This window comes from Trinickia sp., from assembly GCF_036503415.1.
In the GTDB taxonomy this organism is placed as follows: domain Bacteria; phylum Pseudomonadota; class Gammaproteobacteria; order Burkholderiales; family Burkholderiaceae; genus Trinickia.
The window spans coordinates 57433-115103 of the sequence record NZ_DASXWY010000058.1 but is presented as its reverse complement, the minus strand read 5'-3'; the positions used below and the strand labels follow the sequence as shown (position 1 = coordinate 115103).

Annotated in this window: 51 protein-coding genes (1 of these 51 running past the window's edge); 36 read left to right on the top strand and 15 right to left on the bottom strand. The window is 61.5% G+C overall.

Annotated features, from left to right (window positions below):
- The first annotated feature begins 16 nt into the window (after positions 1 to 16).
- The 7 genes from VGL01_RS08160 to VGL01_RS08130 all read left to right on the top strand — a co-directional run bounded on the left by VGL01_RS08160 (position 17) and on the right by VGL01_RS08130 (position 7852).
- A complete protein-coding gene (locus VGL01_RS08160) occupies positions 17 to 1480 on the top strand; it encodes an aldehyde dehydrogenase family protein (RefSeq protein WP_331568350.1) in 1464 nt (487 codons plus the stop codon).
- Between the two features lie 136 nt (positions 1481 to 1616).
- Positions 1617 to 2564 (top strand): LysR family transcriptional regulator, encoded by a 948-nt coding sequence (locus tag VGL01_RS08155; protein WP_331568349.1) that lies wholly within the window; start codon positions 1617 to 1619, stop codon positions 2562 to 2564.
- Positions 2565 to 2966: 402 nt separating this feature from the next.
- Entirely contained in the window at positions 2967 to 4109 is a 1143-nt protein-coding gene (locus VGL01_RS08150; RefSeq protein WP_331568348.1) for a branched-chain amino acid ABC transporter substrate-binding protein, read from the top strand.
- Between the two features lie 103 nt (positions 4110 to 4212).
- Positions 4213 to 5163, top strand: a complete 951-nt coding sequence (locus tag VGL01_RS08145) for a branched-chain amino acid ABC transporter permease (protein WP_331568347.1) — start codon at positions 4213 to 4215, stop codon at positions 5161 to 5163.
- Positions 5164 to 5173: 10 nt separating this feature from the next.
- Entirely contained in the window at positions 5174 to 6343 is a 1170-nt protein-coding gene (locus VGL01_RS08140) for an ABC transporter permease subunit (RefSeq protein WP_331568346.1), read from the top strand.
- 19 nt (positions 6344 to 6362) lie between these two features.
- Positions 6363 to 7136 carry an ABC transporter ATP-binding protein gene (locus VGL01_RS08135; protein WP_331568345.1) on the top strand — a complete coding sequence of 258 codons (774 nt, stop codon included), beginning with the start codon at positions 6363 to 6365 and terminating at the stop codon, positions 7134 to 7136.
- Positions 7136 to 7852, top strand: a complete 717-nt coding sequence (locus VGL01_RS08130) for an ABC transporter ATP-binding protein (protein WP_331568344.1) — start codon at positions 7136 to 7138, stop codon at positions 7850 to 7852. Before VGL01_RS08135 ends, VGL01_RS08130 begins: the two co-directional genes overlap by 1 nt.
- 103 nt (positions 7853 to 7955) lie before the next feature.
- On the opposite strand, the gene VGL01_RS08125 is transcribed toward VGL01_RS08130, so the two are convergent.
- From VGL01_RS08125 to VGL01_RS08105, 5 genes are all read right to left on the bottom strand, one after another.
- Positions 7956 to 8978, bottom strand: a complete 1023-nt coding sequence (locus tag VGL01_RS08125) for a histone deacetylase family protein (protein WP_331568343.1) — start codon at positions 8976 to 8978, stop codon at positions 7956 to 7958.
- A 40-nt stretch (positions 8979 to 9018) separates the two neighbouring features.
- Positions 9019 to 9855 carry an aldo/keto reductase gene (locus tag VGL01_RS08120; protein WP_331568342.1) on the bottom strand — a complete coding sequence of 279 codons (837 nt, stop codon included), beginning with the start codon at positions 9853 to 9855 and terminating at the stop codon, positions 9019 to 9021.
- On the bottom strand, positions 9852 to 11216 hold the full coding sequence (locus VGL01_RS08115; protein WP_331568341.1) for an aminotransferase: 1365 nt from the start codon (positions 11214 to 11216) through the stop codon (positions 9852 to 9854). Before VGL01_RS08115 ends, VGL01_RS08120 begins: the two co-directional genes overlap by 4 nt.
- 106 nt (positions 11217 to 11322) lie before the next feature.
- The gene (locus VGL01_RS08110) at positions 11323 to 13332 is read right to left on the bottom strand and encodes a hydantoinase B/oxoprolinase family protein (RefSeq protein ID WP_331568340.1); all 2010 of its coding nucleotides are present in this window, start codon (positions 13330 to 13332) and stop codon (positions 11323 to 11325) included.
- 29 nt (positions 13333 to 13361) lie between these two features.
- On the bottom strand, positions 13362 to 15401 hold the full coding sequence (locus tag VGL01_RS08105) for a hydantoinase/oxoprolinase family protein (protein ID WP_331568339.1): 2040 nt from the start codon (positions 15399 to 15401) through the stop codon (positions 13362 to 13364).
- Between the two features lie 165 nt (positions 15402 to 15566).
- Here VGL01_RS08105 and VGL01_RS08100 point away from each other — a divergent pair, with 165 nt between their 5' ends.
- A complete protein-coding gene (locus tag VGL01_RS08100; protein ID WP_331568338.1) occupies positions 15567 to 16310 on the top strand; it encodes an IclR family transcriptional regulator in 744 nt (247 codons plus the stop codon).
- Between the two features lie 65 nt (positions 16311 to 16375).
- Here the strand turns inward: VGL01_RS08100 and VGL01_RS08095 are convergent, their stop codons facing one another.
- Entirely contained in the window at positions 16376 to 17260 is an 885-nt protein-coding gene (locus VGL01_RS08095) for a LysR substrate-binding domain-containing protein (RefSeq protein ID WP_331568337.1), read from the bottom strand.
- Between the two features lie 148 nt (positions 17261 to 17408).
- On the opposite strand from VGL01_RS08095, the gene VGL01_RS08090 reads away from it, so the two are divergent.
- The 6 genes from VGL01_RS08090 to VGL01_RS08065 all read left to right on the top strand — a co-directional run bounded on the left by VGL01_RS08090 (position 17409) and on the right by VGL01_RS08065 (position 24421).
- Complete coding sequence (locus VGL01_RS08090) at positions 17409 to 18887, top strand: aldehyde dehydrogenase family protein (RefSeq protein WP_331568336.1); 1479 nt, start codon at positions 17409 to 17411, stop codon at positions 18885 to 18887.
- 36 nt (positions 18888 to 18923) lie between these two features.
- Positions 18924 to 19592 carry a haloacid dehalogenase type II gene (locus tag VGL01_RS08085; RefSeq protein ID WP_331568335.1) on the top strand — a complete coding sequence of 223 codons (669 nt, stop codon included), beginning with the start codon at positions 18924 to 18926 and terminating at the stop codon, positions 19590 to 19592.
- Positions 19589 to 20863, top strand: coding sequence for an FAD-binding oxidoreductase (locus VGL01_RS08080; protein WP_331568334.1), 1275 nt, complete (start codon positions 19589 to 19591; stop codon positions 20861 to 20863). Before VGL01_RS08085 ends, VGL01_RS08080 begins: the two co-directional genes overlap by 4 nt.
- A 98-nt stretch (positions 20864 to 20961) precedes the next feature.
- Positions 20962 to 21912, top strand: coding sequence for an ABC transporter permease (locus tag VGL01_RS08075; protein WP_331568333.1), 951 nt, complete (start codon positions 20962 to 20964; stop codon positions 21910 to 21912).
- 4 nt (positions 21913 to 21916) lie between these two features.
- Positions 21917 to 22768 (top strand): ABC transporter permease, encoded by an 852-nt coding sequence (locus VGL01_RS08070; RefSeq protein ID WP_331568332.1) that lies wholly within the window; start codon positions 21917 to 21919, stop codon positions 22766 to 22768.
- 3 nt (positions 22769 to 22771) lie between these two features.
- Positions 22772 to 24421, top strand: a complete 1650-nt coding sequence (locus VGL01_RS08065) for an ABC transporter ATP-binding protein (protein WP_331568331.1) — start codon at positions 22772 to 22774, stop codon at positions 24419 to 24421.
- An 81-nt stretch (positions 24422 to 24502) separates the two neighbouring features.
- On the opposite strand, the gene VGL01_RS08060 is transcribed toward VGL01_RS08065, so the two are convergent.
- Positions 24503 to 26029 (bottom strand): ABC transporter substrate-binding protein, encoded by a 1527-nt coding sequence (locus VGL01_RS08060; RefSeq protein ID WP_331568330.1) that lies wholly within the window; start codon positions 26027 to 26029, stop codon positions 24503 to 24505.
- Positions 26030 to 26437: 408 nt separating this feature from the next.
- Between VGL01_RS08060 and VGL01_RS08055 the strand changes: the two genes are divergently transcribed.
- Positions 26438 to 27811, top strand: a complete 1374-nt coding sequence (locus VGL01_RS08055) for an NAD(P)/FAD-dependent oxidoreductase (RefSeq protein WP_414720197.1) — start codon at positions 26438 to 26440, stop codon at positions 27809 to 27811.
- Positions 27812 to 27981: 170 nt separating this feature from the next.
- Here VGL01_RS08055 and VGL01_RS08050 read toward each other — a convergent pair whose 3' ends face one another.
- The 3 genes from VGL01_RS08050 to VGL01_RS08040 all read right to left on the bottom strand — a co-directional run bounded on the left by VGL01_RS08050 (position 27982) and on the right by VGL01_RS08040 (position 31190).
- Positions 27982 to 28899: a dihydrodipicolinate synthase family protein gene (locus tag VGL01_RS08050; protein WP_331568328.1), complete on the bottom strand. Its 918-nt coding sequence runs from the start codon at positions 28897 to 28899 to the stop codon at positions 27982 to 27984.
- Between the two features lie 2 nt (positions 28900 to 28901).
- Entirely contained in the window at positions 28902 to 30074 is a 1173-nt protein-coding gene (locus VGL01_RS08045; protein WP_331568327.1) for an L-rhamnonate dehydratase, read from the bottom strand.
- A 63-nt stretch (positions 30075 to 30137) separates the two neighbouring features.
- Complete coding sequence (locus VGL01_RS08040) at positions 30138 to 31190, bottom strand: 4-hydroxythreonine-4-phosphate dehydrogenase PdxA (protein ID WP_331568326.1); 1053 nt, start codon at positions 31188 to 31190, stop codon at positions 30138 to 30140.
- Positions 31191 to 31364: 174 nt separating this feature from the next.
- Between VGL01_RS08040 and VGL01_RS08035 the strand changes: the two genes are divergently transcribed.
- The 9 genes from VGL01_RS08035 (at position 31365) to VGL01_RS07995 (ending at position 41527) form a co-directional block, all read left to right on the top strand.
- Positions 31365 to 32306, top strand: a complete 942-nt coding sequence (locus VGL01_RS08035) for a LysR family transcriptional regulator (protein ID WP_331568325.1) — start codon at positions 31365 to 31367, stop codon at positions 32304 to 32306.
- Between the two features lie 141 nt (positions 32307 to 32447).
- Complete coding sequence (locus VGL01_RS08030) at positions 32448 to 33551, top strand: porin (RefSeq protein ID WP_331568324.1); 1104 nt, start codon at positions 32448 to 32450, stop codon at positions 33549 to 33551.
- A gap of 27 nt (positions 33552 to 33578) precedes the next feature.
- Positions 33579 to 35066, top strand: a complete 1488-nt coding sequence (locus tag VGL01_RS08025) for a sugar ABC transporter ATP-binding protein (protein WP_331568323.1) — start codon at positions 33579 to 33581, stop codon at positions 35064 to 35066.
- Between the two features lie 27 nt (positions 35067 to 35093).
- Positions 35094 to 36152 carry an ABC transporter permease gene (locus VGL01_RS08020; RefSeq protein ID WP_331568322.1) on the top strand — a complete coding sequence of 353 codons (1059 nt, stop codon included), beginning with the start codon at positions 35094 to 35096 and terminating at the stop codon, positions 36150 to 36152.
- A 30-nt stretch (positions 36153 to 36182) separates the two neighbouring features.
- Positions 36183 to 37337, top strand: coding sequence for a substrate-binding domain-containing protein (locus VGL01_RS08015; RefSeq protein WP_331568321.1), 1155 nt, complete (start codon positions 36183 to 36185; stop codon positions 37335 to 37337).
- A 41-nt stretch (positions 37338 to 37378) separates the two neighbouring features.
- Positions 37379 to 38311 (top strand): SMP-30/gluconolactonase/LRE family protein, encoded by a 933-nt coding sequence (locus VGL01_RS08010; protein WP_331568320.1) that lies wholly within the window; start codon positions 37379 to 37381, stop codon positions 38309 to 38311.
- Between the two features lie 44 nt (positions 38312 to 38355).
- A complete protein-coding gene (locus VGL01_RS08005) occupies positions 38356 to 39246 on the top strand; it encodes a YncE family protein (RefSeq protein ID WP_331568319.1) in 891 nt (296 codons plus the stop codon).
- Positions 39243 to 40055, top strand: coding sequence for a cytochrome b561 domain-containing protein (locus VGL01_RS08000; protein WP_331568318.1), 813 nt, complete (start codon positions 39243 to 39245; stop codon positions 40053 to 40055). Before VGL01_RS08005 ends, VGL01_RS08000 begins: the two co-directional genes overlap by 4 nt.
- Entirely contained in the window at positions 40052 to 41527 is a 1476-nt protein-coding gene (locus VGL01_RS07995) for an MFS transporter (RefSeq protein WP_331568317.1), read from the top strand. The genes VGL01_RS08000 and VGL01_RS07995 overlap by 4 nt, the downstream gene beginning before the upstream one ends.
- On the opposite strand, the gene ltaE is transcribed toward VGL01_RS07995, so the two are convergent.
- From ltaE to VGL01_RS07980, 3 genes are all read right to left on the bottom strand, one after another.
- On the bottom strand, positions 41422 to 42486 hold the full coding sequence (gene ltaE / locus VGL01_RS07990) for a low-specificity L-threonine aldolase (protein ID WP_331568316.1): 1065 nt from the start codon (positions 42484 to 42486) through the stop codon (positions 41422 to 41424). The genes VGL01_RS07995 and ltaE overlap by 106 nt on opposite strands.
- Positions 42483 to 42746, bottom strand: a complete 264-nt coding sequence (locus VGL01_RS07985) for a hypothetical protein (RefSeq protein ID WP_331568315.1) — start codon at positions 42744 to 42746, stop codon at positions 42483 to 42485. Before VGL01_RS07985 ends, ltaE begins: the two co-directional genes overlap by 4 nt.
- 552 nt (positions 42747 to 43298) lie before the next feature.
- Entirely contained in the window at positions 43299 to 44195 is an 897-nt protein-coding gene (locus VGL01_RS07980) for a LysR family transcriptional regulator (RefSeq protein WP_331568314.1), read from the bottom strand.
- A gap of 141 nt (positions 44196 to 44336) precedes the next feature.
- Here VGL01_RS07980 and VGL01_RS07975 point away from each other — a divergent pair, with 141 nt between their 5' ends.
- The 11 genes from VGL01_RS07975 to VGL01_RS07925 all read left to right on the top strand — a co-directional run bounded on the left by VGL01_RS07975 (position 44337) and on the right by VGL01_RS07925 (position 54606).
- A complete protein-coding gene (locus VGL01_RS07975; RefSeq protein ID WP_331568313.1) occupies positions 44337 to 45245 on the top strand; it encodes an NAD(P)-dependent oxidoreductase in 909 nt (302 codons plus the stop codon).
- 87 nt (positions 45246 to 45332) lie between these two features.
- Positions 45333 to 46259, top strand: a complete 927-nt coding sequence (locus VGL01_RS07970) for a VOC family protein (RefSeq protein ID WP_331568312.1) — start codon at positions 45333 to 45335, stop codon at positions 46257 to 46259.
- Between the two features lies 1 nt (position 46260).
- A complete protein-coding gene (locus tag VGL01_RS07965; protein WP_331568311.1) occupies positions 46261 to 46638 on the top strand; it encodes a YciI family protein in 378 nt (125 codons plus the stop codon).
- A gap of 6 nt (positions 46639 to 46644) precedes the next feature.
- On the top strand, positions 46645 to 47592 hold the full coding sequence (locus VGL01_RS07960; protein WP_331568310.1) for a fumarylacetoacetate hydrolase family protein: 948 nt from the start codon (positions 46645 to 46647) through the stop codon (positions 47590 to 47592).
- 47 nt (positions 47593 to 47639) lie between these two features.
- Entirely contained in the window at positions 47640 to 48797 is a 1158-nt protein-coding gene (locus tag VGL01_RS07955) for an ABC transporter substrate-binding protein (protein WP_331568378.1), read from the top strand.
- Positions 48798 to 48946: 149 nt separating this feature from the next.
- Positions 48947 to 49966: an ABC transporter substrate-binding protein gene (locus VGL01_RS07950; RefSeq protein WP_331568309.1), complete on the top strand. Its 1020-nt coding sequence runs from the start codon at positions 48947 to 48949 to the stop codon at positions 49964 to 49966.
- Positions 49963 to 50883, top strand: a complete 921-nt coding sequence (locus VGL01_RS07945) for a branched-chain amino acid ABC transporter permease (RefSeq protein ID WP_331568308.1) — start codon at positions 49963 to 49965, stop codon at positions 50881 to 50883. The genes VGL01_RS07950 and VGL01_RS07945 overlap by 4 nt, the downstream gene beginning before the upstream one ends.
- Positions 50883 to 51884, top strand: a complete 1002-nt coding sequence (locus VGL01_RS07940) for a branched-chain amino acid ABC transporter permease (RefSeq protein ID WP_331568377.1) — start codon at positions 50883 to 50885, stop codon at positions 51882 to 51884. Before VGL01_RS07945 ends, VGL01_RS07940 begins: the two co-directional genes overlap by 1 nt.
- Positions 51881 to 52648, top strand: a complete 768-nt coding sequence (locus VGL01_RS07935; RefSeq protein WP_331568307.1) for an ABC transporter ATP-binding protein — start codon at positions 51881 to 51883, stop codon at positions 52646 to 52648. Before VGL01_RS07940 ends, VGL01_RS07935 begins: the two co-directional genes overlap by 4 nt.
- Positions 52645 to 53364, top strand: coding sequence for an ABC transporter ATP-binding protein (locus VGL01_RS07930; protein WP_331568306.1), 720 nt, complete (start codon positions 52645 to 52647; stop codon positions 53362 to 53364). Before VGL01_RS07935 ends, VGL01_RS07930 begins: the two co-directional genes overlap by 4 nt.
- A 165-nt stretch (positions 53365 to 53529) precedes the next feature.
- A complete protein-coding gene (locus VGL01_RS07925) occupies positions 53530 to 54606 on the top strand; it encodes a porin (protein WP_331568305.1) in 1077 nt (358 codons plus the stop codon).
- Positions 54607 to 54801: 195 nt separating this feature from the next.
- Here the strand turns inward: VGL01_RS07925 and VGL01_RS07920 are convergent, their stop codons facing one another.
- Complete coding sequence (locus tag VGL01_RS07920; protein WP_414720196.1) at positions 54802 to 55869, bottom strand: maleylacetate reductase; 1068 nt, start codon at positions 55867 to 55869, stop codon at positions 54802 to 54804.
- Positions 55870 to 55883: 14 nt separating this feature from the next.
- Positions 55884 to 56756: an intradiol ring-cleavage dioxygenase gene (locus VGL01_RS07915; RefSeq protein WP_331568303.1), complete on the bottom strand. Its 873-nt coding sequence runs from the start codon at positions 56754 to 56756 to the stop codon at positions 55884 to 55886.
- Between the two features lie 154 nt (positions 56757 to 56910).
- Between VGL01_RS07915 and VGL01_RS07910 the strand changes: the two genes are divergently transcribed.
- Positions 56911 to 57671: the 5' portion of a LysR family transcriptional regulator gene (locus VGL01_RS07910; RefSeq protein ID WP_331568376.1), read on the top strand. It continues 154 nt past the right edge of the window; 761 of the gene's 915 nt are visible here — the first part of the coding sequence; the start codon lies at positions 56911 to 56913; the stop codon falls past the right edge of the window.

The following is a 57671-nucleotide window of genomic DNA, read 5'->3' as shown; positions in this document are numbered from 1 at the left end:
ACAAAGGGTTTTGATCATGCATTGCAATTACATAGCGGGCGAATGGGTGTCGGGAGCGGATGCGGCTTCGAACATCAACCCATCGAACACGCGCGATACCATCGGCCTGTATGCGCGTGCCAGTCGCGAACAGGCCCAACAGGCGGTGGCCGCAGCCGAGGCTGCCTTGCCGGTGTGGTCGCGAACGACGCCGCAGCAACGCTTCGATGTGCTCGACGCGGTAGGTACTGAATTGTTGGCACGCCGCCAAGAACTCGCAGACCTGCTTGCACGCGAGGAAGGAAAAACCCTGTCCGAGGCAGTCGGCGAAGTGACGCGCGCGGGACAGATTTTCAAGTTCTTTGCCGGCGAAACGATGCGTGCATCGGGAGAATTGGCGGCGTCGACGCGCGCGGGAATGACGGTGGAGATGACCCGCGAGCCTGTCGGAGTCGTCAGCATCATCACGCCATGGAACTTTCCGATCGCAATTCCCGCTTGGAAAATAGCGCCAGCACTCGCCTATGGGAACACGGTCGTTTTCAAGCCTGCCGATCTCGTACCAGGGAGCGCATGGGCGCTTGCGGATGTGCTTAGCAGGACCGCGTTGCCGGCGGGCGCGTTCAATCTCGTGATGGGACGAGGGAGAGATATCGGAGGTGTGCTGCTCGACGATGCGCGTGTGAGTGGCGTAAGCTTCACTGGATCGGTCGCGGTAGGTCGTCAGGTCGCACAGTCATGCGTACGCAGGGCTGGGGCAATGGCCAGGTTCCAACTCGAGATGGGCGGAAAAAATGCCCTTGTCGTACTGGACGACGCTGACCTGGACGTGGCGGTCGAGTGCGCGACTAACGGCGCATTCTTCTCCACGGGGCAACGATGCACCGCGTCTTCACGGCTCGTCGTGACCGAAGGCATCCACGATCGCTTCGTCGCGGCGTTGATTGAGCGGATGAAAAGGCTCGTCGTTGGGGACGCACGGGGCGCTGAGACGACAATCGGTCCCGTCGTTGACGCGCAGCAACTCGCTCAGGATATCGACTACATCGCAATGGGTCGGGCGGAGGGTGCACACGTGGCGTACGGCGGTTCGGCTATCGATCCCCATCCGAACGGCCAGCCCGGCTTCTATCTGCAACCTACGCTCTTCACAGAGACCAATAGCACGATGCGGATTAATCAAGAGGAGATCTTCGGGCCGGTCGCCAGCGTGATTCGGGTCAAGGATGCGGACGAGGCTTTGGTGGTCGCCAACGATACACAGTTCGGGCTTTCCGCCGGCGTTGTCACGACCTCGCTCGGTCACGCCGCGCATTTCAAGCGTCATCTTCAAGCCGGAATGGTGATGGTCAATGCGCCGACCGCCGGAGTGGATCCGCACGTGCCTTTCGGCGGTCGTAAAGCGTCGAGCTACGGCCCGCGCGAACAGGGGCGCTACGCTGCCGAGTTCTACACTACAGTCAAGACGGCTTACGTCGCTGCTGGAGAGAGGGACGCGTGACGAAACCTGTAGCCACTCCCTACGTGACAACGGACGCAACTGGACGAAATCTGGAGGCGGCCCTGCGTACAACCGGGTTGCCCGATGTTCCAAGGATATGGCAGATTCTCGTATTCGACAGCCTCGGTGACGACCCATGCCACTAACACGGATTACGCTGCGTCAGCTTGAAGCCTTTCTAGTCGTGGCCGAGCAACGAAGCTTTGCGCTGGCCGGGGAGCGCATGGGGCTGACGTCTTCCGCCGTGAGTCAAATGGTCGGGGAACTGGAAGGGTTGATCGGTTTCCGCTTGTTCGACAGAACGACGCGTCGCGTGTCTCTGACGAGCGCGGGGCAGGACTTTCTTAGTTCGGCTGAGTCGGTGTTGAGGCACGTCCAAGCAGCGGAAACGGCGGCGAGTGACCTCCGCAATCAAGCGGCGGGAATTGTCCGAGTCGGCGCGCCGCTTGTGCTCGCAGCCACAGTATTGCCCGCCGCGATCAAGGCCTACTCATCGAAGTGTCCGAAGGTCGTCGTACGCATCCGGGATACGCCCGTCGAGGCGCTCGTCGACCGTGTGGCAAACCGCGATGTCGATCTTGCACTGGGCCCTAATCGACCGACTGGAGGTGCTGTTGAATCCTCGGTCGCGTTCGAAAGTCCATGGGTCATGTGGTGTCACTCCTCATTTCCGTTTGCCTCGCGCGATCCAGTCACATGGGCGGAGCTACGCGAAGCGCCATTGGTCGCGGCAGGACGGGACCACGAACTGAGCGTCGAGCGGATGCGCAGCAATGCGCCGCCTGAAACACGAATCGTGCCGGTAGACGTCGTCGATAATGTCACCACAGCGCTTGGCCTCGCTGCGCAGGGGTTGGCGGCGACGCTAGCTCCACAATATGTCGGCTTGCTCGCGAAGTCGTTCGGTCTCGTCATGAGGCGCGTGGTTGAGCCCGAGACGATCCGACAGATCTGTGTCTATCACCCCGTCGCGCGCGCCAGTTCACCGGCAGCTGAGGGCTTCCTGGCGTTTCTGACTGAATGGCTGCCGAACTGGCATAACGAGTTAGTGTCCTCCGAATTTGGGCGCGGCGCGCCAACGTAGGGAACTTCAACACACTCTTCTGCGCTTCGAGCATTGCGGAGCAATATTTCCATTTCTGCCACGCGCGCATTTCCGCAACGCCCAGGTCTTCATGTCTCGCCGTTGCACGGCCGTCGACAACGTTATGCCGGGAAGCACAGTTAGTGCGCTCTCCAGCTTGAGGCAGTGCGTCCACACAGATCCATAATGCGGCGCTCAGTGCCGCTGAAAGTGCTCAAGGTAATCAACGCAGTCCACGAGCATCTCGCTGCTTAATTATCAAGTTTGTCTTAACAAGTCGACAGAATCGATTGCTTGTTGAGCAGCGATCGCTAGCCCAGAATCCGTCCGAACGACATGTAAAAGCGACCGCGTAATGCGTCGCCCGGAGACGCGCCTTCACAGAACGGAGACTGATTGAGTATGAAAGCCACATATCGAAAGCTAATGCCTGCCACTGCGTTGGCGATGCTGCTTCTGGCGGCGAAGACGAATGCGAAGGCTGACGAGGTGATTCAGATCGGCCAAGTCGGACCGCTGACCGGGCAGATCGCTCATCTTGGAAAGGATGAGGAGAACGGCGCACGCCTCGCAGTCGAAGAGATCAATAAGAAGGGGCTCATGATCGGCGGCCAGAAAATCATGCTGCAGCTCGATGCGCAGGACGATGCGGCTGATCCGCGCTCCGCCACCCAAGTGGCGCAGAAGCTCGTCGACGACCATGTCGTCGCCGTGGTCGGTCACCTCAATTCTGGGACGTCGATTCCGGCGTCCAAGATTTACAGCGACGCAGGTATTACGCAGATCTCACCGTCGGCTACGAATCCGCAGTACACGCTCCAGGGTTTCAAGACGGCATTTCGCGTTGTTGCGACGGATGCGCAGCAGGGCCCGGCGCTCGCGAAATACGCGAAGCAGCAAGGCGTAAAGACGGTAGCGGTCGTCGATGATTCGACAGCCTATGGGCAAGGTCTCGCGAATGAGTTCGAAAGACAAGCAAAGACCCTTGGCATCAAGGTGCTGTCGCACGACGCAACGAACGACAAGGCTGTCGACTTTCGGGCAATCCTGACCAAGATCAAGGGTGAGAATCCCGACGCAATCATGTATGGCGGGATGGACGCAACGGGTGGTCCGTTTGCGAAGCAGGGCAAGCAACTCGGCTTGAGAGCCAAGGTGTTCGGTGGCGACGGTCTCTGTTCCGAAGATCTTGCGAATCTGGCGGGTTCGGCAACCGACGAGGTGGTGTGTTCGCAGGCTGGTATGGCAATTGAGAAGATGCCCGGAGGCAAGCAATTCGAGAACAAATACATGGCGCGCTTTCACCAGCCGATCGTGCTCTACGCTCCGTTCACCTACGACGCGGTGTACATCATCGTCGATGCCATGAAGCATGCCAATTCGGTCGACCCGGCGAAGATTCTCGCGGCCATGCCAGCCACGAACTATAACGGCGTGATCGGCAACGCGCAGTTTGACGAGCACGGCGACTTGAAGCACGGCGTGATTTCTCTGTACGGATACAAGTTGGGCAAGCGAACGCTGCTCGACCTCGAACAGATGTAAGCGACGTACGCATAGGTCTTTCATGCAACGACAGGGCGGGGCTGCGCGGCCATGCGGGCGGGAATCGCCGAGTCGCGCGCCCGCCGAATCGAGATCTACAAGAATGGACATTTTCATCCAGCAGATCGTTAACGGGCTGGTGCTTGGCAGCGTATACGCCATCATCGCGCTGGGCTACACGATGGTGTATGGCATTCTCGGCATCATCAACTTTGCGCATGGCGATGTGCTGATGGTGGGCGCGATGGTGGCGCTCTCGGCCATCACGGTGCTGCAGAATCATTTCCCCTGGCTCGGCCATGTCGCCACGCTCTTCATCGCGCTGATCATTGCGGCGATTGTCTGCGCGGTGGTCGGGTATGCGATCGAAAAGATCGCATACCGGCCGTTGCGGCGCGCGCCTCGTCTCGCCCCGCTGATCACGGCGATCGGCGTGTCGATCCTGCTCGAAACCCTCGCGATGATGATCTGGGGGCGCAACCCCCTTGCGTTCCCGCAGCTGCTGCCGACCGATCCGATCAACGTGATCGTCTCCGGTCCGAACAACCCGGGCGCCGTGATCTCGGCCACTGAAATCACGATCGTCGTCGTTGCGTTCCTGATGATGGGCGCGCTGCTGCTGCTCGTGCACAAGACGAAGCTCGGCCGCGCAATGCGCGCCATCGCGGAGAACCCGAACAACGCAAGCCTGATGGGCGTGAACCCGAATTTCGTGATATCGGCGACCTTCATGATCGGTTCGGCTCTGGCCGCGCTGGCGGGTGTGATGATCGCGTCGGAATACGGCAACGTGCACTTCTACATGGGCTTCATCCCGGGCATGAAGGCGTTTACCGCCGCTGTGCTGGGCGGAATTGGCAACCTGGGTGGCGCGATGGTTGGCGGCGTGCTGCTCGGACTCATCGAGCAACTCGGTGCCGGCTATATCGGCAACCTCACGGGCGGCGTGTTCGGTAGTAACTATCAGGACGTGTTCGCGTTCATCGTGCTGATCGTGGTGCTGGTGTTCCGCCCGTCGGGTTTGCTGGGCGAGCGCGTCGCGGATCGTGCGTAAGGAGCAGAAGATGACATCCATTCGTCCGATCGAAACGTCGCCCCCGCTCATCGAGGAGCGCAAGAGCGCAGAAACGCGTGTCGCGGGCGTACTTATCGCGATTTTCGTCGCCATGGCGCCGATGCTTATCGGCGCGCTTGGTGGCCCGTACTGGGTGCGTGTACTCGACTTCGCGATGCTTTACGTCATGCTCGCGCTGGGCTTGAACGTCGTAGTCGGCTTTGCGGGCTTGCTCGACTTAGGCTACATCGCGTTTTATGCTGTGGGCGCTTACACCGCGGCGCTGCTGACCTCGCCCCACCTGTCGGCACAATTCGACTGGATCGGCCGCATTTACCCCAACGGCCTGCACTTCTCATACCTCGTCGTTGTGCCAATCGCGATGGGGCTTGCTGCGCTGTTCGGCGTACTGCTTGGCGCGCCGACCCTACGTCTGCGCGGCGATTATCTGGCCATCGTGACGCTCGGCTTCGGCGAGATCGTGCGGATTTTCATGAACAATCTCGATCGCCCCCTGAACATTACCAACGGTCCGCAGGGGATTACAGGCGTCGACCCCGTGCACCTTGGGGGCTTCAGCCTCGCGAAGTCGCATACGGTTTTCGGCTTTCGGTTGTCGTCGGTTGTCCTCTACTACTACTTGTTCGTGTTCTGTTCGCTGCTCGTGATCTGGGTGTGCACGCGACTGCAACATTCGCGCATCGGTCGCGCATGGGCCGCGATCCGCGAAGACGAGATTGCGGCTAAAGCAATGGGCATCAACACCCGTAACGTAAAGCTGCTCGCGTTCGCGATGGGCGCTTCATTCGGTGGGCTCTCAGGCGCCATGTTCGGCGGCTTCCAAGGGTTCGTTTCCCCTGAATCGTTCACCTTCTGGGAATCGGTTGTCGTGCTGGCGTGTGTGGTGCTGGGCGGCATGGGCCACATCCCTGGCGTGATTCTCGGCGCGGTACTGCTCGCGGTCTTCCCCGAATTTCTGCGTTCGACGATGGGGCCACTCCAGTACTGGCTATTCGGTCATCAAATTCTCGACACTGAAGTGATTCGTCAGCTTCTGTACGGCTTGGCGATGGTGGTCATCATGCTGTATCGCTCTGAAGGTCTGTGGCCGGCGCCCAAGCACGAGGACGAGATTGCAAGGGTAGCGAGACGCAACAGCAAGAAGCCGGTGCGCGCATAAGGACAGTGGGAAGACTCAAATGAGCAACAACATTCGACTGTCCGTGAAGGGCGTGAGCAAGCGTTTCGGCGGCCTGCAGGCGCTGTCGGACGTGGGCCTGCAGATCACCGAAGGCGAGATCTACGGTCTGATCGGCCCGAACGGCGCCGGCAAGACGACATTCTTCAACGTGATCACGGGGCTTTACACGCCGGATTCGGGCGAGTTCAAGCTGGACGGCGAAATGTACACGCCGATGGCCGTGTACAAGGTCGCGAAGGCGGGGATCGCGCGCACGTTCCAGAACGTTCGTCTTTTCGGCGGCATGACAGCGTTGGAAAACGTGATGGTGGGCCGGCACGTGCGCACGAAGCACGGCCTGCTCGGTGCCGTATTCCAGACGCCGGCGGAGCGGCAGGAAGAGAGCGAGATCAAGGAACGCGCGCTCGAGCTGCTCGAGTACGTCGGCATCGCACAGTACGCGGACTACACGTCGCGCAACCTGTCGTACGGTCACCAGCGGCGTCTGGAGATTGCCCGTGCGCTCGCGACCGATCCGAAGCTGCTCGCGCTTGACGAACCGGCCGCCGGCATGAACGCGACGGAGAAGGTCGAGCTCACGAGGCTGCTCGACAAGATCCGCGGCGACGGCAAGACGATCCTGCTGATCGAACACGACGTGAAACTGGTAATGGGCCTGTGCAACCGGATGACGGTGCTCGACTACGGCAAGGTGATCGCCGAAGGTCTGCCACACGACGTGCGGCGCGATCCGAAGGTGATCGAGGCTTATCTGGGTGCGGGGGGCCACTGATGGCTACGACAATGTTGAAAATCAGGGGCCTGCAGGTCAACTACGGCGGCATCCAGGCAGTCAAGGGCGTCGACATGGAAGTCCAGCAGGGCGAGCTCGTCACGCTGATCGGCGCCAACGGCGCCGGCAAGACGACGACCATGAAGGCGATCACGGGTCTCAAACCCTACTCGGCCGGCGACATCGAATACATGGGTCAGTCGATCAAGGGCATTCCGGCACACGAACTGCTGAAGCGTGGCCTGGCGATGGTGCCGGAAGGCCGCGGCATTTTCGCGCGCATGTCGATCGTCGAAAATATGCAGATGGGCGCGTACCTGCGCAACGACAAGGAAGGCATCAAGAAGGACGTCGACCGCATGTTTGGCTTCTTTCCACGCCTGAAGGAGCGCGCGTCGCAGCTCGCGGGCACGCTGTCGGGCGGTGAGCAGCAAATGCTGGCGATGGCGCGCGCGATCATCTCGAAGCCGAAGCTGCTGCTGCTCGACGAGCCGTCGATGGGTTTGTCGCCGATCATGGTTGAGAAGATTTTCGAAGTGGTGCGCGAAGTGTCGAAGGAAGGCATCACGGTGCTGCTCGTCGAGCAGAACGCGCGGCTTGCCTTGCAGGCTGCGAATCGCGGCTACGTGATGGATTCTGGCACAGTGACGATGTCGGGGGACGCGAAGCAGATGCTCGACGATCCGAACGTGCGCGCAGCGTATCTCGGTGAATGAGAGAAAATTGACGCCGCGCTTTCGGCTGCGCTTCGACGTGACACGCCCGCCAAAGAAGACGTGGCGCGCCGTACGATTCAACGCCTATCTCCGGCGTAGCACTTTAGCCGCCCTGGAACGTTGCAAGGAATAGCTGCAGGCATGCGCCCAGTTGCGGGTTGATGTAACCACCTTCCTGAACAAGCAGCGTGGGAACATTCAGGGCGGCTAGCAAGGATGCTGCTTTTGCGAAGCCATTATTCGTTAGCTGGAAAGTCTTCATCGGATCGTGTATCGACCCGTCGAATCCTAGTGAAATTACAATAGCGCCCGGATTGAACGCCATGATTCGTTGGACCACCTGGATAACTGCATTGAGCCAGACTTCATCTCCGGTACCAACGGGGAGCGGCATGTTGAGATTGAAACCTTCGCCGGCATCTGCGCCAATTTCATCGTCGTACCCAGCATAGAACGGCGCGCGCTCCGAAGGGTCTGCATGAATGGAGCAAAAAAGAACATCGGAACGGCGATAAAAGATGTGCTGAGTTCCGTTTCCATGGTGCACATCCAGGTCGACGACAGCCACTTTTCCGAAGCGCTTCGTCAATTGTTGTGCCGCGATCGAGGCATTATTTAGAAAACATACACCAGACATCATGTCAGGGAAGGCATGATGACCGGGAGGCCGGCATAGCGCGTAGACCTGTTTTGCGCCCTCACCGAGCGAACGCGCACCATTGAGCGCGACGCACGCGCTGGCGAAGACAGCCTTCCACGTATCTCTTGTGATTGGGCACGAGGTTGAATTACTGTACCAGCCGAGCTCGCCAAGAAGATTTTGGGGTTTGCGCGACATCCTATGCGTAGGATGTACGTTTGGCACTGCGTCGGGGCCAAACTCCGCTTGTTTTTCCCAACGCGAGTAGACCGTCTTGAGAAATTCGACGTAGGCCGGATCGTGGATATCTAAAATCTCGTTCAGGCCGCTCAGTTCTGCAGACCTTACGTCGTGCCCTGCATGAGTCACGATGTCCAGGAAGATTTCGTAACGTTCTGCCCTGTCGACTTGCGGGATGAATTTTCCGCCGCGAAATACACGCTCGGGGTCGTGCAGAGCCTGGTCCTTGTGGTGAAAAACTAGCATCCGAATCCTTATCGCGAGTTTGGAGCCGAGTACGACAGCGTCAGGCGTTATCCCACTCAGGCGCCCACGCCACTTTGCTGACCCGTCCGTCGGGACGAGCGAGCGCGGCGATGCGGCGCATTTCGTGTGGGTCGAGCGCGAAATCGAACACGTCGATGTTTTCGCCGATCCGAATCTCGTTTGACGACTTCGGCACTGCCGCAACGCCGGGCTGCTGGATGAGCCAGCGCAGCAAGACTTGCGACGGCCGTTTTCCGTGGCGCGCCGCGATTTCCGCGATCAGCGGTTCGTCGAGGAGCCGCCCGCTGCCCAGCGGCGTATGCGCGACGAAGGTGATTCCGTGACGCGCGCACGCATCAAGCACCTTTCGCTGGTCCAGATACGAGTGGTATTCGCACTGATTCACCGAAAGCCGTACCGGCGATAATTCCACCGCGCGGTCGAGCCAAGCCACCGGAAAGTTCGACACGCCGACTTGGCGAGCGAGTCCTTGATGATGCGCATCGGCGAGCGCGCCGAGTTGCTCTTTGAGCGGCACGTCGGGATTCGGCCAGTGAATCAGCAATAGATCGACGTAATCGAGTTTCAGCTCGGACAGGCTTCTTTCGAGCGAACGCTTGAAAGCCGCCGTGCGCAGTTCTGTCCACCAGACTTTCGTGGTCACGAACAGATCATCGCGTGCGATGCCGCTTTGCCGAATGCCTTCGCCGACCGCGGCTTCGTTTTCGTAGCGCGCGGCGGTATCGATGTGCCGGTAGCCCTTTTCGATCGCCGTACGCACTGCACGCACGCCCTCGTCGTGTGTCGATCGCCATGTACCTAAACCGATCGCGGGCAGATGCAGTGTCGTCATGGTTGCCTCGAGGTTCGTCGTCATGCGGGCAGCGTGTCGTTCAAGGCAGCCTGCACACGCTCCACGATCTTGTCGGCCTGTCTACGCGTCGTGATCAACGGCGGCGCGAAGCCGACGATATCCGTCCCGAGCGCGCGTATCAACAGACCATGCTTGCGCGCCGCCGCAACCACACTTGCGTTGATGCGGCGCTCGGGCGCGAACGGCGTGCGCGACCTCGAATTTTCCATCAGTTGAATCGCCATCAGCATTCCGACGCCGCGAATGTCGCCGACGTTGCGATGCGTACCGAACGTCGTGCGTAAGCGCTCGAGAAGATACGCACCGACTCGATCCGCGTTGTCGACGAGCTTTTCGCGCTCCATGATGTCGAGATTCGCAAGCCCCGCGACCGCGCCAAGCGGATGTCCCGAATACGTCCAGCCGTGACCCATCATCCCGTGCTCGCGCGATCCGCTCATCAGCACGTCCCAGAACGCCTCGCCGACCACAACCGCGGACATCGGCGCATAGGCGCTCGTTAGTCCCTTCGCGAAAGTCAGCAAATCGGGCGCGATGCCGAAGCGCTCGGAACCCGTGCGTGCTCCGAGGCGCCCGAAACCGCATACGACTTCATCCGCAATCAACAGAATGTCGTGGCGGCGTAAAGTGGCTTGTACCGCGGGCCAATAACCTTCGGGCGGCGGCACGATGCCACCGGTGCCGTTCATCGGTTCGGCGATGAATGCGGCGATCGTGTCGGCGCCTTCGGATTCGATCAACGCTTCGAGTTCGGCGATGCATTGCGCGGTGAAGTCCGCTTCGCACACGCCAGGGGCAGCGTTGCGGTAGTGATCCGGACACATCGCGCGCACCACGCGATCGAAGGGCGAATCGAAATTCGCATGGTAGGCCGGCAGGCCCGTCAGCGCGCCCGTGACGATGCCCGAGCCGTGATACGCGCGATCGCGTGCGATGATTTTCTTCTTGTTTTTACGGCCCAGAATATTGTTGTAGTACCAGACGAGCTTGATTTGCGTTTCGTTCGCGTCCGAACCCGACATGCCGTAAAACACCTTCACCATGCCCGGTGGCGCCCAATCCTCGATCAACCGTCGCGACAATTCGATCACAGGCTCGTTACCGCTGCCGACGTAGGTGTGGTAGTACGACAGCCGCTTGCATTGCGCGGCCATGCGATCGGCGATTTCTTCGCGGCCATAGCCAACGTTGACGCAATACAGTCCGGAGAATCCGTCGATGTACTCGCGCCCGTCGACGTCGGTGAGATAGATGCCGTGCCCTTTGTCGAGGATGAAGCCGGGCAGGGCGCCAGTTGCGTGATCGTTTGCGTGCGTGCCTGGATGAAAAAAGTGACGCCGATCTGTTTCGTGCAGCGATGTCATTGCTCACCCTTCAAAAACGCGTTTGACCGGATGCCGCGCGTGCACCGCCTGCCGTCAAAGGAAAACCGGCAGGCCTCGCGCATCGCGGCGGCATCGGCGAGGGACGTCAGGCCGCGCGCTGTGCCTCGATCAGTTGCGGATACTTGGCCGCGACTTCGGCGAAGATCTCGCGGATCGCCTGACCGCCCGGCTGCAGACGGCCGTCGGCTTCCCATGCATCGAATGTGTCGAAGATTTTGTGCTTGAGGAAGTGACGCCATACCACCGGCACCGCCGCGAGGATCTCCGTCAGCACCGCGTAGCGTTCGCGGGTCCAGCGCGCCTCGTAGGCCGTGCGCGCCGCTCCGTAATCGAAGTGCCCGACGGGGCCGGCGGGCGCTTCGGCCGCGAGCGCGGCGCGTTTCGCCTTGGTCTTGTCCGCATCCACTTCGCCGGCATTCAGCACCACCCCGTACAGCGTCAGCGCATCGGCTTCGCTCAAGTAGCCGCGCAGAACATCGGTGGCGACCCTCTGCGGATCGCGCTCGTACGGATTTCCGTAACCGCCGCCGCCGCAGCCTTCCAGGCGGATCACGTCACCGGGGCCGCACACGACGAGATCGGTGACGCCGAGATCTTCCGCGCGCTCGGTGTCCGGATTGCGCGTGAAGCGCGAATTCGATCCCGCCTTGCCGCCCAGCACGCCCCATGACGCGAAGCGCGAACGGTCGCGATTGCGTGCCGTGACCAGCGTGCCGGGCGAGAACACCCGGAATTCCATGACCGTGCCAAGGCCACCGCGATAGCGTCCCGCGCCCGCGCTGCCCGGCACCATGCCGTACTTGAGGATGCGGATCGGCACTTCGGCTTCGTTGATCTCGACCGGGGTGTTGCGCAGAAACGCGACGTTCGCTCCCGATGCGTCAGAACCGTCCGCGCTGATCATGCCGCCTGCGCCGCCGCCCACCGGACCGATGGCGGCGATCACGGTACGGCCGTCGCTATCGACCGTGCGCACGTTGAGAATCGACATGCCGCCCGCTGGGCACGCGGGCAGGCGCTCGGGGCAGACCATCGAGAACGCGCCGAAGGTGACGTTCTGCGCGACCTTGCAGGTCAGACTGCGCATGCCGACCGCAGCGGGCGGCACGCAGTTCATGATCGTGCCTTCCGGCAGCACGCAGCGCGCGACCTTCAGCATGCCCGCGTTCAGCAGCAGATCGGGATGCAGCGAATAGAGCACGTAGTTCAGCCCGACGAGGGCGAGCACGTGCCGCTCCTTGCCGCCGGTCGGCATGTTCAGCGACGAATTGAGCTGCGGATCGCTGCCCGTGAAGTCGAGCACGAGCGATTCGCCTTCGACCTTCAGGTTGAGCGCGACGCGTAGCGGCTTGCCGTTGACCGAATCCTCGTCCGCGTATTCGGCGAAGAAGTATTCGCCGTCGGGCATGGCGGCGACGATCGCGCGCGCCTGTTCCTCCGAGTAGTCGATCATCGCGTGCATGCCCGCCTTGAAGTCGTCGACGCCGAAGCGTTCGATGATCTCCAGCACGCGCCGCTCGCCGGTCATCAGCATCGCGATCTGCGCCTTCAGGTCGCCGCGATTCTGCTCGGGGGCGCGCACGTTGATTGCCATGTGATCGAGCAGCGTTTCGTCGAGCACGCCGGCACGCATGATCTTGGTCGGCGCCCAGCGGATGCCTTCCTGATAGATCTCGGTGAGCGTGCGCGACAGCGAGGCTGGCACCGCGCCGCCCATGTCGGTGTTGTGAATATGGCCGCCCACGTAGCAGACGATCTCGCCGTTGTAGAACACCGGCTTCCACATCATGACGTCGGGCGTATGCGTGGCGACGTAGCCGCTATAGGCATCGTTGGTCATGCCGATGTCGCCGGGTTCGTAGTGATCGATCGCCTCGATCACCGAGCCGAAGTCGAGGCCCGGATACCAGGTTGCGCCGAGCGTCTTCGGCGACGCGAAGGTGAGGCCTTCCGGCGTCATGATCGTGCAGGAGAAATCCTCGGTTTCCTTGACGAAGGCCGAATGCGCTGTGCGCATCAGCGTATGCGCCATGCTTTCGGCGGCCGCCACGCAATAATTGGCGAAAATCTGCAGAACGGATCGGTCGAATGTCATTGTCTCAGTCCTTCGAAAGTCATCTGCGCTCACTGCAGCGACAGCAGCAGGTTGCCGTATTCGTCGACGACGGCTTCGCAGCCGGGCAGCACGCAGGTCGTCGTATCGTCCTGCGCGATGATCGCGGGGCCGTCGAAACGGTGGCCCGCCAGCAGCGCCGAGCGGTGATAGAGCGGCACGGTGCGCCATGCGTCGTCCAGGTAGACGTCGATCATCGCCTCGACGGGCGGTGCGCCTTCGCCCACGGCGATCTTCGGCATTTCGGGCTTCGGCGTGGGCAGGCTGATCACGAGGCGCAGGGCCACGACCTGCACGGGCGACGCGGCATCGCTGTGGCCGTACAGGCGGTGATGTTCGCGATGGAATGCGTCGGCGATGGTCGCCATGTCGCCGTTGCGGATCGATTGCGGGTCGAGCGGCGTGTCGACTTCGAACGACTGGCCGCGGTAGCGCATGTCGGCCGACACCGACATCTCGGCGCCCTTGTCCGAGCCGGTCTCGCTGACGATCCAGTCGCGCGCCTGCTTTTCGAGCGTGGTGAGATCGACGGACAGTTTGTCGAGCGAGGCGGCGTCGAGCGGGTAGTAGGTGGTGCGCACGAAGTCGTTTTTCGTGTCGGCGATCAGGCCGCCCAGCGCGCTCAGCACGCCCGGCGTGGTGGGCACGACGAGATGCTTCATGTTCAGCGCGCGGGCGAGGAAACCGCCGAGCATCGGCCCGGCGCCACCGAACGGCATCAGCGAGAACGTGCGCGGATCGATGCCGAAGCGCGACACGATGCGGCTGACGCCGCCGTACATGCCGGACACGGCGACATCGATGATCGCCGCGGCGGTCCGATGCACATCCAGCCCGAGGCGCTGGGCGAGCGGCTCGATCGCGCGGCGGCTCGCGTCGACGTCGACCTTCACCGCGTTATAGCCGAGCGACGCGCGGCCGAGCACGCCGATCGCTGCGAACGCGTCGGTGATGGTAGGGCGCGTGCCGCCGCGGCCATAGCACACCGGGCCAGGATTCGAGCCGGCGCTCTCGGGGCCGACCTTCAGCACGCCGAAATCGTCTACCCAGGCGATCGAGCCGCCGCCGTCGCCGATCGACGACACGGATACCGACGGAATGTGAATCTGGAAGTCGCCGATGTATTCGCCGGTGGCGTACTGCGGCTTGCCATCGACGATCAGCGCGACATCCGCGGTCGTGCCGCCGATGTCCAGGCTCATGCAGTCCTTGATCTTGCAGATGCCGGCCAGATACGACGCGCCGATCACGCCGGCGGCGGTGCCCGACAGGATCATTTGCACGCAGTTGCTCTTGCCGTTTTCGGCGCTCATCACGCCGCCGTTGGACTTGGTTACCTTGAGATCCGCGCCGACGCCGCTCTCGGCGAGCGCGGCCTGCAGGCGCGAGAGGTATTGCGAGACACGCGGCTGCACATAGCCGCCGATCGTGGCGGTGACGGTGCGCTCGTATTCACGGATGATCGGCCACACTTCGTGCGAGCACGACACGAAGAATCCGGGCGCGGCCTTTTCGATGATCGCCTTGACCTGCTGCTCGTGCGCGGGGTTGCGGTACGAATGCAGCAGCGAGATGACCACGCCTTCGCATTGTGCCGCCCGTAGCGCGGCGAGCGCGGCCAGCACGCTGGCTTCGTCGATGGGTGTTTCCTCAGTGCCGTCCGGACGCATGCGGCCATCGACGCCGATCACGCGGTCGCGCGTGACGAGCGGATCCGGGCGGCGCGACATCAGGTGATACATGTCGGGGATCTTCAGGCGCGCGATGTCGAGCACGTCCTCGAAATGGCGTGTCGTGATGAGCGCGAGGCGCAGGCCCTTGCGCATCACCACCGCGTTCACGCCAACGGTCGTGCCGTGCGTGAAGTAGGTGACGTCGCGCGGGTCGATGCCGAAACGCTCGCGCAAGCCTTGCATGCCGTCGATCACTTCGCTGCCCGGCGAGTCCGGCCGCGAAAAAACCTTCAGTGTGCGCGTGGTCCGCGTCTCGTCGTCCAGCACGGCGAAGTCCGTGAACGATCCACCGATGTCTACTCCGATTCTCAAGCCCATTGCCTTCCTCTGCGTTTCTCTAGGTAAGCCTTGCGACGCTCGCGCGTCTGCGGATTGGCCGTTGCATTCGCTCTTGCTGTGTGCCACAATACGGCACGCCGTGCTTCAATGTGGTACGAGTTGGCAAGTTAGCATGCGCGCTTGTCGATCGCAAGGAATCAAAAGATGAACAGCCTCCTGAAGAGCATCGAGATCATCGAGACCATCTCGCAGCATCAGCCGATCGGAGTCAGCGAACTCTCGAAGCTGCTGAACATGCCGAAGTCGAGCGTGCAGCGCGTGTTGATGACGTTTCAGGAAGCGGGCTGGCTGCGTCAGGCCGGCAGCGAAGTGACGCGCTGGGAGATCGGCGCGCGGGTAGTGGGCGTGCGGCCCAGCGCATTGAAGGGCGGCGCATTGCAGAAAGCCGCGCGCCAGCCGATGCAGGACCTGTGCGACCTCGTCAACGAAACCGTTCATCTCTCGATCCCGGACGGCACCACGGCGATGGTTCTCATCGAGGAAACCGAGTGCAAGCAGCACGTCCGTACGGCGTACTCCATCGGAAACGTGTCGCCGTTCCATGCGACCGCCAACGGCCTAGCGATCCTCGCGCACATGACCGGGGACCAGATCGACACGATCCTCGGGCGCGATCTGCCGAAGTACGGCGAGCACACCATCAACGATCCCGCGCTGATCCGCAAAGAGCTCGAGCGCGTTCGCACGCGCGGCTATTCCGTCAATCTAGGCCAGTACCGCCACCAGATCTATGCCATCGGTGCGCCGATCTTCGACGGGAACGGCGTCGCGGTGGCAAGCGTGTGCTTTTCGATGCCCGGCTCGCGCTTCGAAGCGGACCGGATCGAGGAATGGGGGCGTGCGGTCAGGAATACAGCCGACGAAATCAGCGGCGCGAGCGTCGGCTAAGCACCGGCGCTGCGAGAGCGGGCGGCGGTGCTGCCCGCGCGGCAGACCGGTCCTGCAGCACGCCGTCAGCCGCTGCTTTCCCTGAACGCGTCGGCGAAGGACTTCGCCAGCATGTTCATGGGAATGTTGAGCGGATAGACGACGTAAGTGGAGAACTCGATGCGCTTCGAGAACGGCAGGATGGCGAGCTGGCTCGCGTATTCGCGCGCGACCAGTTGATTCATGACGCTCACGCCCAAACCGCACGCAACCATCCGGCAGATCGCCGCGGCGAAATGCGATTCGTAGGCGAGGATGCGCTTGTCTTCGCCGTCGATTTGACAGGCGTCGTCGATCCGCTTGCGCATCACGTCGCTCGATTTGAGCGACAGAAAGCGTTCGCCGACGAGGTCCGCCGGCGTGACCGTGCCACCGCGCTCGGCGAGCCGGTGATCGCTCGGCACGATGCACACCCCCCGGCTCTTGCGCGCCACCTCCGACGCGACACTCGTTCCGTTGAAGATCTCGGAGGCGATGCCGACATCGGCATAGCCGGTTGCGAGCCACTGGCACACGGTCAGCGAATCGGCGACCTGCAACGTGACGTCGACATCGGGATAACGCTGCGCGAAAACGTGAATGGCATCCGGTACGGCGACGATCGCCATGGATGGCACGGCCGCGACACGCAGACGGCCGCTGCCGCGTTTTCGAATGGATTCGGCTTTTTCCTCGAGCCCGCGCAGACTCGCGAACGTATGTTCGACGTCGCGGAAGAACACCTGGCCTTCGAGCGTGGGCATCAGCTTGCCGATCTGGCGTTCGAACAGCTTGATGCCGAGACGCCGTTCCAGTTGGCCGATGACACGGCTGATGTTCGATTGCGACGTGTGCAGATCTTTTGCGGCCTGCGTCATCGAACCCGACAACATGACCGCGCGAAAGGCCTGAACTTCGCGAAAATTCAGCATCGGGCGGGCCATATCAAAAATGTATGGCCTACGATTATATGCGTATTTGTCAAAGAAAATTGTCGTTCTTACACTCGCCGTAACTTGATGAAACGCCGATATGACACGCGCACAGCGGCGCTCATCCCATGGACATGACCGGGTCCCTATGAACGACATGAAGGGCGACACTTCACCTCACATCCCGGTTCCAAGCGGACACTTCATTGGCGGCAAACGCGTCGATGGCCGTGAGGAGCTGGAGGTCCTGCGCCCCTCCGATGGTGGCGTGATGGGCACGCTGCCCGACGCCTCCGACGATCTCGTCGATCAGGCCGTGTGCGATGCCCACCGCAGCTGGCTCGCAAGCGGCTGGGGCACGCGTGCGCCGCGCGAGCGCGCCCGCGTGCTGTCGCGCTGGGCCGACCTGATCGACGCGAACGCGGATTCTCTCGGGCGTCTCGAGGCGATCGGCTCGACCCGGCCCATTGCTGAAGCGCGCGCCTTCGATGTGCCGTTCACCGCGGAGTGCATCCGCTTCTTCGCTGAGTGCGCCGACAAGTTCGGCGGCGACGCAGTGCCGACGACGCACCACAGCCTGGGCCTCGTCCTGCCGGAGCCGTATGGCGTGGTGGCGGCCATCGCGCCGTGGAATTTCCCGCTTTCGATGGCTTCGTGGAAATGCGCGCCCGCGCTCGCGGCCGGCAACGCGATGGTGCTCAAGCCGTCCGAGCTGACGCCTTATTCGGTGATGCGTCTCGCCGAACTCGCGATCGAAGCGGGCTTGCCGGCGGGGGTGTTCAACATCGTGCAGGGCCGCGGTGCCGGCGCGGGCGCGGCGCTCGTGAGGCATCCGCTCGTCGGCAAGGTGTCGTTCACCGGTTCGACCCGCACGGGCGCCGCGATCATGAGCGAGGCGGCGCATCACGGCACGAAGCCGGTCACGCTCGAACTCGGCGGCAAGAGCCCACAAGTGGTGTTCGACGACGCCGGCGACATCGACGCGGTCGCCGGCCGCGTCGTGCGCGGGTTCACGTCGAATGCGGGGCAGGCCTGTGTGTCCGGCACGCGGCTGATCGCGCAGCGCGGCATCGCCGGGCCGTTGATCGAAGCGATCATCGCGAAGATCGACGCGCTGCGGCCAGGACCGACCTGGCGTGAACCGAGTTGCTTTCCGCCTATCATCAACGGGCAGCAGGCCCGCAACATCCACGCGGCGGTCAGGCAGACCATGGACGAAGGCGCAAGCGCGCTGTGCGGCGCCGATTTCTTCGAGCACGACAGCGAGGGTTATTACTACCGTCCGACGCTGCTCGCCGACGTGACGAGTCGGTCGCTCGCGGTGCGCGAAGAAATCTTCGGCCCGGTGTTGACCGTGCAGACCTTCGACGACGAAGAGGAAGCCCTCGCGCTCGCCGATCACGCCAGCTACGGCCTGGCGGCGGCCGTCCATACGCTCGACCTCGGCCGGGCGCTGCGGGCGACGCGCCGCATCCAGGCGGGCACCGTGTGGGTGAACCGTTTCGGCCGCACCTGGGACTTCATCATCCCGACCGGCGGTTTCAAGGGATCGGGCATGGGCAAGGATCTGGGCCGCCAAGCCTTCGAAGGCAGTCTTCGCTACAAGTCGGTACTCATCGATTTCTAATTCCGGGCGACGCGCCCCAATTGCCGAGGAAATAACATGTCGTTGTTCAAGCCCAAGTACATCACCTTCGATTGCTACGGCACGCTGATCTACTTCGAGATGGCGCCGGCCGCGAGCGCGCTCTATGAGGACCGTGTGCCTGCCGCGCGCATGCGCGCGTTCACCGACGCCTTCGCCGCTTACCGTCTGGACGAAGTGTTGGGTGCGTGGAAGCCGTACGAACAGGTGGTCGACAACGCCATCCGCCGTACCTGCAAACGCTTTGGCGTCGAATATCGGGAAGGCGACGGCAAGGCCATCTACGATCAGGTGCCGGGCTGGGGGCCGCACCCGGACGTGCCCACCGGTCTCGCCAAGGTCGCGAAGGAATTCCCGCTGGTCGGCCTGACGAATGCGTCGAACGTGCAGATTCCTCACAACATAGCGCGCATGGGCGCGCCGTTCCATGCGGTCTACACGGCCGAACAGGCGCAGGCGTACAAACCGCAGATGAAGGCGTTCGAGTATCTGCTCGACCAGTTGAACTGCGGTCCGGAAGACATCCTGCACGTGTCGTCGAGCTTCCGCTACGACTTGATGACCGCGCACGACATGGGCATCAGGAACAAGGTGTGGGTCAACCGCGGCCACGAGCCGGCCAATCCGTTTTACGGCTATACGGAAATCAAGGATATCGGTGGTCTTGCCGCCGTCGTCGGGCTATGAGACTCGAATCTTTCTGGCTGGCAACAGCGCCGCGCTTCGAGGCCGGCGCGACCGGCGACCTGCCGGCGCGTGCGGACGTCGTGGTGATCGGCGGCGGCTTCACGGGGCTGTCGGCGGCGCTGTCGCTCGCGCGCAAGGGCGTCGACGTGGTGCTGCTCGAAGCGTCGCGCATCCACGGCGAAGCCTCGGGCCGCAACGGCGGACATTGCAGCCCGGGCACCTCGCAGAGCCTGCCGGATCTGATCGGGCGCTACGGCGAGCAGCTTGCGAAGCAGTATTATCAGACCTACACCGACGCGGTCGATTACGTCGAGCAACTGGTCAGCCGCGAACAGATCGATTGCAGCTTCGTTCGTCACGGCAAGCTCAAGCTCGCCAGCAAGCCGAGCCATATGGCCGGCATCGCGCGCAACCACGAAGCGTTGCGCAAGCATCTGCTTTCGGATGTCGAATTGCTGTCGGCCAGCGACGTGCGCCGCGAGATCGCCTCGGATGCGTTTCATGGCGGCATGCTCGATCGGCGTGGCGGCCAGATGCACATGGGCCGCTTCGGCACCGGACTGGCGACGGCGGCGGCACGTCACGGCGCGCGCGTCTTCGAGCATGCGGCGGTCACGAAGCTCGTCCCGCTCGGCGGAGACCGGCACCGCATCGTGACGGCGAAAGGCGAGATCGAGGCAGGACGAGTGCTGCTCGCCACCGGCTGCTCGAATCATGGGCCGTTTGGCTGGTGGCAACGCCGCATCGTGCCGGTCGGCAGTTTCGTGATCGTCACGGAACCGATTCCGCAACTGCTCGACCGCGCGCTGCCCAACCGCCGCAACTACGTGACGAGCCTGAACTTCGGCAACTACTTCCGGACGACGGACGACGACCGGCTGGTGTGGGGCGGCCGCGCACAATTCGCGCGCAGCAATCCCGCTTCGGACCGCAAGAGCGGACGGATTCTGAAAGAGTCGCTGGACAAGCTGCTGCCGGATTTCCGCGACGTGCGCATCGAGTATTGCTGGGGCGGCCTCGTCGAGGCGACCGCGGATCGTCTGCCGTCGGCGGGCAAGCACGAGGGGCTTTATTATTCGGTTGCCTACAGCGGACACGGCACGCAGATGTCGACCTACATGGGCGACGTGATGGCCGATATCGTGATGGGCGGCGCGCGCGCCAATCCGTGGGCGCGTGAGGACTGGAAGGCCTTGCCGGGCTACGCGGGGCGCGAATGGTTCCTGCCCCTGGTGGGCGCGTATTTCCGCTTCAAGGACGCGATCTCATGATGCCCTGACAGCGGAGCGGTTGTTTCGAGCGCGATCCGGTCCGGCGTCTCGCAAAGCCGGACCGGCGCACCTGAATACCGAGGTTACCGAGGTGAAATATGAATCGCGTCGTGCTGCGCATGGTGAGCCGCCGCATCGCAATTGGTGCGCTCACGCTGTTTCTGGTTTCCGCGCTCGTCTTCTTCATGGCCAGCTTGCTGCCGGGCGACGCGGCCCAGATGGCGTTGGGCCAGTACGCCACGCCTGAAACGGTGGCGATGCTGCGCAAGGAGCTGGGGCTCGACGAACCGCTGCTGCTGCGCTTCTTCACGTGGCTCGGCGGGATGATGAGCGGCAACTTCGGGATTTCGTACGCGGCGCAAGTGCCGGTCAAAAGCATCGTGCTGGCGCGCATTCCGAATACGCTGATGCTGGCCGGCGCGGCGACCGCTACCTCGGTGCCGATCGCGCTGGTGCTCGGCATCGTCGCGGCGATGGTGCGCGGCACACTGCTCGACCGGGTGATCGGGGTCTTGACGATGTCGGTGGTCGCCGTCCCCGAATTCCTGCTCGCCACGCTCGCCGTGCTGCTGTTCGCGGTCAAGCTGCACTGGGTGTCGGCCGTGTCGGTCAATCCCGATGTGTCGAGCGTCGGCGAGTTCTTCAAGTCGTACAGTTTGCCGGTGCTGGTGCTGTGTTGCGTCGTGGTCGCGCAGATGGCGCGGATGACGCGCGCGGCGCTCGTCAACGAACTCGATGCGCCGTATGCGGAGATGACCGTGCTCAAGGGCCTGCGTCCGTCGCGCACCGTGTTGTGCCATGCGCTGCCCAACGCGATCGGACCGATCGTCAATGCGATGGCGCTGAGCCTATCGTATCTGCTCGGCGGCGTCATCATCGTCGAGGCGATCTTCTCCTACCCGGGGCTTGCCAGCACGCTGGTCGACGCGGTCAGCAACCGCGATCTGCCAATCGTCCAGTTCTGCGTGCTGTTCTTCAGCACCTGTTATCTGCTTCTGCTATTGCTTGCGGACATCGCTACGATCGTCTGCAACCCGAAATTGCGGTGACGCCATGACCTTCCTTCTTTCGCCGCGCCGGATCGGGCGCTTCTTCATGTCCCTGAGCGGGCTCGGCCGCATCGGTCTTTTCCTTTCGCTCGCGTGGGTCCTCATCGCCATTTTCGGTTCCTTCATCGCGCCTTACGGCATGATGGACATGAGCGGCGGGAAGGTGTTCGCATCGAGCAGTCTTGCATATCCGCTCGGCACCGACTTCCTGGGCCGCGACCTGCTGAGCCGCATTCTGTACGGCGCGCGCTATTCGATCGGGCTCGCGCTTGCCGCCACCGTCATCGCGAGCGTGAGCGGCACGCTGCTCGCGCTGGTGTCGACAGTGATCGGCAACTGGTTCGACGAGATCGTCTGCCGCATCGTCGATGCGTTACTCGTTACACCGAGCAAGATCCTCGCGCTGCTCGTCATCGCTATCTACGGTTCGGATCTGCGTGTGTTGGTGCTGACGGCTGGCGTCATTTACATGCCGGGCGCATTCCGTATCGCGCATTCTCAGGCGGTCGGCATCAATGCGATGGAATACGTCACGGTCGCGCGCCTGAACGGCGAAAGCGCCTTCCATATCGCATGCCGCGAGATCCTGCCCAACATGATTCATCCGATGCTGACCGACTTCGGCCTGCGTTTCGTCTACAACGTGCTGATGCTGAGCGGCCTGAGCTTCCTCGGCCTTGGCGTGCAGCCGCCGTATGCCGACTGGGGATCGCTTGTGCGCGAGAACCTCTCGGGTCTTTCTTTCGGTGCGCCGGCGGTGATCATGCCGGCGCTCGCGATCGCCACGCTGACGATCGGCGTCAACCTCCTGATCGACAGTCTGGCCGTGCGCAGGCGCGGCGGCGCACGGGGATAAGCCATGTCGACCGAATGTCTCGTAGAAGTTGCCAATCTGCAGGTCGTCGCACGTGGTGACGATGGCGCCGAAATACCGATCGTCAAAGACGTCAGCTTCTCGATCCGGCGCGGCGAAGTGCTCGCGCTGATCGGCGAATCCGGCTCGGGCAAAACGACGATTGCGCTGACGTTGCTCGGCTACGCTCGGCGTGGCTGCCGGATCGCTGGGGGGCGCGTCGGCGTCGGCGGAACGGATGTCCTGGCGGCGGCGCCTGCGGCATTGCGCGACCTTCGCGGCCGGCGGGTCGCCTATGTCGCGCAGAGCGCATCGGCGTCGTTCAACCCCGCGCTACGCGTCATCGATCAGGTGATCGAAGGCGTGTGCGTGCGCCGGCTGATGAGCCGCAAGGCCGCGCGAGAGAAGGCCGTCGGGCTCTTCCGCGCGCTCGCGCTGCCGTCGCCGGAGGCTATCGGCGAGCGTTATCCGCACCAGGTATCGGGCGGTCAGCTGCAACGGCTGATGGCGGCGATGGCGCTGATGTCGGACCCCGAAGTCGTGGTGTTCGACGAGCCGACCACGGCGCTCGACGTGACGACGCAGATCGAAGTGCTGCGCGCGTTCAAGCGTGCGATCGCACAGTTCCATATCAGCGCGGTGTATGTGTCGCACGACCTCGCGGTGGTGGCGCAGATTGCCGATCGCGTGCTCGTCCTGCGCAACGGGGAGATTCAGGAAGAGGGCGTGCTCGGACAGATCATCGATGCGCCTGCGCATCCATACACGCGCAGCCTGCTGGCCGCTGCCGAGCCGTCGTGCCGCCTGACAGAGGAAGACGCCGATCAGGCCGGAAAGCAACCGGCATTGCTCGAAATCAGCGATTTAATCGCCGGGTACGGCGAGCGCGACCGCGCGGGCATGCCGTCCGTGCGCGTCCTGGACGACATCAATCTGACGCTGCGGCGCGGCACCACGCTCGGCGTGATCGGCGAATCGGGCTCGGGCAAGTCGACGCTCGCCTATGTGATCGCGGGGATGCTTGCGCCGGCGCGGGGCGTTCTCCGTTTCGCCGGCAAGCCGTTGCCGGGTGAGCATGGCAAGCGCGATCGCGGTCTATATCGACGCATTCAATTGGTATTCCAGAACGCCGACAAGGTCCTCAATCCGGCGCAGGACATCCAGACGATTCTGTCGCGGCCGCTGCGGCATTTCGAACGCTGTGCGTCGAAGGAGGTGCCGGCGCGCGTCGCCCGTCTGCTCGACCTGGTGGAGCTGCCATCGTCGATTGCGCATCGACGTCCCGCCGAGCTCTCGGGCGGCCAGAAACAGCGCGTCAACTTGGCGCGCGCGCTGGCGGCCGATCCCGACCTGATCATCTGCGACGAAGTGACGTCGGCACTCGATACCGTGGTGGGCGCGGCCATCCTCGATCTGCTGGTCGAGCTGCGGCACGAGCTGAACATGTCATATCTGTTCATCAGCCACGATCTTTCGACCGTGCGCTCGATTTGCGACGACATCGTCGTGCTGTTCAAAGGCCAGAAGGTCGATGCGTGCAACCCCAGCACGCTGCTCACCCAGCCACGGCACCCGTATACATCGCTGCTGATTGATTCGGTGCCCGAGATGCGGGCCAACTGGTTGGAGGAAACGGCGTTGCGCGCGAAGGCCTGACGCCGCTGCAAAGCGCAAACTCCCAACGAAAAAATGCCGTTCAGCCTGGCGACTGAACGGCATTTTGCCTTGCCACGGAGTTCAGGCGCGCCAGACCGCTTCGGCGAACCGGTAGCCCATGTTCATGCCCGACGGATTCGATTGGTAGCCGCGCACCTTCTTCGAGACGCCGTCGAGGATGACGTCGAACACCGGAATCACGGTGCCGGCGCTTTCGTGCACCAGCGTCTGCATGTCGCCATAGATCGCCTTGCGCTTGTTGAAGTCGCCTTCCGCGCGCGCCGCACTGAGCAGTTGGTCGAGCTTCGGATTCTGCCAATGCGCTTCATTGGTCGGCGACTTCGAGGAATAGAACAGCTGGAAGATCATGCCGACGTTCGGCCGGTTGGAGATCGAGCCGTAGGTGATCGGGCGCTTGGTCCAGTAGGTTGACCAGTAGCCATCGGTCGGCACCTGACGTATGACGAAGTTGAAGCCCGCCTGTGCGCCGAAGCTTTGCAGGAACTGCGCGCCTTCCACGGCTGCCGCAATGCCCGGCTGGCAATAGATTTCCATCGACTTCCCCACGAGCCCGCCTTTTTTCAGATGGAACTTCGCCTTGTCGAGATCGAACTGGTGTTGGGGCAGGCCTTCGAGGTAGTACGGGTCCCACGGCGCGACCGGATGGTCGTTGGCGATCACGCCGTAGGTCTGCATCACGTCGTTCACCATGCGCTTGCGATCCTGGAGGCAGCGCGTGGCCGAGACGAAGTCTGGATTCCCGGTGATCGGGTGATCCTGGCGCAGGATCAGATCGGTGTAAATCGCGAGCTTGTTGGCCACCAACTGCACGTTGGCGTTGCTCTTCACCTGTGCGGCATAGCGGTGATCGACCAGCGAGCAAATGTCGATGTCGCCTGCCAGCACCGCGTTCACGCGCGCGCTGTTATCGGGCAAGCCGATGATCTCGACGGTATCGAGATGAGGCAGGCCCGACTTCCAGTAATTCGGATTGCGCTTGGCGGAGAATTTGCCGCCGGGCGTGAACGTGTCGACGATGAACGGACCTGTGCCCACCGGTTTCGCAAAATCCTTCGTGTTGTTCTTGACGATCAGGAAGTAGCTGCTGCCGAGCACGGAGGGCAGATCGAAGTTCGGCTGGTCGAGCACCAGCGTCAGTTCAGATTTGCCCGCGGCCTTGATCTCTTTGAAGCCGCTGGCGATCGCGAAGGCCTTCGATGCCGTGGCGGGGTCCTTGTGACGCGCGAGCGAATAGACGACGTCTTCACTGGTCAACTCGGCGCCATCGTGGAAATGCACGCCCTGCTTGAGACCAATGTGCCACGTCATGCCGTCGGTGCTCTCGAGCTTGTCGGCGAGCGCGTTGCTGGGCGTGAGCGTGCCGTTGAACTCGGTAAGCGCGTTGAACACGCAAAACTGCTTGGTCCAATCGCCCGAATGCCCGCCCTTGGCCGGATCGAGCGTGTCGGACATCGAACCGTTCTGCACCGCCATGCGCACGTTGCCGCCCTTGCGCGGCGCCTCGTCCGCCATCGCGATGCCCGGCAAGGCGGTTGCTGCGCCTGCCGCGGCGAACATCGCAAGGAAGTCTCTTCTGCTGGCTTTCATCGGGGTCGTCCTCTGGTCTCATCGTGATCAGCGGTCTTGCGTCAGGGAGATCGCGCTCGTCGCTACATTCGCTGATCCGGCCGCTAGTCGGTCCATTTTATTGATGGATCCGCTGCACATCCAAATACGCCATATTTGACCCCCCATCACTTTTTGATATGGGTACGCACCTAAACCCCTGGCTGTTTATTCGCGACATCTTCGAGGCACGTGTCGAGCCGCCCGCTGCACAGCGCTCACCATATCAAAAAAGCATGTCCTCCCAATACTTGCGAATTTGTCATGGCGGACGCTCCTTCTTAAACTTCGACGTCATCCGCATACCGACACGCGTATCAAAAGCGACGAAACAGCGACGAAACATCGCTTCTTTGCGTCGCTTTGTCGATCGAGACAACGATGTCGGCGATGTTCCTACTGCACGCTTTTTCCCTAAGACCCGGCCGAAAAGTGAGACAACCGTTATTGAAAATCAACACCGACGTGACGCTGCCGACGCACGTGGACGTCGCGGTGATCGGCGGCGGCGCGGCGGGCGTAGCGACGGCCTATGAACTGAACCGGCTCGGCAAGCACGTCGCGGTCTTCGAAAAAGGTCATGTCGCCGCGGAGCAGAGTAGCCGCAACTGGGGGTGGTGCCGAACGCTCGGGCGTGACATGCGCGAGCTGGCCGTGGCGAAACTGAGTGTGCAGCGCTGGACGGATCTCGCCGACGAGATCGGCGTCGACGTCGGGTTTCGCAAGACGGGGATCACTTTCGTCACGCGCAGCGAAGAGGAACTCGCCGGTTGGCATGCGTGGTGCGATTTTGCGCGCAGCAGCGGCGTCGCGGCGGAGATGCTGTCGCGCGAGCAAGCGAACAAGGTCTACGCCGATGGCTGCGCGCCGTGGATCGGCGGCGTGCGCACTTTCGACGACGGTTATGCCGATCCGTCTTGCGCGATTCCCCTGCTTGCACAGCGAGCTGCCGCGCAAGGGGTCGCGATTCTGCAGGACTGCGCGGTCAACGATCTGGTTTTCGAGGCGGGCCGCATCGCCGGCATAGAGACGGAGCGCGGACGCGTGCGCGCCGATGCGGTGGTGATTGCGGCAGGCGCATGGTCGTCGCTCTTCTGTCTGAAGCAGAAGATCGTGCTGCCGACGCTGAACGTCTATTCGTCGGCATCGAAATCGCACAGCGATATTCGTCTCGCCTTCAGTGGACCGCTGAAGGCGCCGGAATTCGCGCTGCGAGAGCGTGCCGATGGCGGCTACACCCTCGCGAAGAGCGGGCGGGGCACCGTGCACGTGGTGCCTAATGCGCTGCGCTACGGCATGCGTTTCAAAGGGCTGTATGCGAGCCGCCGCAACAGCATCAAGGTGCAATTCGGCGGCGAGTTCTTTCGGCAACTGTGGAGCGAGTTCAGCTATCTGCATCTCGGACGCTCACCGTTCGTGCGCAATCGCGTGCTCGATCCGGCGCCCGACCTGTCGCTGGTGCACTCCGCCTATGACGAGGCGCGCAAAGTATTTCCGCAGTTCGATCCGTCGAAAGTCGACATCGCGTGGGGCGGCGCCATCGACAATACGCCTGACGGCATTCCGGTCGTCTCCGAATGTAGTCAACATCCCGGCGTGTATCTGTGCACCGGCTTCAGCGGACACGGCTTCAGCAGCTCGCTCGGCGCCGCCCGCATGCTCGCTGAGGCAATCGCAACCGGTCAGGCTTCCGACGATCTGAAGCACATGTCGCATCGGCGCTTCATGACGGGCGAGACACTCGCCCCCAACATCATCTATTGACCAAGGCATCGGACAGGCGTCGCCCGGCCGGCGCACTGTCGACTCTAGTGTGGAAAGTCACTTCGGGAACACGTGCGGGTATGTCGGATTGGAAGTGTTCGGCGGTCTGATCGGTGTTTCCTTTTTCCATGGTAGCGGCGGCCTTTGAGGGCCGCCTGGCCGTCTTTCCCTTACCGGCCCCAGGACAGCACGAGCGGATCGAGCCGGCGAGCCGCGTCGAGCAGACCCGCGCGAACTTGCGGATGCAGCTCCGGCCAAGGCGAGCGTGGCTGGTCGCAGTCGATCACGCCGCCTTCCTTCATCAGCGCTTTCGCGGCCAGAAAGCCTGCCTGGCGGTTTTCATAGTTGATGAGGGGCAGCCAACGAGCGTATTGCGCAACTGCTTCGTCGCGTTGGCCCGCGAAGTAAGCGTCGATGATCTGGCGGATGCCGTCCGGGTAGCCTGCGCCCGTCATCGCGCCTGTAGCGCCCGCATCCAGGTCGGCAAGCAGCGTGATCCCTTCCTCGCCGTCCCAAGGTCCTTCGATCGCATCGCCGCCCAGCTCGACGAGCTCGCGCAGCTTCGAGGCCGCGCCGGCGGTCTCGATCTTGAAGTACGACACCGCTTCGATCTCGCGAGCCAGCTTGGCAAGAAACGGCGCAGACAATGTCGTGCCGCTGGCGGGCGCGTCTTGGATCATCAACGGTATGCCCAGCCCGGCCGTCGCTTCGCGGAAGAACGCCTGAATCTGCGCCTCGGGTACGCGGAACGTCGCGCCGTGATAGGGCGGCATCACCATCACCATAGCCGCACCGAGCGCTTGCGCATATCGGTTACGCTCGGCACAAATCCGCGCGCTGAAATGCGACGTCGTCACGATCACCGGTACCCGGGCGGCAACATGCTCGAGTGTCGTGCGCGTGATCAGATCACGTTCGTCATCGCCAAGCGCGAATTGTTCCGAATAGTTTGCGTGAATGCAGATTCCGTTCGAGCCTGCATCGATCATGAAATCGAGGCACCGGCGCTGACCGTCGAGGTCGAGTGCGCCGTCTTCCTTGAAGATCGTCGGCGCGACGGGAAACACACCTTGGTAACGTGCGCTCATGGTCACTCCACGATCTCGAACTGATCCAGAAACTCGGTCTTCAGCGTAAGACCCAGGCCTGGCACGTCATCGCGCAGTTGCAGGAAGCCGCTTTCGGCAACCGGCTCGCCGTCGAAGATGTAGTAGAAAAGCTCGTTGCCCACCTCGACGTCGAACATCGGGAAGTACTCGCTCATCGGCGAGGCAAGCGTGCTCATCGTCAGGTGGTAGTTGTGCATTTGGCCGGCGTGCGGAACCACCGGTACGCTGTACGCTTCGCACAGCGCGTTGATCTTGTGTGCCATCGTGATGCCGCCGACACGATTGGTGTCGTACTGCACGACCGACACGGCCTTGCGATCGAGCAGCTGCTTGAAGCCGTACAGTGAGAACTCGTGCTCCCCGCCCGAGATAGGAATACTCGTCAACCGATTCAGCTCAGCGTAGCCGTCGATGTCGTCCGCGATGACGGGCTCCTCGAGCCAGCGCGGTTGGTATTGCTCGAGCTTCGGCAGAATACGCTTGGCGTATTCGACGTTCCATCCCATGTAGCACTCGAGCATCAGATCGTTGTCGTAGCCGATCACCTCACGCACGGCCTCGACCGATTTCAGATTCTCGACGACACCCTGCTGACCGTGCGCGGGCCCATAGCCGAAGCGCATCTTGAACGCGCGGAAGCCTTCGTCCAGATATTTTTGCGCCTCTTCTTGCATGGCCTTCGGGTTGGTGCGATAGAGCTTCGAGTAGTAGCAGGGGATCTTTTCCTTCGTGCGGCCGCCGAGCAACTTGAACACGGGCTTGCCGACGCTCTTGCCGAGGATGTCCCAGATCGCGATGTCGACTGCCGAAATCGCGGCCATGCCGATGCCCTTGCGCCCCCATGCGTGCGTCGCGCGGTACATGCGCTGGTTCAGATACTCGTAGTCCCACGGGTCCTGACCGATGACGAGCGGCGCGAGATACTCGTCGATGATGGCCTTCGCGACCTGCGGGGCGAGGGCCACGTTGCCGAGACCGACGATGCCGGAATCGGTCTCGACTTCGACGACCGTCCACGAGTGGAAGCGGAAGGTGCTCATCGTTTCTTGCGGCGCGTAGAGCAGGTCCATCGCGTTCGAGCAGAAATTGCCTTGAGGCGGCACGGTCTTGCCTTTCCATTTGAAAAGGCGTGCGCGCACGGATTTGATTTTCATTCGGATGTCTCGGTTGTTTCGTAATGCTTCGTCATGAGGTATCGCTACGGGGAGCGTCCGCCGTTATGCCCTGACCGCCTCGATGGATCGCCGATGCGCGGCGCCCATGCGGCACGCGATTTGGAATGCTTGCCAGGTCGCGCCCACGTCGGCGCGGCCGAGCCCGGCGATGTCGTAAGCCGTGCCGTGTGCGGGCGTCGTGATCGGCACGGGCAGTCCGCCTTGCACGGTTACCCCGCGTGAGAAGCCCATGAGCTTGATCGCGATCTGTCCTTGGTCGTGATACATCGTGACGATCGCCTGGTATTCGCCGGACTGCGCCTTCAGAAAGATGGTGTCCGCGGGGAACGGCCCATGAAACGGCGTATCGGTCGGCCACGCTCGAGCCTGCAGCTCGCGTACGGCGGGCGCGATGACGTCGATTTCCTCGCGGCCGCATACGCCGCCGTCGCCGCCGTGCGGATTGAAGGCCGCAATCGCCACCTTCGGCGATTCGACGCCGTTATCGAGCAGCGACCTGTAAATCAACTCGGAGGCTTGCACGATGCGATCGACATTCACATAGGCCGCGGCCTCTTTCAGCGGTACGTGCGAAGAAATGCGAGCGGTCCAGAGGTCGCCGAGCGTGTTGAACTCGCAAAAGTAATGCTTCACGCCCAGATACTCGGCGAAGTGGTGCAGCTCGTCCTCGTGCGTGAGCCCGCCCAGCTTCATCGCATGCTTGTTGAGCGGTGCGAAGACAATCGCGTCGACATGGCCCGCGAGCGTCGCGTCCATGCAGCGGTCCAGCACTTGCAACACTGAGCGGCCGCCGGCCGCGCGTGCTTGACCGATCACGACCTGCGCTTGCTCGACCGTATCGATCGCGATGAAGGCAGGACGTTGCGTCGATGGGCGATGGCGCGCATCGGCGAGCGAAGCGATCGGCTCGACCTCGACAGACACGTGCGCGAGCCGCTGGCCTTCCTCCCACAACCACGGGTCGCCGATCAGCACGATATTCGCGTGCATCGCCGCATCGGGCCGGGCGAGCAGCTTCGCGATCAACTCGGGACCGATGCCGGCCGGATCGCCGAGCGTCAGTGCGACGACGGGAAGCGGCGATGCGCTGCTCATGCGCTCACCTCGGCCGAATTCGTCCGATACCGGGCGGCGTGATGTTCGATGGTCATTCAGGATCTCCTTGAGTCGGCCGTTCGTCGGCCATGTCATACAGGGTTGATCCTAGGTAGACGCACCCCTTCCGTAAATTGAAAACTCTTGATGAATCGATAACCACAGGTAATCAGCTTGGGCTCCATAGATAGAAAAGACTCGACGCCGCAATTGCTGAACCGGCTGCGGATGAGACAAATCGCACTGCTGCTCGCTGTCGAGGAGTGTTCGACGCTGCGCGGCGCTGCAGCCCAGCTCGGGCTCACGCAGCCGGCGGCGACCAAAATGCTGCACGAGCTCGAAAGCGCGCTCGGACAGCGGCTCTTCGAGCGAACGGGGCGAAGTCTTCAGCTCAATCCGGCGGGCGAGCGTGTGCTCGGTTATTTCCGCGGCATTCGCGGCAGCATGGAGTCGCTCAATCGCGAGCTGGCGGAGTTGCAGCTAGGCAGCGCGGGGAGGCTCGTGATCGGCAGCATCATGGCTGCGACGCCCGGGCGTTTGACCGAGGCGCTCGTGCGGCTGAAGGCGCGCTTTCCGTTGTTGGCCATCGAAATTGCCGTGGATACGAGCGATCGGTTGATGCCGCAACTGCACGAAGGCGTGCTCGAGGTAGTGATCGGGCGAGACGCACACGAACGCAGCGAATACTTGTTTCGCACCGTAGACGACGAGTCGCTTGCCATCGTCTCGGGCGTCGACCATCCGCTGGCTCGGCGTCGTGATCTCGATTTCGCGACGCTCTCCGAGTACCCATGGATTCTGCAGCCCACCGGCAGTCCCGCGCGCGACGTCGTCGAGCGTGAGTTCGGCGAGCATCATCGTCCGATGCCGCGCGGGCTCATCGAAACCGGATCGATCCTCACCACGATGAGCTTGGTGTCGCGCTCGCAAATGCTCGGCGCGATCCCGGCTACCGTGGCCCAGGTCAATGCCGCGCATGGACTCGTGGCCGCGATCGACTACGCCTTCCGTCACAAGCTGCCGTCATACGGCAGCATCATCCGGCGCGATCGGCCGTTGAGCGCCCCGGCGCGCCACTTTCTGCAGCTTTTCCATGACGAGTCGGAAGCCGCGTAGTACGTGCGCCACACGACGTTCACACACAATCGCTTATAAACACAGGTTATCGATCGCTGAAAACTTTTGATTAGCGCGGCAACTGTCCGGCGTCCACACTTGCAAAAAATTCGATGTACCGAAAACAAGCAAGGAGACGTCATGAGAAGTGCTGCACTGCTCGCCATTCCCATTTCACTTTTCGCACCGCTGGCAATGGCGCAAAGCAGCGTCACGCTGTACGGCATCATCGACAACGGCGTGACATATGCAACGAATCAAGGAGGCGCCCACAGCTGGCAAGCCGTCAGCGGCGTAGTGGCCGGTAGCCGCTGGGGCTTCATCGGAACCGAAGACCTCGGTGGCGGCATGAAAGCCATCTTTACGCTCGAAAACGGCTTCGACGGTTTCTCCGGGCAAGCCGGGCCGGGCGGACGCGAGTTCGGACGCCAGGCATTCATGGGGCTTTCGACGCCGTATGGAACGGTGACGCTGGGCCGCCAATACGACCTCGTGGTGGACTACATCCAGCCGATTTCTTCCAACGGGCGTTGGGGTGGCTGGTATTTCTCGCATCCCGAAGACATCGATAATACGGGCAGCGGATTTCGCGTGAACAACAGTGTGAAGTTTGCCAGCGCCAATTACGGTGGCTTCACGTTCGGCGGTCTTTATAGCTTCGGCGGCGTGCCGGGCAGCTTTTCGCAAAATAGTGTGTGGAGCATCGGCGCAGGGTATGCACGCGGACCGCTTCAGCTCGCCGCCGCCTATTTGAACGTGAAGAATCCGGCTGTGGCCGTCGATGGCTACGTCAATACGCCGACCTTCACGAACGTCATCTACGGCAACTATCTCGCTCAGGCATCGAGCCAACGCGTGGCCGCGCTGGCAGGCTCATACGCGTTCGGCAATCTCAAGGCATTGCTCAATCTTTCGCATACTGTCTTCGCAGCGGGCGATGCCGGGCACAACGTCGCATTCGACAATGTGGAAGCTGGTGCGAGTTATCAATTCACCCCGGCGTTCTTTCTCTCCGGCTCCTATGATTTTCTTGCCGGGAAGGACGATGCGAACGGAGCCCGGCCGAAGTATCACCAGCTCGATCTGATTGCCGACTATTTTCTCTCCAAACGCACCGATACCTACGTGATGGCGGTCTATCAGCACGCCGCCGGCGATGCGACGCAAGCGCAGATCACAGGGTTCGACGCGTCGAGTGGCGCAAATCAACTTGGCGTGCGAATGGGCCTGCGTCATACGTTCTAGACGCGGGTCCAACACGAGGAGACATGGATGTCATCGCTACTGTCCTTCAACAACGTGACGAAGCGCTTCGGCGGCACGCTCGCCGTCGACAACGTCAGTCTCGATATCGATGCGGGATCGGTGGTCGCCCTGCTCGGAGAGAACGGCGCGGGCAAATCGACGCTGATCAAACTACTCGCCGGTGTCTATTCGATCGATTCGGGATCGATCACGTTTCGCGGTGCGCCGCTCACGGGCGAACGATCGCGTGAGTCCCTCGCATTCATCCATCAGGACCTCGGTCTGATCGACTGGATGAGCGCGGCGGAGAACGTCGCGTTTGGCTGCGGCTTCGCCCGACGCGGGGGGCTCATCGACTGGCGCGCCGTGCGAAGCCGTGCCGTGGAAGCGCTCGAGTCGGTCGACGCGGATATCGATCCCGACACGCCGGTCAGCGAACTCACACGAACCGAAAAATCGTTGCTTGCGATCGCGCGGGCTTTGGCCACGGACGCCCGCTTGATCGTCCTGGACGAGCCGACGGCCAGCCTGCCGCAGGACGACGTCGAGCGTCTGTTCACCGTGCTCTCGTCGCTGCGCGAACGGGGCGTCGGGATGATCTATGTCTCGCATCGCCTCGATGAGATCTTCCGAATCGCCGATCGCGTGGCGGTGATGCGCGATGGCCGGCTCGTCGGACAGAAGCGTATCGAGGAGACGAGCCCCGAAGATCTCGTCGGCATGATCGTCGGGCGCAAGCCGCAACCGATCCATGTGCCCCAGATCCGAGGCCGCAAGGACGTCGTTCTCGCACTGCGCGATGCCGTGTTCTGCGACGTGGGGCCCGTTTCGCTCGAGCTTGCCGCGGGCGAGATCGTTGCGCTCGCAGGCTTGCGTGGGGCCGGGCAGGACACGGTGGGCCGCGCGCTCTTTGGACAGGCATCGTTGGACGCCGGCCGAATCGAGCTTTGCGGTGCAACGCTCGACGTTCGGAGTCCCCGGCATGCGATGCGGCAAGGGATCGGGTTCGTTGCCGGCGACCGAACCGGCGAGTCGCTCGCGATGCCGCTCTCGGTGTGCGAAAACTTGTTTCTCAATCCACTCGCGATAGGGCGTGGCTTCTTCCAATTGAAGAGCGCACGTCATGAGCATCAACAGGCATTCGTCTTGACGTCGCAATTCGGCGTGCGTCCGAACGACCCGAGCAAAGCCATCGAAAATCTCAGCGGCGGTAATCAGCAAAAAGTCGTCATGGCGCGCTGGCTGCAAATTGCAACCAAACTGCTGATTCTCGAGGAGCCGACGGCGGGCGTCGATGTGGGGGCGAGAGCGGACATCTACGCGCTCGTGAACCAGGCGCTCGAACGCGGTGTGGCCGTCTTGCTCGTTTCGACCGATTTCGAGGAAGTGGCGAACATCGCGCACCGCGCCTTGATATTCAACCGGGGGCGCGTGATCGACAGCGTCCCGCGTGCCGAGTTGACGATCGAAACGCTGCTGCAGCGTGCGTCCGCCAACGAATGCGCGGTCGGCTGATCGATTTGAAAATTGAAAGGACTCATCATGATTTCCATCCCGCAAACCAAGGATAAATCGTCACCTCGTGCGATTTCGCACGGCCTCTCGACGATCCTGCCCGTGTATGGCCTGCCGATCCTGATGGTGGCGTTGATCGTGCTGTTTTCGATCGTCCTGCCCGATACGTTTCCGACGCGGATGAATCTGAACTCGATTCTGTCGGACAAGGCCATCATTGCGATGCTTGCGTTGGCCGCGATGATTCCGATGTTGACCAACAAAATCGATTTGACGGTTGGCTACGGCATCGTGCTCTGGCACATCTTGACCATCACCTTGCAAACGCGGTTTGGCCTGGCGTGGCCCGTGGCGGTCGGGGTCGTCTTGCTGCTCGGGCTTGGGTTTGGTCTGCTCAACGGGCTGCTCGTGGAGATGGCGAAGATCGATTCGTTCATCGCAACGCTCGGTAGCGGCACGATCGTCTACGCCATTGCGCTGTGGCACACCGGCGGGCGGCAGGTAGTCGGCACGTTGCCGGACGCCTTTTATCGGATCAACGGCGCGGTGCTGTTGGGGCTGCCTATCTCGATGTGGTACGTGATCGCGATCGCTCTGCTGCTGTGGGTCGCCACCGAATATCTTCCCGTCGGGCGATTCCTTTATGCGATCGGTGCCAATCCGCGTGCGGCCGGGCTCAATGGGATTCCTGTGCGCCGCTATGTCATCGGTGCATTCATGTCGTCGGGATTGTTGACGGCCTTTGCCGGTGTCGTGCTCGCATCGAAGCTCGGAATCGGACAAGCAAGCGTCGGCCTCGAATATCTGCTGCCGGCACTCGTCGGCGCATTTCTGGGTTCGACGACGATCCGCCCCGGCCGCGTGAACGTGTGGGGCACGCTCGTTGGCGTGGGCGTCCTGGCGGTAGGCATCTCGGGCATCCAGCAATTGGGCGGCGCATTTTTTGTCGAGCCGCTTTTCAACGGCGTGACGCTATTGGTTGCCATCGGCATCGCCGGTTATGGCGCCCGCCGACGCTCGCAGGCGCCGAAACGCGCTGCATCGAGGACAGCCTCGAACGCGGCCCCTACCGTCAAGCAGAACTGAAGCTCGCGGCATGACGTGGAAAGTCCAACAATGAACAGCAACGGAGACATGACGATGAAGTGCGTGCAGTCGATTCACAAGCCCCTCAACTTGATCGCGGCTGCTGTCGCGGTGCTTGCTTGCTTCACCGTGGCGACACGAGCGATGGCGGCCGACGATTATCTCGCCACGGCGCAAAAGGTCGTCGATGCAGCCGTTCAACCGTCGCCGGCCTGGGACGGCCCGACGACCGGGCCGAAGGCGCAGCCCGACAGGACCATCGTCTACGTGGCGTCCGATCTTCGCAACGGCGGGGTACTGGGTGTGAGCGACGGCGTGGCGCAGGCCGCTCACGTGATCGGCTGGAAAGTGCGCATCCTCGATGGGCAGGGCACGGTCTCCGGGCGCACGGCCGCCATGAATCAGGCGATGGCGCTCAATCCCGCCGGCATCATTGTTGGCGGCTTCGATCCAGCCGAGCAAGCGGTCGTCATTCAGAAGGCCCGCGGCTTGAAGATTCCAGTCGTAGGCTGGCATGCGGGGCCCAAGGCGGGCCCGGACCCGGCGACCGGCCTTTTCACGAACGTCAGTACAGATCCGATCGCGGTTGCGAAGGTGGCAGCCGACTATGCCGTGGTCAAGTCGAACGGCACCGCGGGCGTCGTTGTCTTCACCGATTCGCTGTACAAGGTGGCGGTCGCCAAATCGACCGCGATGGCGAACGTCATCAAGCAATGCAAAGGCTGCGCGCTGCTGGCGGTCGAGGACACCCCGCTTTCGGAGACGTCGACGCGCATTCCGCAACTGTCGACTGCGCTGCTGCAACGCTACGGTGCCAAGTGGACGTATTCGCTCGGAATTAACGACCTCTACTTCGATTTCATGGGGCCCTCGCTTTCGAGCGCGGGCGAAAAGCCGGCCGGCCCGCCGTTCAATGTATCGGCCGGCGACGGTAGTCAATCCGCCTACCAGCGCATTCGCGGCGACCGTTATCAGGTGGGCACGATTCCCGAGCCGCTGATGCTCCACGGTTGGCAACTCGTCGACGAGTTGAACCGTGCATTCGCCGGCGCGCAGCCGAGCGGCTACAGCACGCCGGTGCATCTCGTGACACGGGAAAACATCGCTTCCGACGTCAAGTCGAACAACATCTACGACCCGGCCAACCATTATCGCGATGCGTACCGTCGGATCTGGGGAAAATAACGGCGCGGGCTATTCAGATGTGCAACGAGAGTTCAAAAGAGATGGATGCGATCGAGACGGAAATCACCGTGTATGACGCGCGGGCCAGCTCGCTCTTTGCCCCGGGCGCGATGCTCGAGCGTTTGTGCACGGGCGCGATATGGGGCGAGGGGCCCGTTTGGATCGATGAGGACGCCGCGCTGCTGTGGAGCGACATTCCCAACAATCGGATGCTGCGCTGGTCCGAACGCGACGGAATGACGGTTTGGCGTGAAGGCGTTGAATTCACGAACGGACATACTCGCGAGCGCGACGGCTCCATCCTTCATTGTTCGCACGGGCAGCGAGCCATTGTCCGAACGCGTATGCGTGATGGCGTGCCGTTCGCGGAGGACGAGATCGTGGTCGATCGTTTCGAGGGTAAGCGCCTGAACTCGCCGAACGACATCATCGTTAAACGTGACGACACGATCTGGTTCACCGATCCGCCGTATGGCATCGTGTCCGATCACGAGGGCCATGTCGCTGAATCCGAACTCGGCGACAACTATGTTTTCCGATACGATCCGCGCACACGGACGCTCTCCGTCGTATCCGATTTCATCGAAGAGCCGAACGGCCTTGCGTTCTCGCCGGACGAGTCGGTGCTTTACGTATCGGACACCTCGGCGGCGTTGCGCAGGGACGGTAGCGGCAATCATCACATCGTCGCGTTCGATGTCGTGGCAGGGCGCGAGTTGGTCAATCCACGCATCTTCGCGGTGGTGAGTCCAGGCCTTGCCGATGGCTTCCGCGTCGATCGCCAGGGCTGGGTTTTTACGAGCAGCGAGGATAGTGTGCAGATCTATCATCCTGACGGGACGCGCCTGGCGCGGATCGGCGTGCCCGAGAAAGTCGCCAACGTCACCTTCGGCGGGCCGCACGGCAACGCGCTCTATATCTGCGCATCGACATCCCTTTATCGCATTCGGCTTAATACGAGAGGTGCAACGTGAGCGACGGCGGCACGCTTTTGCTTGTGGAAAAATGCAGTCATTGCGTGAGTTGGTACGAGATCGAATCGGGAAAACGCCTGCATAGCGTCGCGTTGCCTTCGTATCCGCACGAGTTCGTGACGGACCGGGCAAATCGAAACGCGTGGGTCGGGCACTACGGTGTCGAGACATCCGGCCACACAGGCCCGGGCGGTCATTCGCTGTTGCAGATCGACATCGAAGCCGGCGCGCTGACGCGAACGATCGACCTTGCGCCGTACAACCGGATTCATGGCTTGCAGATGGATGAGCGCGACCGTCTGTATGCGCTGAGCGAGGAGAAAGCCACGTTGCTCGTGCTCGATCGGCCATTGACCGACGAGGCGCCACGGCGAGCCGTGCCCTCCGGCGGTATCAAGAGTCACCTGTTCGCGTTGACTAAAGACGGCGCCACCGCTTACTGCATGAATTTGCTTTCGCATACGGTAACGAAGGTCAAGCCGTGGGACCCGTTGGCCGTGCCGCTGGCTTGCCACCCAGGCGATAAGCCCGAAGGGTATTGTTTGAGCGGCGACGAGCGCACGCTATTCGTCAGCAATCGTTGGAGCCAAACGCTGACGGCGATCGATACGGAAGCGATGCAAGTGCGGCAGCGCAGTGCATCCCGCGACGATCCCACACGTATCTATCGCTGGGACGACGAGATGCTGATCGTGACCAACTACGGCGAGCGGAGCTTGTCGCTCGTCGATCCTGCCACGCTTGCCGAAATCGACCACATTCCCATGCCGGCGCGAGCGATTGCGCTGTCGTTCGATCGCGAGCGCGGTCTGGCATTCGTCTCGCAGGATGACGATCGCGTCGGCATTTTCGACGTTCGGACGCGACGGTTCGAAAGTTATATCGCTACGCAGCGCGAGCCGGATGTTTCGAAGGTCATTCGGTCCGCCGAATGAGCGCCGATCTCGTAACGTGGCTGCTGACGCCGATATCGGGGCGCATGGATCACGAACTTCCCGCGTGGACCGCATGGCACGGCAGGGCGATGGTGGCCGCGTGGGCGATTCTGTTGCCGCTTGGCGTGCTGGTGGCCCGCTATTTCAAGGTGATGCCGCGACAAGCCTGGCCGGACGAGCTCGACAACAAAACGTGGTGGCACTGGCATCGCATCTTGCAGACGGCAGGGGTGCTGTCGATGACGTTGGGGTGCTCGCTTGCATTGGGCCGTGCGCATGACACAAGTGCGCTGGCGCAGTGTCATCGATGGTTCGGATGGGCGGTGATGGCGAGCGGATGGGTCCAGGTGTTGGGTGGGGTGTGGCGGGGTAGCAAGGGTGGTGGCACCACTGCAATCGGGCTTGGCGCTTCGAGTGAGGATGCGATGCGCGGCGATCACTACGACATGACGGCGCGACGATATCGGTTCGAGTACGTACACAAGGTTGTCGGGACCGCCGCGATTCTCTTGGCGGTCGTCGTAATCGGGATGGGTTTGAAGCTTGCGGACGCGCCGCGGTGGATGGTGGCCGTACTCACCGTCTGGTGGCTTGCGCTCATATCGGTTGCGGGGCACTTACAGCGCACGGGGCGCTGCATCGATACCTATCAAGCCATCTGGGGCCCCGATCCCATTCACCCTGGCAACCGGATGCGCGTGATCGGCTGGGGCGTGCGTCGCCACTCACGGGAAAGCTGGAAGCGGCGCATGGGCGGAACCGAATATGTGCAATCAATTGAAGACAAACAGGATCGGAGACAGTCATGAACGAAAGAGTTGAGCCGATGACACAAGCATCCGGGCGGGCACGCCGCCGGGTGCGCGCGCATTGGAGCTCCTGGGCAATGCTTTGGATTACGACGTTGGCGGTCCTGATGATCTCGATCGACGGCCAGATCATGCCGGCCGTATTGCCGTCGATCAAGTTTGCCTATGGCCTGTCGAACGTTCAGGCCGGATTCATCAATACGATTTTCGCGTTTGCCTCGATGATCGGCGCCGTGGGCTTCGGTGTGGCGTCCGATCTGATCGGCAGCGGATATCGGCGCGGCTATACGTGGATCGTCGCCTATGCCTTGGCCGTGGTGGGTGGGCTGCTGACGGCGCTGCTGTCAGGGAGCCTTGGATGGTTTCAACTGCTGCGCGTACCGATGGGTCTGAGCCGAGGCGGCGCCGAGCCGGTCAACGTGGCACTCGTTAGCGACTGGTGGCAAAAGGAGAACCGCGGCTTCGCCGTGGGCGTTCACCACACGGGTTTTCCGATCGGCCAATTCCTTTCCGGCGTGTTGATCGCTATCGTCCTGCGTTACGGACAATGGACCGATGCCTTCGCGCTCATTCCGCTGATCGGCGTCGTGATCATCGTGGCGCAATTGGTCGTCGGCACCCGACGCAATCAGGAAATGGCGTTCGAATGGATGCGCGCGAATGATTTGACGACGCCCACCGCTGCGGTGGGTGAAAGAGGGGATTTCCGGCGGCCGATGGGCGCGATCAAGGCGGCGTTTCGCCAGCGCAATACGGGATTGGCGATCGCTTCGATCTTTCTGTTTCTGGTCGCCGAGCTGGGCATCGTCCTGTTCTTGACGTCGTATTTGATCGAGGTGGCCCATATGACGGTTTCGGCGGCGGCCCTCGTATCCGGCGTGTCGGGGTTGACGGGATGGGTGGGACAGGTCGTGTGGGGGACGCTTTCGGACTCGCTGGGAAGAAAGCGAACGCTGATCGTGTTGGCGATTTGCTGTGCGATTTCCACACTGATGCTGTTGCGCATCGACTCCCTCGCCAGTGCGTGGATCGTCCTTCTCATTTGGGGATTGTTCCGCAATGCGCCATTTCCGGTTGCGTACGCGATGGTCATCGATTCGGCGGAGCGGGCGGCCGGCGCGGGAATGGGGCTGATGATCGGGATCGCGTTCGGGGTCGCCGGTATGGTCGTTTCGCCGCTCTCAGGCTACATCATTGGACATGCGGGGTGGACCGTGCATTACGGCAGTCTTGCCGTAATCTGTCTGCTTGCCATCGTGCCGCTGCTGTTTGTGCGGAACAGTGGGGCCGGATGTGCTGAAGCCGTATCGGATGGAAGCGTTCCATCGCTCTTTTTGCGCCGTGAGCCGGACGTTCTGGCTGAACATCAGAACGATGCCGCGGCCTTTATCGCGCGTTCGACATCCGTCCGACTCACATCGAGGTGCGTGACCCAGCGTATGCGGCGCATGGCGCCTTCCTCGCCGCGATAAACGCCGCTTTTCACCTTGACGTCGCTCGCGTCGAGGTGGGCGAAGAAATCGCTGGCGATATGGGGATCGATATCGGTGAAAAGGATGTTGGTTTGCGCCGGATGGGCAGTGAAGCGGCCGCGCAGTCTGACATTGCCCTCGGCGGCCTCGGCCAGGCCACGCGACAGCATGGCTGCATTGGCATGGTCGTCAGCGAGGCGGTGCACGTTGTGCCGCAGGGCATACAATCCCGCTGCCGCCAGCACCCCGGCCTGACGCATGGACCCGCCCAGCATCTTGCGCACGCGGCTCGCCTGGCGGATGAAGTCTTGCGAACCCAGCAGCAGTGACCCCACCGGCGCACCCAGCCCTTTCGAGAGGCAAAGCGATACCGAATCGAAACCGTCGCAGAGCTCCCGCGCACGCTGCAGCGGATCGCCGCCGTCGCAGAGCGCGACGGCGGCATTGCAGAGACGCGCGCCATCGATGTGCGAGCGCAATCCGTGGCGCTTCGCCAGGGCAGCAACGTCGTGCATGTATTCCAAGGACAGCACCTTGCCGCCAAAAGTGTTTTCGGTTACGACTAGGCGGGTGCGGGCGAAGTGAGGGTCGTCGGGCTTGATGGCGGCTTCGATGTCGTGCAGGGCGATGGTGCCGTCGGGCTGGTGCTCCAGCGGCTGCGGTTGAATGGAGCCGAGCACCGCCATACCGCCTGCTTCCCAGCGGTTGGTATGCCACTGTTGGCCGACGATGGCTTCTTCGCCGCGCTGGCAATGCGTCATCATCGCGATAAGATTGGTCTGCGTGCCGCTCGGTGCGAAAAGTGCGGCCTCGAAGCCGAGCATGGCGGCAGCGGTTTCCTGCAGGAGGTTGACAGTGGGGTCTTCCCCCACGACGTCGTCCCCCAGTGGCGCTTCCATCATCATCTGCTTCATGGCAGGCGTGGGCTGGGTGACGGTGTCACTGCGAAAGTCGCTCATGGTGTCGTTAATGCGTGATCGATAGAGAAAATGCGGCGATGGAAGCGGCCGACGGTGTCCTGGTCCAGCGTAAGCGGGTACTCGCGGGAATCGGTGTCGAGGCTGACGACCTCGCCGTTAGTGGTGCTATCGGGGCGCATGAGGGCGGCCGTGTCGCAGCCGCGCTCCGCGAAGCAAGCCGTCTCGTCGAGCGCGCTGGTGAAGTCGTCGGTGATGATGCGGATGCGCATGGCGATCCCGTCGTATCGTTGGTTCGTCAATTCTGGCGGTTTCCACCGGATTTTTTAAGAACCAATATCGAATCAATTTGGCTCATTTATGGTTGCGAACCGTTCATCCAGGCAGTCGCTGCCGGCGCTGGTCGCCCTGGAACTGAACCGATCCGGGAGGGTGCCGGTTTTCCGGCAGATTGGACGGCAACTGCGCGAAAGAATCGCTAGCCGTGCGTTGCTGGCGGCGTTTCGGCTCCCGAGCTCGCGTTGCGGCGCGCTCAGATCGAGCCGTCCTGTCAATCATTTGCTGAAATTGTAGAGGGTAGAAGTCCGGTTGCCGCGACACTGGGTGATGCGGTTTCCGCACCTAAGACGTACTCTTGGACGCAGAGCTACGACGACGTCAGTGCTGACGACTTGGTCAAATAGTTTGGGAACGTAATCACAAGTGCGCCGGCTCAAGCCGCGTTGCCGGATCTGCGTGAGTTTGTCCTTGAGCAGTACGTGGCGCTCTATGCGACGAACCATGCGGTCGGCACTTCTCGCGCGACGACGTCGAACGGCGCGACGAGCGCATCGTCGGTAGCTGCTTCGTCTGATTCATGGTCGGGTCGCTTGAACGTTGACTATGAATTCCCGAAGCCACTTGTTTGCAGGATCGCGATGATACCGATCATGCCAGTAAAGGCCGATTTCAAATCCCGGTAATTGGAACGGGATAGGCTTGATGGTCAGCGCAAAGTGCGTCGCGAGCGTCTCGGCTAGAACGGCGGGCGCGCACCACAAGAGGTCCGATGAAATGACGAAGTGGGGTGCGGAAAGGTACTGCGGCAGCCGCACCTTGATTTGATGCCGGGCGCCCGCTTCGATCAACGCCTTTTCGAGAACCTTATGGCCGCTGCCGGAATACTCTACGAGCAAATGTTCCTGTTCCCTGAAGCGCTCCAGGGTAAGTTCCGATTCTGCCAAAGGATGCTGTTTCCGCATGACGCAGACGTAATGCTGCTGCATGAGCTTCCGACGATGAATGCCGGCTTCGAGCGATGGAAGAAAGCCGAGCGCGAAATCTATCCGGCCACTAGCAAGTCCACCTAGCGTTTCATCCATGGGTACGAACACCGTCCGTAGCTTGATGTGCGGCGCTTCCTCCTGCAACTTCTCCATAAGGGGAGGGAGATTCACAATCTCTCCGATATCGCGCGTGCGCACGGTGAACATGCGCCGAGAGGAGGCCGGATCGAAAACGCTTTTCTCCGCGGAGGTTTTTCGAATCATGGTCAGCGCATCGAGCAACTGTTGCGCGATGGCGCTCGCATAGGGTGTCGGCTCCATACGGCGACTGACCAGCGTGAACATCTTATCGCCTTCCTGATCCCGCAACCGCTTCAGGGCGCTGCTGATCGCGGCTTGTGTCAGGCCGAGCCGCTCCGCCGCCGCGGTGACGGATCTGTCGCACCAGAGCGCTTCGAAAACATACAGTAAGTTGAGGTCTTTCATCAGTTCACGAGTCCACGACACCTACGCCCACGGATTGCCGACCAGAAGTATCAATTTCATTGATACATTGCTTTAACGAATCGGCGTAGTTTAATGCCGGCATGATCATTAGACTGCTGGGAACAACCATGAGGAGGCGCAGTGGACACCCCAGACAGAGTCATCGGCATGATCGGCATCGGCCAGCTCGGACTACCGATCGCGACCAATCTGATTCAGGCAGGATTCCAGGTTGTCGGTTATCGCCGGACCGACCGAGAGGCATTCGTCGCGTGCGGCGGCCGGGCGCTCGACAACGCCGCCGATGTGACAAGGCAAGCCGACGTGCTTCTGCTTTGCCTACCGAGCGAAGCTGCGCTCCTCGACGTCCTGCAGGGCGCTGACGGCGTGCTCGATGCAATTCGGCCTGGGCTTGTCGTCGTCGAGCTCGCTACGTATCGCAAAGCGTTCAAGATCGACCAGGCGAAGCGCATTCAGGAACGTGGCGCATGTGTGCTTGAGGCGGAGGTCAGCGGTTCGCCCCCGATGGTCTCGCAGCACAGAGCGTCTCTCTACCTTGGCGGCTCCGCTGAACTCATCAAGCAATGCAAACCTGTTCTCGATGCGATCACCGCCAACCAGTTTCACATTGGCGAGTACGGTTCGGCTGTCGCGATGAAGCTAATCGCCAATTATTTGGTCGCGATCCATACGCTTGCTTGCGCCGAGGCGATGAACCTGGGAGCCCGCCTCGGCTTCGACCCAGGTACGCTCGCCGAGGTCGTCAAGCACGGCGCGGGTGGTTCCACGATGTTCGCAATACGTGCTCCCATGATGGCCGCGCGTGCTTTCCGACCCGCGCCCGGGACCATCGGCACCTTGGAAAAATACTTGCTGATGGGGCGGCAACTCGTCGATGAAGCCGGCGCCGCTTCTCCTTTGTTTTCGACAGCGGCGCCGTACTTCCTTCGTGCGATCGAAAACGGCATGGCTGAAGAAGACATTGCGGCGGTCATCAAGCTATTGGAGTCGGAATCGCGCCCTGAACGATCGCAAGCCATCCAACCGTGACTGTCGAACAATGCATATCGTCCAAAGGCAAACGGTGCATAGGTTATTTACAGAGGGCTTCTCTCGTCAAGACTGGAGAGCATTGTCATGATTCGTTCGTTGCTTCACATCGGAATGACCGTCCCGGACCTCGAGGTCGGACGAGTCTTTTATGAACTCTTCGGTCTGAGAGCGGGTATATCCGGTAACGACCTTATGTTCCGTTGTCCGGATCGCGCCCAAGACCAGATCCACCTGATCGAAGGGGCAAAAAAGCGCCTGAGCTACACGGCCCTTGGCACGGACGAGGCGGGCATGACCGGCTTGAAAAGAAACCTCGACCGCGCAGGTGTCCGCATCGTGGACGCCCCTTTCGACGTGTCATTCGGCGGAATCTGGTTTTGCGATCCGCACGGCGACTGGATCAACGTGCAGGTGGAAGAACCCAAGCCCTCCCTGGTCGCGATACCGCCGGAAGTGAATGTGCCCGGCCGCTACCGCCGTATTGGCACGCGGGCCTGCGGGCTCGAGTCGCTTCAAAAGAAAGTGGTGCCACGCAGGCTCGGTCACTTGATCAAGTTCACGCCCGATGTCGACCGGTCGGTCGATTTCTATACCAACGTGCTCGGCATGAAGGTCTCCGATCGGGCACATGACATTCTCGCTTTCCTTCGCGGTGCGGCCGGGGGCGATCACCACATCGTCGCGTTTGCCAAGAGCACTCACACCGGATTGCATCATTTGAGTTTCGAGGTCAGCGACATCGACGAGATAGAGATCGGTGCGCAGACCTTGATACGGGCAGGCTACAAGGACGTATTCGGCCTTGGACGACATGTTGGCGGATCGAATTACTTTCACTATATCCGCGATCCTTGGAACAGCCTGGTCGAATATTTCTGGGACATCGACGTCATTCCGGAGGACGACAGTGGCTGGGTGCCGTTGAACGTCAGCCCGGAAGAACTGACTGCCGTGTGGGCAAGTACGCCTCCGCCACCCGATTTCGGGCAGAACTTCGAATTGCCGGACTGACATGGACATCGTCGAGAAGACACAGAGCCTCTTGCAAAAAATGCTGCGAAAGCCCTTGTATGTCGTACAGAGGATCCCAAACGACCTCACGCGGTTCGAAGCGTTTCTGGAGGCCCACTTGCAATGGGCGGTCGAGGCGGAAGGCCGTGGTGTGCTATTCGCTTCGGGGCCTTTCGTCGAAGAGGAAGGTGTCCCCGGCGCGCTCGGCGGGATGTCTGTCCTGCGAGCCGAAACGATGGAGGATGCAAAGCAGATCCTGTCGGACGATCCCTTTATCCGAGAAAAGATTTATACGCCAATTATCAGAAAGTGGCTGCTGATGGAAGGTGAATTGACTGTCACGGTGCGCTTTTCCAATCGCTCATACTCTTTGAAATAACTCCAGATGAAATACCAGCTTTTCACGTATGCGGACGCAACCGGGGCCGCAGGGACGGGTATCGCCGTCAACCAGCGACTCTTCAGTCTAACGGGCGTTGCCAAAGGAAGTCCCCTGGCCGGCCGATCGGTAATGCAACTGCTGGAGCATTGGGATAGCTCGCATGAGCGGCTTTGGGCGGTCGCGAACGAACTGGCGTTATCGCCGCGCAAGTTCATCGCTGAAGCGCTAGATCCGGACAGCATCGTATTCCTTGCGCCGGTGACGGACCCGGGCGCGATCTACGCCGCAGGCGCGAACTATCGCGACCATGTGGAAGCCATGGGGCGTGCGTTCAAACAGACGCTCGTGCTGGATCCGAAGGCCGACGGTATCCCGCCGTGGCACTTTCTCAAAGCCGGCAAGGGGACGCTTGCGGCGCATCGCGAGGCCGTGCGATTTCCCGGTCATACGGCCATGCTCGATTGGGAGGCGGAACTGGCCGTCGTCATCGGGCGCCGCGCATCGAAGGTCAGCGTGGACGATGCCTTGCAATACGTCGCCGGGTATTCCTGCGCGAACGACTTGTCGGCGCGGGACAACTTGCGGCGCGACAAAGTCGATGTCAGTTCACCGTTTAGGTTCGACTGGCTCGGGCATAAATGTTTCGACGGCTCTTGCCCGATGGGTCCGTTTCTGACGCCCGCTGCATTCGTTGAATCGCCCGAGGATCTGAACATCAAGTTGTGGCTCAACGGCGAACTCAAACAGGATTCCAACACCCGCAATCACCTGTACGGTGTAGCGGATCAGATCGCCTATCTGAGTCATCGGCTGGACCTCTACCCGGGCGACATCATCCTCACGGGCACGCCTGCCGGAGTGGGGATGGAAAGCGGCACGTTTCTCAAACGCGGCGATGTCGTCCGCGTGTGGATCGAAGGGCTCGGCGAACTCGAGACTGCCATCGCGTGATCACCCCGACCGGGGGGGCGAAAGATAAGGAGACGCAAGTGAACAAAATGCTATGCGCCGCGCTCGCGGCAGCTATCGCCGGGACAGCTTCCGCGGCAATGGCGGATGTGAAGATCGGCTTTCTCGCGACACTGTCCGGTCCATCCGCCGACGTCGGCCGCGACCAGTTCGACGGCGTCAGCTTGGCGCTGGACCTATTGTCGGGAAAGCTTGGCGGAGTCAAGGCCGTGATCGTCAAGGAAGACGATGAGCAGAAGCCGGAGGTGGCAATCAACGCACTGGGCCGGCTCCTTGACCGGGAAAAAGTCGATATTGTGGTCGGCCTGACTTTTGCCAACGTGATGATGGCGTTGCAGAACCGGATTGCTTCGACGGACATCCCGTTTATCGGAACCGTAGCCGGCCCTTCTTCCGTTGCCGGTAGGCAATGCAAGGCAAACGAGTTCGTCATGTCCTGGCAAAGCGATGCACCGGCGGAAGCGATCGGAAAATACCTCAGTGACAAAGGCATTAAACGGGTGAGTACGATGACCCCGAATTTTATCGGGGGCAAGGACAAGATCGCCGGCTTCAAGCGCTTCTACAAGGGGCAAATCGTCGATGAGATCTATACGCCACTCAACGAGCTCGATTTTTCCGCCGAGTTGACCGAACTTTCCGCTTCCAAGCCGGAGGCGATCTATGGATTCTTTCCGGGTGGGTTAGGCGTCACGTTCGTTCGTCAATACCAGCAGGCTGGGCTGCTTTCGAAGACGGCGCTCTATACCTCCAACACGATTGAGGGTTCAGCCGTGGATGCCATGGGGACGGCTGCGTTGGGCTCAGTCGTGGGCGATTCCTGGACCCCGGGCGCGCCCAATCCGCAATCGAGGCGATTCGTCGAGGCGTTTCAGAAGCGCTTCGGCCGGATCCCCTCCAGTTACGCGGCATTCAGCTATGACGCGATCATGATGCTCGACGCGGCCGTGCGAGACGTGAAAGGAAACACCGCGGATCACAAGGCATTGACCGCATCGATCAAGAGCGCTCGATTCGCCTCGGTGCGCGGCAATTTCCGGTTTGGAAGGAACAACTTTCCTATCCAGGACTACAGCATCTATCAGGTCGTCCGAAACTCGGTGGGTAAGCCCGGCTTCAAGCTGCTCGAGGCAGACGTTTTCAAGGATCACGGAGACGCCTATGCACAGCAGTGCAATCTGAAATAGGCGTTAGCGAAGCAGCCGATTGCAATCGAAACGAAAAAGGGCGGCCCGTACCCGAGACGGTGCGGACGAGACCCTGTACGGCCAGCGTGGATGCCAGCGAATGGATAGCGAGTATCGCGGCTTCACGCATATGGAAGGAGACGAAAACCGTGAAATGCTTCAAACAATTCCTATTGGCATTCCTATTGTCGATCGTGGGCAGCGTGAATGCCGCTACTGCGGCGGAACGGCCGATCGAAGTCATCACCTTTCCGGGCGGCTTCAACTGGCCGCTATGGGTGGCGCAAGAGAAGGGCTTTTTTGCAGCGAACGGCATCGCGGTCAAGGTAACGCCCACCCCGAGTTCCGTATTTCAACTCACTCAGTTGATCGACGGGCGCTTCGATATTGCGATGACGGCCATGGACAACCTCGTCGCTTATCGTGAAGGGCAGGGCGAAGCGCCGGTAGTCGGCCGAGACCTAATCGCCGTCATGGGAGGCGACCGCGGGTTCCTGAAGCTCGTTTCTGCGCCGCCAATCAATTCCGTGAGTGCATTGCGCGGCGAAACGGTCTCGGTCGATGCACGAAATACTGGCTATTCACTGGTGCTCTTCGAACTGCTCGACCGCGCGGGCTTGCATGAGCCGGAGTTTACGGTCGAACGAGCGGGCGGCGTCCTGCAACGCTTCCAATCGCTCTTGCAAGGCAAGCAGGCGGCGACCTTGCTGGTTTCGCCTTTCGAATTGCAGGCGCAGGCCCACGGCTTCAACGTCATCGCAAAGGTCTCAACCGATCTCGGTGCGTATCAAGGCATGGTTGCGGGCGTACGCCGCGCTTGGGCGGAAACGCATCGCGCACAGTTGGAAGGTTTCATCAGCGCTTACGCAAAAAGTGTGGAGTGGCTATATAACCCCACAAACAAGCAGGAAGCGCTACGCATATTCACGAAATATATGCCGAACAGCGATCTTGCGATGGCCGAAGCAGCTTTTCCTTTGCTCGTGAACGAGCAAACGGGATTTCAACGGCGAGCCGAACTCGAACTGCCGGGTCTCGATGAGGTGCTTAGGCTCCGTGCTAAATGGGGCATTCCTCAGAAGAAGCTCGGCATTCCCGAGAAATACTACGATCCGCGTTTTTACAACGACGCGCTCAAGTACCGGCGGAGCAATGGGAGTCAACGATGAGCTTCGCCCTGATCTTTTTGCAACTGCTGAACGGACTGCAGTTCGGGGTTCTTTTGTTCCTGCTCGCAGCAGGCCTGACTCTGGTCTTCGGCATCATGAGCTTCGTTAATCTCGCACATGGCTCGCTGTACATGTTGGGGGCCTACTTCGCCGCGACGGCGTTCGGCCTGTCCGGCTCGTTTGCTGTAGCCGTGCTCGCCGCGATTGGCGGCAGCGTCGCAATAGGCGTCGCGGTCGAACGGGTAGCAGTGTCGCGTCTCTACGGCCGGGATCATCTCGACCAGGTGTTGGCAACGTTCGGCATGATTCTGTTCTTCAATGAAGCAGCCCGGATGATCTGGGGGCCGCAGCCGCATTTTCTGCCGGTGCCGGAGTCGCTCAATGGCACGGTCGACATCTTGGACCTCGCTTACCCGGCCTATCGCTTCGCCATCATCGGCGCCGGATTGCTGGTTGCCCTCGGCGCACAGTGGCTCATGCATCGCACTCGGCTGGGGATGCTGATTCGTGCCGGTGCCGTCAATCCGGCGATGGTTGGCGCGCTCGGTGTCAATATCCGATTTCTGAACGCATTCCTTTTCGCACTGGGCGCGGCACTGGCAGGGTTGGCCGGCGTCATGGCAGGGCCGATCGTGTCGGTGCAGCCGGGTATGGGGGAGCCCGTGCTAATCGCGACGCTCGTCGTCATCGTCATCGGCGGGATTGGGTCCGTGCGAGGTGCATTTTTCGCTGCTCTCATCGTCGGCATGGCCGACACGCTGGGCCGGACACTGTTGCCGCCTTTGCTGAGAGACGTAACGAGCCGCGATATTGCAGATGCAGCCGGACCTGCGCTCGCCTCGATGCTGGTCTACCTGCTGATGGCGGCCATTCTTGCGGTCCGTCCGGATGGACTTTTTCCCGCACGGAGAAAATGATGCGATTCAACACACCGCGCTGTCGATGCGCGTGGGCGGCGTCGCTGCTGCTATTCGGCGTGCTAGTACTGCTTCCCTTCATCGCGCAGCCGTTCTATACCGCGTTTGTCGCGCGCATCATCATCTACGCAATCGCCGCAACCGGTTTGAATCTGGCCTTGGGATACGGCGGCATGATCAGTTTCGGCCATGCGCTCTTCTTCGGGATCGGTGCCTACAGCGTCGCACTGCCCGCGTTTTACGGCATCGACAATGGTTGGGTGCACGTTCTTTCGTGTGTCGCGGCGTGCGCGCTGCTCGGCCTGGTGATGGGCGCGATCTGTCTGCGGACCACTGGGGTCGCTTTCATCATGATCACGCTGGCATTTGCGCAAATGGGGTACTTTGTTCTCGTGAGCCTCAAGCAATATGGCGGTGACGACGGGACGTCCATCGCCGATACCTCGAAGTTTTTCGCATTGGACCTGGGGCGTCCCGATACGGTCTATACCTGCTCGCTCATCGTATTGGCATTGGCGACCTACTGGATGGCGCGTCTGCGCGTCTCACCGTTCGGCATGGTGTTGCGCGCCGCGCGGATGAATGCCCGGCGCGTCGATGCGATGGGCTTGCCCGCGAAGCAATACCTGCTGGCGGCCTACATCCTTTCGGCGATTCTGTGCGGTCTTGCGGGCCTGCTGCTGGCTAACCTCAACGCCTTCGCTTCGCCGAGCACGTTGTCGTGGAACGTGTCAGGCGACCTCATCGCCATGGTCATGCTGGGGGGCGCGGGTTCTGTGTTCGGCGCGGTGTTGGGCGCTTTCGCGTTCCTCGGCCTCGAGGAAGTGCTGAAGCTATTCACCGAGCACTGGATGGCGGTGTTCGGTCCGGCGCTAGTCCTGATGGCGTTGCTCGGGAAGGCCGGCATTGCGGGTGTCTTTGCCGCCGTGGACGCCTGGCTCTCGCGTCACCGTCGCCCGGCTGACCCGATGGTGTCCACGGCCACGGGAGAGCAATCGTGACGAACCTGTTATTGCAGACGGAATCGCTGGTCAAGCGCTATGGCGGTCTCCTGGTTACCGATAACGTGTCACTCGATATCGAACGCGGGGAATTGCACGCCCTCATCGGACCCAACGGCGCAGGCAAAACGACGCTAATCAATCAGATCTCGGGCGAGTTGCAGTCGAATGGCGGAAAGGTGTGCTTCGCAGGCAAGGATATCAGCGCGTTGCCGATTCATCGCCGCGCGCGCGGGGGGATGGTGCGCTCCTATCAAATCACGTCAATCTTCGAAGGGTTCACAGTGCGAGAGAATGCCGTGCTTGCGGCACTAGGCGCGGCCGATCACGCGTTTCACCTATGGCGACCCATGTTGGACCGCCGCGTGCTCGTGGAGGCGGCCGATGAAGCGTTGGACGAGGCGGGACTCGCGGATCGGGCGGATTCACCCGCGGCCGATCTTTCCTACGGGCAGCGGCGTCAACTCGAGCTGGCGATGGCGCTCGCGGCACGGCCCGAATTTCTGTTGTTGGACGAACCGATGGCCGGGATGAGCACGCATGAATCGAACGCAGTGGTTTCCTTGCTGAAAACCTTGAAGCGCCGCTATTCGATTTTGCTTGTCGAGCACGATATGGACGCGGTATTTGCGCTCGCGGATCGCATTACCGTCTTGGTCTATGGACGCGTGCTGTTGACTGGCACACCGGACGAAATTAAGCGAAGCGCGAAGGTCAAGGCGGTCTATCTCGGAGAGGAAATGCCACATGGGAGTCGGTCGTGACAACGTTGCTGGAAGTAGGGGATTTGCAGGCCAGTTACGGTCGCGCGCAGGCGCTTTTCGGTGTCACGTTCGACGTGAAGCCGGGTGAAGTCGTCACGCTGCTCGGCCGCAACGGCATGGGACGATCCACGTCGGTCAAGTGCCTGTTCGGTCTTTTACCGGTTAAAGCCGGGAGGATCCAGTTCGCCGGAAAGCCGCTCGAAGGCTTGCCATCGCACCGAATTGCTCGACTAGGCTTGGGACTCGTCCCGGAGGGACGGCAGGTGTTCCCGACATTGTCGGTCGAAGAGAACCTGATCGCGACAGCGCGTGCGAGCCGCAGTAAGCGCGGTGCAGCGGCCGAGTGGACGCTCGAACGCGTATATCGCCTCTTTCCGCGCTTGAAGGAGAGGCGCGGCAACCTGGGATGGCAGCTTTCCGGCGGGGAACAGCAGATGCTTGCGATCGGCCGCGCGCTGATGACTAATCCCCAGTTGCTCGTACTCGATGAAGCAACCGAAGGTCTGGCGCCGTTGATGCGCGCCGAGATCTGGGATGCGCTGGCAGAACTGAAATGTCGAGGTCTCGCGCAAGTCGTGATCGACAAGAACGTCGACGCACTTCTAGAACTCGCCGATCGGCATTTTGTAATGGAAAAGGGGCGCGTGGTATGGAGCGGTGCGTCCCGTGCGCTGCATGACCAGCAGGACATCGTGAACCGGTATCTCGGTGTCTAGAGCGGCCGAATCGGGTACGTGGGCACGCGTCGGGCAAGTGCCGTGCGTATCGCAGCAAGCGGCGCTTGAATGGGGCGTCTAGGAGGGAATGGCCACGGCATGGTGTGCCTGAACGCAAGAATTATAATTATTTAATTAGGATAACTAAATAAATGGAGACATGACATGATATTGAAGAGAGTTTTTGCCGTTGGCCTATTTGCCACGGTACCGTTGGCTCAAGCCCAAAGCAGGGTGACGCTCTACGGTATCGTCGACGCCGGCATCCAGTACTACAACAACGCTGCGGCAGGCGGAGCGGTCGTCGGCATGCCAGCGCTGACGGGTGAAATGCCGTCCCGTTGGGGCTTGCGCGGCGAGGAGGACCTGGGCGGCGGCTACAAGGCGGGCTTCGTCCTCGAAAACGGCTTTGCGCCGGCCACAGGCATGCTCAATTACGGCGGCCGACTATTCGGGCGACAGGCCAATTTGAGCGTGAGCGGGGGCTTTGGGACGGTAACGCTCGGCCGGCAAATGAACATGACGATGTATGCGCTTTCATCGGCGGATAACATCGGCCCGTCGATTCACAGCATGGCTTCGGTCGATACGTACATCCCCAATGCGCGCAGCGACAATGCGATCGGCTACCTCGGGTCGTTCCGCGGCTTCAAACTCGGAGCGACCTACAGTTTCGGCCGGGACGCCGCGGGCCCAGCCGGACCGTCATCGACCAATTGCGGGGGGCAGACGCCCGGAGATCCAGTTGCCTGCAGGCAGTACACGCTGCTCGCGGGTTACGACAATGCGCGCTTTGGTGTAGCCGCGGCGTACGACGTGATGCATGGCGGAAATGGCGCGGCCGCTCCGCTGTCGAACCCGGGATACACGGACACCCACGTCGTTGTCGACGGCTATTTGAAGCTCGGCTCGGCGAAAATCGGCGCCGGCTGGGTCCGAAGGAACATCGCTGCGCTCGAGAATGCCCAATCGGATCTTTGGTTCCTCGGTGCGAGTTACGTCGTGACGCCGGCGTTCTCGGTTGACGCCCAGGGCTTGCGCTACATTCTCCATTCGCACTCGGACTCGACGATGGTGATCGGTCGGCTGAATTATCTGCTCTCCAAGCGCACCACCGTGTACACATCGATCGCCTACGTCATCAATAGTCGACTTGGCAATGCGCCGGTGGCCGCGGGGGGGACGGTGCAGACGGGGAAAAACCAGTTGGGCGTGATGGCGGGAATACAGCAGCGCTTTTAACGCGCCGCGGGCCACGCGATCGTGTGTGCTTCGCCGGACAGGCCGGCGCGGGGGGCGAGGCGCGCACTCTATGAGCAACAGGAAGCCACCCACCAAGCCAAGATTCTTGAAGAAGTCGTTCAATTGCGGCATGAACTGTGCCGCGGCAGCAGGGAAGAGTGCATCGAAATGAGGATGGACGCCTGCCCGTGGATTTCATTCGTCGATCTTTGGCGGCTCACCGGCGTATGCGCGCTCGAGAAGCTCGCGAAGCGCAACCGGTTCAAGCGACCTCGGGTTCGGGTACGTCGCCTGGGTTGCTAATTCCACTGCCCGCCCGATGCCATTGGGCTTCATGCCTATATCGCGAAGCGCAACCGGCGCCCCGAGGTTCCGTGCGAGGTCCCACAATCCGGTCGCGGCGTCTTGCGCGCCGATTGCGCCGGCAATGCGGCGCATGACGTCGGGGACGGCGCGGGCGTTGTAGGCGAGTACGTGGGGAAGGACGATGGTGTGGGTTTCGGCATGCGGCAAATCGAACGTCCCGCCCAACGTATGGCAGAGCTTATGATGCAGCGCCATCCCGACGTTACCCAGGACGGTGCCGCATAGCCACGCGCCGTATAGGCATCTGGCACGTCCTTCGACGTCGCTTGGATTGTGTTTGAGGGCCGGCAGTCCTTCGGCCAGCGCGCGAATGCCCTCGACCGCAAGCAGGCCCATGATGGGGTTGCTGTCTTGCGCGTAGAGCCCTTCGGCAGCGTGTGCGATAGCGTTGATCCCGCTCGTGACGGAAAGCGCGAAGGGGAGCGTCATGCTCAGTTCCGGATCGTAAATCACGGTGCGCGGCAAAAGACGCGGGTCCCTGCCGGTTTTCTTGATGCCGGCGTCGGTGATTCCATAGATGGGCGTCATTTCAGAGCCGGCATAGGTCGTGGGGACGGCGATGATGGGGAGCGAGGATTCAAGCGCGATGGCCTTTCCCAGCCCCATCGTCGAGCCGCCGCCGATCGCGACGGCGCAGTCGGCGCCGATACGCCGCGCTTCTTCGATCGCCGCGCGAGCGACCTCGATCGGTACGTGCATGACGGCCTTGGGAAAGACGCCCGCACAGCGGCCACCTAGTTGGGCCGCTGCGCGCTCGGCTTGTGTGGCCTGATCGGGCGTGGACAATATGATCGCTCGGGTGGCGCCGAGTAGTTCAACTTCGCGGTGCAGGTGCTTCAGTGCACCGCGCTCGAATATCACGCGCTGTGCGCGGCTGTCGTATGTGAATGGCTTGATCATGGAGGGGACGGCTAGTGCGCTGCGGTGGTCGGATTGAGTACGAAGTCATACTCGAGCGTGTAGAAGGGCGTCGTCATCACGGAGGCGTCGGGCGCAGGTCCCGGTTCGTGGCGGATCCAATCCGCAATCAGCGACGAGCGAACGCCGAACACCGCATCGGAATCGAGATATTTTCCGCCACTACGAAAGACGTGAGTGATGAGTGTTTCGTACCCGTCCTTTTTGATCATGAAATGCAAATGGGCCGGCCTCCACGGATGGCGGCCTGTCGCGCGCAACATATCGCCGACGGGGCCGTCGTGCGGAATCGGATAGGGTTCGGCCACGATGGAGCGGAAGAAGTATTGACCGTTTGCGTCGGCGAGGAGGACGGCGCGTGCCCGAGCTTGATCGAGTTCGGCGTATTGGACGTCGTAGTAACCGTCCGCATCGGCTTGCCACACTTCGATACGCGCGTGCGGCAGGGCTTCGCCGTCCAGCCCTCGGATGACGCCCGACACGAAGCACGGTTCGCCTTTTGCGCCGTTGGCGATATCGGTGCCCAGCGCGTACCTCGGTGCATTTTCGACGTGGAACGGGCCGAAGACTGTCGCTTCCGTGCATCCGGCCGGTTTGCGATTGTTCATCGCCATCGTCAGTGTCGATAGACCCAACGTATCTGACAGGAGAATGAATTCCTGACGCTTCTCGCAACAGGTATGTCCGACTTGCGTCAGGATGCGGATACCTGCCATGAGTTCGTCTTCGGTGAGTTCGACGTCGCGCGCAAAGCTGTGCAGATGCTGAACGACGCTGATCAGCAACTGCTTGAGCCGAGGGTCGGGGGTATGGGCGAGCTGAGCGATGACGGCCTGCGTAATCGTGTCTTCGTTGAGGTTTTGCATATCGCTGCCTTACGTTGCATGGGATGTTCCGATAGACGACGTGACGCGACACGCGAATGCCGCATCCGATAGTGCCAAGATACCGTTGCAGCAACGTACGTTAAATGCTAAAAGCGGAAAGCAGATTTCCGCTGGATGGAAAAAGGGGTGGGGCGTGGACCGATGGAAGGAGATGGAGCTGTTCGTTCGAACCGCTGAATTCAGCAGTTTGAGCAAGGCGGCGGAATTCCTGAACTTGTCCAATGCGGCTGCGAGCCGCCACCTCGTTGCGCTGGAAGAACGCCTCGGCGCCCGTTTGATCGAGCGTAGTACGCGTCGGCTTTTCTTGACCAGTGCGGGCCAAGCCTTCTTCGACCGATGCAAGGTGTTGCTATCGGAGGTATGGGAGGCCGAGTCGGAGGTCAAGGCTTCCGTACTGGATCCGGTGGGCTTGCTGAGAATTACGGCCTCGGTTTCTTTCTGCGTCAAGCACATCGTTCCTTTGCTGCCCGAGTACAACCGCAGATATCCAAACGTGACCGTGGACGTGGAGGCCGCGAATCGGTACCCCGATCTTCTCGATAGCAACACCGATATCGCTATCCGTACGCGCGAGTACGAGCCGGACTCGAACATCACGGTTCGACGGCTCGCCGAGACGCGCCGCGTGCTGGCAGCCTCGCCCGGGTACCTCGACGCGTTTGGAACGCCGGCTTCTCCCGAGGACTTACTGAAGCACAGGCTGTTGGTGTATACGTTGGCCAATCGCCCGCGAGAATTAGGCTTCCAGCGTGGCGAGCAGACATCGGTCGTGGCAACCCAAGGCTACTTTGCGTCGAACGACGGTCAGGTCATCCGAGCCGCGGCCATGGCGGGACTCGGAATCCTCATACAGCCGATGTATATCATTTACGACGACATCGTTTCGGGTCGTCT

Excerpts from the sequence above, each read along its gene's own strand:
- VGL01_RS08125 (WP_331568343.1), bottom strand. The coding sequence starts at position 8,978 with ATGCTAGTTTTTCACCACAAGGACCAGGCTCTGCACGACCCCGAGCGT.
- VGL01_RS08040 (WP_331568326.1), bottom strand. The coding sequence starts at position 31,190 with ATGAGCAGCGCATCGCCGCTTCCCGTCGTCGCACTGACGCTCGGCGAT.
- VGL01_RS07960 (WP_331568310.1), top strand. The coding sequence starts at position 46,645 with ATGAAATACCAGCTTTTCACGTATGCGGACGCAACCGGGGCCGCAGGG.
- VGL01_RS08105 (WP_331568339.1), bottom strand. The coding sequence starts at position 15,401 with ATGGGCTTGAGAATCGGAGTAGACATCGGTGGATCGTTCACGGACTTC.
- VGL01_RS08060 (WP_331568330.1), bottom strand. The coding sequence starts at position 26,029 with ATGAAAGCCAGCAGAAGAGACTTCCTTGCGATGTTCGCCGCGGCAGGC.
- VGL01_RS08110 (WP_331568340.1), bottom strand. The coding sequence starts at position 13,332 with ATGACATTCGACCGATCCGTTCTGCAGATTTTCGCCAATTATTGCGTG.
- VGL01_RS08085 (WP_331568335.1), top strand. The coding sequence starts at position 18,924 with ATGTCGTTGTTCAAGCCCAAGTACATCACCTTCGATTGCTACGGCACG.
- VGL01_RS07955 (WP_331568378.1), top strand. The coding sequence starts at position 47,640 with ATGCTATGCGCCGCGCTCGCGGCAGCTATCGCCGGGACAGCTTCCGCG.
- VGL01_RS08155 (WP_331568349.1), top strand. The coding sequence starts at position 1,617 with ATGCCACTAACACGGATTACGCTGCGTCAGCTTGAAGCCTTTCTAGTC.
- VGL01_RS08010 (WP_331568320.1), top strand. The coding sequence starts at position 37,379 with ATGGATGCGATCGAGACGGAAATCACCGTGTATGACGCGCGGGCCAGC.
- VGL01_RS08055 (WP_414720197.1), top strand. The coding sequence starts at position 26,438 with ATGTTCCTACTGCACGCTTTTTCCCTAAGACCCGGCCGAAAAGTGAGA.
- VGL01_RS08150 (WP_331568348.1), top strand. The coding sequence starts at position 2,967 with ATGAAAGCCACATATCGAAAGCTAATGCCTGCCACTGCGTTGGCGATG.
- VGL01_RS08065 (WP_331568331.1), top strand. The coding sequence starts at position 22,772 with ATGTCGACCGAATGTCTCGTAGAAGTTGCCAATCTGCAGGTCGTCGCA.
- VGL01_RS08100 (WP_331568338.1), top strand. The coding sequence starts at position 15,567 with ATGAACAGCCTCCTGAAGAGCATCGAGATCATCGAGACCATCTCGCAG.
- VGL01_RS08095 (WP_331568337.1), bottom strand. The coding sequence starts at position 17,260 with ATGCTGAATTTTCGCGAAGTTCAGGCCTTTCGCGCGGTCATGTTGTCG.
- VGL01_RS08030 (WP_331568324.1), top strand. The coding sequence starts at position 32,448 with ATGAGAAGTGCTGCACTGCTCGCCATTCCCATTTCACTTTTCGCACCG.
- VGL01_RS08140 (WP_331568346.1), top strand. The coding sequence starts at position 5,174 with ATGACATCCATTCGTCCGATCGAAACGTCGCCCCCGCTCATCGAGGAG.
- VGL01_RS08070 (WP_331568332.1), top strand. The coding sequence starts at position 21,917 with ATGACCTTCCTTCTTTCGCCGCGCCGGATCGGGCGCTTCTTCATGTCC.
- VGL01_RS08115 (WP_331568341.1), bottom strand. The coding sequence starts at position 11,216 with ATGACATCGCTGCACGAAACAGATCGGCGTCACTTTTTTCATCCAGGC.
- VGL01_RS08050 (WP_331568328.1), bottom strand. The coding sequence starts at position 28,899 with ATGAGCGCACGTTACCAAGGTGTGTTTCCCGTCGCGCCGACGATCTTC.
- VGL01_RS07965 (WP_331568311.1), top strand. The coding sequence starts at position 46,261 with ATGGACATCGTCGAGAAGACACAGAGCCTCTTGCAAAAAATGCTGCGA.
- VGL01_RS08145 (WP_331568347.1), top strand. The coding sequence starts at position 4,213 with ATGGACATTTTCATCCAGCAGATCGTTAACGGGCTGGTGCTTGGCAGC.
- VGL01_RS07925 (WP_331568305.1), top strand. The coding sequence starts at position 53,530 with ATGATATTGAAGAGAGTTTTTGCCGTTGGCCTATTTGCCACGGTACCG.
- VGL01_RS08080 (WP_331568334.1), top strand. The coding sequence starts at position 19,589 with ATGAGACTCGAATCTTTCTGGCTGGCAACAGCGCCGCGCTTCGAGGCC.
- VGL01_RS08000 (WP_331568318.1), top strand. The coding sequence starts at position 39,243 with ATGAGCGCCGATCTCGTAACGTGGCTGCTGACGCCGATATCGGGGCGC.
- VGL01_RS08020 (WP_331568322.1), top strand. The coding sequence starts at position 35,094 with ATGATTTCCATCCCGCAAACCAAGGATAAATCGTCACCTCGTGCGATT.
- VGL01_RS08025 (WP_331568323.1), top strand. The coding sequence starts at position 33,579 with ATGTCATCGCTACTGTCCTTCAACAACGTGACGAAGCGCTTCGGCGGC.
- VGL01_RS08120 (WP_331568342.1), bottom strand. The coding sequence starts at position 9,855 with ATGACGACGAACCTCGAGGCAACCATGACGACACTGCATCTGCCCGCG.
- VGL01_RS07945 (WP_331568308.1), top strand. The coding sequence starts at position 49,963 with ATGAGCTTCGCCCTGATCTTTTTGCAACTGCTGAACGGACTGCAGTTC.
- VGL01_RS08160 (WP_331568350.1), top strand. The coding sequence starts at position 17 with ATGCATTGCAATTACATAGCGGGCGAATGGGTGTCGGGAGCGGATGCG.
- VGL01_RS08090 (WP_331568336.1), top strand. The coding sequence starts at position 17,409 with ATGAACGACATGAAGGGCGACACTTCACCTCACATCCCGGTTCCAAGC.
- VGL01_RS08130 (WP_331568344.1), top strand. The coding sequence starts at position 7,136 with ATGGCTACGACAATGTTGAAAATCAGGGGCCTGCAGGTCAACTACGGC.
- VGL01_RS08045 (WP_331568327.1), bottom strand. The coding sequence starts at position 30,074 with ATGAAAATCAAATCCGTGCGCGCACGCCTTTTCAAATGGAAAGGCAAG.
- VGL01_RS07970 (WP_331568312.1), top strand. The coding sequence starts at position 45,333 with ATGATTCGTTCGTTGCTTCACATCGGAATGACCGTCCCGGACCTCGAG.
- VGL01_RS07940 (WP_331568377.1), top strand. The coding sequence starts at position 50,883 with ATGCGATTCAACACACCGCGCTGTCGATGCGCGTGGGCGGCGTCGCTG.
- VGL01_RS07915 (WP_331568303.1), bottom strand. The coding sequence starts at position 56,756 with ATGCAAAACCTCAACGAAGACACGATTACGCAGGCCGTCATCGCTCAG.
- VGL01_RS08075 (WP_331568333.1), top strand. The coding sequence starts at position 20,962 with ATGAATCGCGTCGTGCTGCGCATGGTGAGCCGCCGCATCGCAATTGGT.
- VGL01_RS07995 (WP_331568317.1), top strand. The coding sequence starts at position 40,052 with ATGAACGAAAGAGTTGAGCCGATGACACAAGCATCCGGGCGGGCACGC.
- VGL01_RS08135 (WP_331568345.1), top strand. The coding sequence starts at position 6,363 with ATGAGCAACAACATTCGACTGTCCGTGAAGGGCGTGAGCAAGCGTTTC.
- VGL01_RS07980 (WP_331568314.1), bottom strand. The coding sequence starts at position 44,195 with ATGAAAGACCTCAACTTACTGTATGTTTTCGAAGCGCTCTGGTGCGAC.
- VGL01_RS08015 (WP_331568321.1), top strand. The coding sequence starts at position 36,183 with ATGAACAGCAACGGAGACATGACGATGAAGTGCGTGCAGTCGATTCAC.
- ltaE (WP_331568316.1), bottom strand. The coding sequence starts at position 42,486 with ATGAGCGACTTTCGCAGTGACACCGTCACCCAGCCCACGCCTGCCATG.